This window comes from Neotamlana sedimentorum (genome assembly GCF_000943565.1).
GTDB classification, from domain to species: Bacteria; Bacteroidota; Bacteroidia; order Flavobacteriales; family Flavobacteriaceae; genus Neotamlana; species Neotamlana sedimentorum.
This window is the reverse complement of record NZ_JTDW01000005.1, coordinates 115,343-173,013: the sequence shown is the minus strand read 5'-3', so window position 1 is coordinate 173,013 and position 57,671 is coordinate 115,343. Positions and strand designations below refer to the sequence as shown.

The 57,671-nt window shown below is 32.4% G+C and carries 55 protein-coding genes and 2 pseudogenes (2 of these 57 running past the window's edge); 46 read left to right on the top strand and 11 right to left on the bottom strand.

All coding sequences use genetic code 11. The features are described from left to right. From PW52_RS17635 to PW52_RS17690, 44 genes and pseudogenes are all read left to right on the top strand, one after another. Positions 1-124 carry the end of a phage integrase SAM-like domain and Arm DNA-binding domain-containing protein gene (locus PW52_RS17635; protein ID WP_205618128.1) on the top strand. 497 nt of this gene lie to the left of the window's left edge, so 124 of the gene's 621 nt are visible here — the last part of the coding sequence; the start codon falls outside the window, past its left edge; its stop codon occupies positions 122-124. A 206-nt stretch (positions 125-330) separates the two neighbouring features. Then, positions 331-738 carry a site-specific integrase gene (locus PW52_RS17835; RefSeq protein ID WP_205618131.1) on the top strand — a complete coding sequence of 136 codons (408 nt, stop codon included), beginning with the start codon at positions 331-333 and terminating at the stop codon, positions 736-738. A 1,263-nt stretch (positions 739-2,001) separates the two neighbouring features. After that, a complete protein-coding gene (locus tag PW52_RS07930) occupies positions 2,002-3,927 on the top strand; it encodes an O-antigen ligase family protein (RefSeq protein WP_044632401.1) in 1,926 nt (641 codons plus the stop codon). Positions 3,928-4,114: 187 nt separating this feature from the next. Beyond that, positions 4,115-4,405: a hypothetical protein gene (locus PW52_RS07925; protein WP_044632400.1), complete on the top strand. Its 291-nt coding sequence runs from the start codon at positions 4,115-4,117 to the stop codon at positions 4,403-4,405. Between the two features lie 81 nt (positions 4,406-4,486). Further along, positions 4,487-5,668 (top strand): DUF4221 family protein, encoded by a 1,182-nt coding sequence (locus tag PW52_RS07920; protein WP_082050870.1) that lies wholly within the window; start codon positions 4,487-4,489, stop codon positions 5,666-5,668. 12 nt (positions 5,669-5,680) lie between these two features. Beyond that, on the top strand, positions 5,681-6,136 hold the full coding sequence (locus tag PW52_RS07915; RefSeq protein WP_044632398.1) for a hypothetical protein: 456 nt from the start codon (positions 5,681-5,683) through the stop codon (positions 6,134-6,136). 24 nt (positions 6,137-6,160) lie between these two features. Then, complete coding sequence (locus tag PW52_RS07910) at positions 6,161-8,422, top strand: hypothetical protein (protein WP_131453989.1); 2,262 nt, start codon at positions 6,161-6,163, stop codon at positions 8,420-8,422. Between the two features lie 6 nt (positions 8,423-8,428). Further along, positions 8,429-10,711 (top strand): hypothetical protein, encoded by a 2,283-nt coding sequence (locus tag PW52_RS07905; protein WP_044632396.1) that lies wholly within the window; start codon positions 8,429-8,431, stop codon positions 10,709-10,711. Between the two features lie 21 nt (positions 10,712-10,732). Further along, a complete protein-coding gene (locus PW52_RS07900; protein ID WP_044632395.1) occupies positions 10,733-12,721 on the top strand; it encodes a transglutaminase-like domain-containing protein in 1,989 nt (662 codons plus the stop codon). Positions 12,722-12,793: 72 nt separating this feature from the next. After that, positions 12,794-13,918 carry a signal peptidase I gene (gene lepB, locus PW52_RS07895; RefSeq protein WP_044632394.1) on the top strand — a complete coding sequence of 375 codons (1,125 nt, stop codon included), beginning with the start codon at positions 12,794-12,796 and terminating at the stop codon, positions 13,916-13,918. A 473-nt stretch (positions 13,919-14,391) separates the two neighbouring features. Next, entirely contained in the window at positions 14,392-14,934 is a 543-nt protein-coding gene (locus tag PW52_RS17795) for a phage integrase SAM-like domain and Arm DNA-binding domain-containing protein (protein ID WP_316930134.1), read from the top strand. Positions 14,935-14,941: 7 nt separating this feature from the next. Next, a complete protein-coding gene (locus PW52_RS17790; protein WP_316930133.1) occupies positions 14,942-15,211 on the top strand; it encodes a hypothetical protein in 270 nt (89 codons plus the stop codon). Positions 15,212-15,366: 155 nt separating this feature from the next. After that, the gene (locus PW52_RS17785) at positions 15,367-15,519 is read left to right on the top strand and encodes a tyrosine-type recombinase/integrase (RefSeq protein WP_316930138.1); all 153 of its coding nucleotides are present in this window, start codon (positions 15,367-15,369) and stop codon (positions 15,517-15,519) included. Between the two features lie 183 nt (positions 15,520-15,702). Beyond that, positions 15,703-16,572 carry a helix-turn-helix domain-containing protein gene (locus PW52_RS07885; protein ID WP_044632393.1) on the top strand — a complete coding sequence of 290 codons (870 nt, stop codon included), beginning with the start codon at positions 15,703-15,705 and terminating at the stop codon, positions 16,570-16,572. 29 nt (positions 16,573-16,601) lie between these two features. Continuing rightward, a complete protein-coding gene (locus PW52_RS07880) occupies positions 16,602-17,468 on the top strand; it encodes a helix-turn-helix domain-containing protein (RefSeq protein ID WP_044632392.1) in 867 nt (288 codons plus the stop codon). 296 nt (positions 17,469-17,764) lie between these two features. Next, complete coding sequence (locus PW52_RS07875; RefSeq protein ID WP_044632391.1) at positions 17,765-18,112, top strand: hypothetical protein; 348 nt, start codon at positions 17,765-17,767, stop codon at positions 18,110-18,112. 29 nt (positions 18,113-18,141) lie between these two features. Continuing rightward, positions 18,142-19,626 carry a pyridoxal phosphate-dependent decarboxylase family protein gene (locus PW52_RS07870; protein WP_044632390.1) on the top strand — a complete coding sequence of 495 codons (1,485 nt, stop codon included), beginning with the start codon at positions 18,142-18,144 and terminating at the stop codon, positions 19,624-19,626. A 172-nt stretch (positions 19,627-19,798) separates the two neighbouring features. Further along, on the top strand, positions 19,799-20,353 hold the full coding sequence (locus PW52_RS07865; RefSeq protein ID WP_044632389.1) for an OsmC family protein: 555 nt from the start codon (positions 19,799-19,801) through the stop codon (positions 20,351-20,353). Between the two features lie 82 nt (positions 20,354-20,435). Further along, a complete protein-coding gene (locus PW52_RS07860) occupies positions 20,436-23,825 on the top strand; it encodes a 2-oxoacid:acceptor oxidoreductase family protein (RefSeq protein WP_044632388.1) in 3,390 nt (1,129 codons plus the stop codon). Beyond that, a complete protein-coding gene (locus tag PW52_RS07855) occupies positions 23,822-24,241 on the top strand; it encodes a hypothetical protein (protein WP_044632387.1) in 420 nt (139 codons plus the stop codon). The genes PW52_RS07860 and PW52_RS07855 overlap by 4 nt, the downstream gene beginning before the upstream one ends. A 224-nt stretch (positions 24,242-24,465) precedes the next feature. Continuing rightward, positions 24,466-24,711 (top strand): annotated as a pseudogene (locus PW52_RS17370) (tyrosine-type recombinase/integrase); the annotation flags it as partial. 181 nt (positions 24,712-24,892) lie between these two features. Further along, complete coding sequence (locus PW52_RS07845; protein WP_052823427.1) at positions 24,893-25,459, top strand: Crp/Fnr family transcriptional regulator; 567 nt, start codon at positions 24,893-24,895, stop codon at positions 25,457-25,459. A 76-nt stretch (positions 25,460-25,535) separates the two neighbouring features. After that, complete coding sequence (locus tag PW52_RS07840; RefSeq protein ID WP_044632385.1) at positions 25,536-26,321, top strand: sterol desaturase family protein; 786 nt, start codon at positions 25,536-25,538, stop codon at positions 26,319-26,321. A gap of 42 nt (positions 26,322-26,363) precedes the next feature. After that, positions 26,364-26,834 (top strand): BP74-related protein, encoded by a 471-nt coding sequence (locus PW52_RS07835; RefSeq protein ID WP_131453988.1) that lies wholly within the window; start codon positions 26,364-26,366, stop codon positions 26,832-26,834. Then, complete coding sequence (locus tag PW52_RS07830; RefSeq protein ID WP_044632384.1) at positions 26,831-27,415, top strand: hypothetical protein; 585 nt, start codon at positions 26,831-26,833, stop codon at positions 27,413-27,415. The genes PW52_RS07835 and PW52_RS07830 overlap by 4 nt, the downstream gene beginning before the upstream one ends. A 12-nt stretch (positions 27,416-27,427) precedes the next feature. Further along, complete coding sequence (locus PW52_RS07825) at positions 27,428-28,606, top strand: serine hydrolase domain-containing protein (protein WP_082050867.1); 1,179 nt, start codon at positions 27,428-27,430, stop codon at positions 28,604-28,606. 44 nt (positions 28,607-28,650) lie between these two features. Further along, entirely contained in the window at positions 28,651-29,172 is a 522-nt protein-coding gene (locus tag PW52_RS07820) for a hypothetical protein (RefSeq protein ID WP_131453987.1), read from the top strand. Between the two features lie 508 nt (positions 29,173-29,680). After that, positions 29,681-30,172 carry a DUF4442 domain-containing protein gene (locus PW52_RS07810; protein ID WP_240475165.1) on the top strand — a complete coding sequence of 164 codons (492 nt, stop codon included), beginning with the start codon at positions 29,681-29,683 and terminating at the stop codon, positions 30,170-30,172. Positions 30,173-30,212: 40 nt separating this feature from the next. Beyond that, a complete protein-coding gene (locus tag PW52_RS17535; RefSeq protein WP_165586768.1) occupies positions 30,213-30,380 on the top strand; it encodes a hypothetical protein in 168 nt (55 codons plus the stop codon). Between the two features lie 170 nt (positions 30,381-30,550). After that, on the top strand, positions 30,551-31,195 hold the full coding sequence (locus PW52_RS07805) for a class I SAM-dependent DNA methyltransferase (RefSeq protein ID WP_044632379.1): 645 nt from the start codon (positions 30,551-30,553) through the stop codon (positions 31,193-31,195). Between the two features lie 755 nt (positions 31,196-31,950). After that, positions 31,951-33,768, top strand: coding sequence for a T9SS type A sorting domain-containing protein (locus PW52_RS07800; RefSeq protein ID WP_052823425.1), 1,818 nt, complete (start codon positions 31,951-31,953; stop codon positions 33,766-33,768). A gap of 233 nt (positions 33,769-34,001) precedes the next feature. After that, entirely contained in the window at positions 34,002-34,346 is a 345-nt protein-coding gene (locus PW52_RS07795) for a hypothetical protein (protein WP_044632378.1), read from the top strand. Between the two features lie 180 nt (positions 34,347-34,526). Continuing rightward, positions 34,527-34,892, top strand: a complete 366-nt coding sequence (locus PW52_RS07790) for a group I truncated hemoglobin (protein WP_044632377.1) — start codon at positions 34,527-34,529, stop codon at positions 34,890-34,892. Positions 34,893-34,927: 35 nt separating this feature from the next. Beyond that, entirely contained in the window at positions 34,928-35,692 is a 765-nt protein-coding gene (locus PW52_RS07785; RefSeq protein WP_044632376.1) for a leucine-rich repeat domain-containing protein, read from the top strand. A gap of 121 nt (positions 35,693-35,813) precedes the next feature. Further along, positions 35,814-36,683 carry a helix-turn-helix domain-containing protein gene (locus PW52_RS07780; protein WP_044632375.1) on the top strand — a complete coding sequence of 290 codons (870 nt, stop codon included), beginning with the start codon at positions 35,814-35,816 and terminating at the stop codon, positions 36,681-36,683. A 189-nt stretch (positions 36,684-36,872) separates the two neighbouring features. Then, a complete protein-coding gene (locus PW52_RS07775) occupies positions 36,873-37,997 on the top strand; it encodes an NAD(P)H-dependent flavin oxidoreductase (protein WP_082050865.1) in 1,125 nt (374 codons plus the stop codon). Positions 37,998-38,009: 12 nt separating this feature from the next. After that, entirely contained in the window at positions 38,010-38,570 is a 561-nt protein-coding gene (locus tag PW52_RS07770) for an OsmC family protein (protein ID WP_044632373.1), read from the top strand. 25 nt (positions 38,571-38,595) lie between these two features. Continuing rightward, positions 38,596-39,933, top strand: a complete 1,338-nt coding sequence (locus PW52_RS07765; protein WP_044632372.1) for an O-acetylhomoserine aminocarboxypropyltransferase/cysteine synthase family protein — start codon at positions 38,596-38,598, stop codon at positions 39,931-39,933. A gap of 199 nt (positions 39,934-40,132) precedes the next feature. Further along, positions 40,133-41,188 carry an alpha/beta hydrolase gene (locus tag PW52_RS07760; RefSeq protein WP_082050864.1) on the top strand — a complete coding sequence of 352 codons (1,056 nt, stop codon included), beginning with the start codon at positions 40,133-40,135 and terminating at the stop codon, positions 41,186-41,188. Positions 41,189-41,240: 52 nt separating this feature from the next. Then, a complete protein-coding gene (locus tag PW52_RS07755; protein ID WP_044632698.1) occupies positions 41,241-42,653 on the top strand; it encodes an NAD(P)-binding protein in 1,413 nt (470 codons plus the stop codon). Between the two features lie 13 nt (positions 42,654-42,666). Further along, positions 42,667-43,176, top strand: coding sequence for a DUF2306 domain-containing protein (locus PW52_RS07750; RefSeq protein WP_044632370.1), 510 nt, complete (start codon positions 42,667-42,669; stop codon positions 43,174-43,176). Position 43,177: 1 nt separating this feature from the next. Continuing rightward, the gene (locus PW52_RS07745) at positions 43,178-44,299 is read left to right on the top strand and encodes an FAD-dependent monooxygenase (RefSeq protein WP_044632697.1); all 1,122 of its coding nucleotides are present in this window, start codon (positions 43,178-43,180) and stop codon (positions 44,297-44,299) included. 253 nt (positions 44,300-44,552) lie between these two features. Then, positions 44,553-45,130 (top strand): annotated as a pseudogene (locus tag PW52_RS17830) (RteC domain-containing protein). After that, a complete protein-coding gene (locus PW52_RS17690) occupies positions 45,096-45,305 on the top strand; it encodes an RteC domain-containing protein (RefSeq protein WP_052823423.1) in 210 nt (69 codons plus the stop codon). Before PW52_RS17830 ends, PW52_RS17690 begins: the two are co-directional and overlap by 35 nt. A gap of 341 nt (positions 45,306-45,646) precedes the next feature. Here the strand turns inward: PW52_RS17690 and PW52_RS07735 are convergent, their stop codons facing one another. From PW52_RS07735 to PW52_RS07690, 10 genes are all read right to left on the bottom strand, one after another. Then, positions 45,647-46,063 (bottom strand): DUF6691 family protein, encoded by a 417-nt coding sequence (locus PW52_RS07735; protein WP_044632369.1) that lies wholly within the window; start codon positions 46,061-46,063, stop codon positions 45,647-45,649. Between the two features lie 2 nt (positions 46,064-46,065). After that, a complete protein-coding gene (locus tag PW52_RS07730) occupies positions 46,066-46,623 on the bottom strand; it encodes a YeeE/YedE family protein (protein WP_044632368.1) in 558 nt (185 codons plus the stop codon). A 73-nt stretch (positions 46,624-46,696) separates the two neighbouring features. Continuing rightward, positions 46,697-47,716: a cytochrome d ubiquinol oxidase subunit II gene (locus PW52_RS07725; RefSeq protein ID WP_044632367.1), complete on the bottom strand. Its 1,020-nt coding sequence runs from the start codon at positions 47,714-47,716 to the stop codon at positions 46,697-46,699. A gap of 2 nt (positions 47,717-47,718) precedes the next feature. Next, positions 47,719-49,020: a cytochrome ubiquinol oxidase subunit I gene (locus tag PW52_RS07720; protein ID WP_044632366.1), complete on the bottom strand. Its 1,302-nt coding sequence runs from the start codon at positions 49,018-49,020 to the stop codon at positions 47,719-47,721. A gap of 136 nt (positions 49,021-49,156) precedes the next feature. Further along, positions 49,157-49,522: a rhodanese-like domain-containing protein gene (locus PW52_RS07715; protein WP_240475164.1), complete on the bottom strand. Its 366-nt coding sequence runs from the start codon at positions 49,520-49,522 to the stop codon at positions 49,157-49,159. A 5-nt stretch (positions 49,523-49,527) separates the two neighbouring features. After that, positions 49,528-50,940, bottom strand: a complete 1,413-nt coding sequence (locus PW52_RS07710) for an MBL fold metallo-hydrolase (protein WP_044632365.1) — start codon at positions 50,938-50,940, stop codon at positions 49,528-49,530. Between the two features lie 75 nt (positions 50,941-51,015). Beyond that, positions 51,016-51,825, bottom strand: a complete 810-nt coding sequence (locus PW52_RS07705) for a sulfite exporter TauE/SafE family protein (RefSeq protein WP_044632364.1) — start codon at positions 51,823-51,825, stop codon at positions 51,016-51,018. A 163-nt stretch (positions 51,826-51,988) separates the two neighbouring features. Then, positions 51,989-52,618 (bottom strand): Crp/Fnr family transcriptional regulator, encoded by a 630-nt coding sequence (locus PW52_RS07700; protein ID WP_044632363.1) that lies wholly within the window; start codon positions 52,616-52,618, stop codon positions 51,989-51,991. Positions 52,619-52,848: 230 nt separating this feature from the next. Beyond that, the gene (locus tag PW52_RS07695) at positions 52,849-54,531 is read right to left on the bottom strand and encodes a M56 family metallopeptidase (RefSeq protein WP_044632362.1); all 1,683 of its coding nucleotides are present in this window, start codon (positions 54,529-54,531) and stop codon (positions 52,849-52,851) included. A 1-nt stretch (position 54,532) separates the two neighbouring features. Continuing rightward, the gene (locus PW52_RS07690; RefSeq protein ID WP_044632361.1) at positions 54,533-54,892 is read right to left on the bottom strand and encodes a BlaI/MecI/CopY family transcriptional regulator; all 360 of its coding nucleotides are present in this window, start codon (positions 54,890-54,892) and stop codon (positions 54,533-54,535) included. Positions 54,893-55,131: 239 nt separating this feature from the next. On the opposite strand from PW52_RS07690, the gene PW52_RS07685 reads away from it, so the two are divergent. Further along, positions 55,132-56,082: a calcium/sodium antiporter gene (locus PW52_RS07685; protein ID WP_044632360.1), complete on the top strand. Its 951-nt coding sequence runs from the start codon at positions 55,132-55,134 to the stop codon at positions 56,080-56,082. A 226-nt stretch (positions 56,083-56,308) separates the two neighbouring features. Here the strand turns inward: PW52_RS07685 and PW52_RS07680 are convergent, their stop codons facing one another. Then, positions 56,309-57,331, bottom strand: a complete 1,023-nt coding sequence (locus tag PW52_RS07680) for a glutamine synthetase beta-grasp domain-containing protein (RefSeq protein ID WP_044632359.1) — start codon at positions 57,329-57,331, stop codon at positions 56,309-56,311. A 253-nt stretch (positions 57,332-57,584) separates the two neighbouring features. Here PW52_RS07680 and PW52_RS07675 point away from each other — a divergent pair, with 253 nt between their 5' ends. Next, positions 57,585-57,671, top strand: the 5' end (the start) of a protein-coding gene (locus PW52_RS07675) for a glutamine synthetase III family protein (protein ID WP_044632358.1). Its footprint extends 2,100 nt past the window's final position; only the first 87 of its 2,187 coding nucleotides appear in the window; its start codon is at positions 57,585-57,587; its stop codon lies beyond the right edge, outside the window.

The following is a 57,671-nucleotide window of genomic DNA, read 5'->3' as shown; positions in this document are numbered from 1 at the left end:
TGAACGTTTTCTGAAGGAACAAAAATCGATGGGGAATAATACGGTTATGAAGAACATCGAGCGGCTGCGCAAAATGGTCAGTTTGGCCTATAAAATGGAATGGCTTGAAAAGGACCGTTCTTGAAATTTGAAGAGAAGTATGAAAAAAAGGAACATGACTTCCTTAGCAAGGAAGAGTTGGCCAGTATCGAAATCAAGAATTTTGAAATAACCAGATTGCAACTGATAAAGGATTTGTTCGTGTTCAGCTGCTATACGGGGCTGTCGTATAAAGATGTGATGAACCTGACTACGGAAAACCTGACCGTGGGTATTGATGGCGGAAAGTGACTGTGCCTAAAACGGGAAAAGACTAGCGTTGCGTTAAGACTGCCACCACTATCGAAAGCCCATGCCATCATCGGGAAATATAGGGAACGTCCATCCAATTCAGGAAGTGACAATCTGTTCCCGACCATATCGAACCAAAAGCTCAACTCGTACCTGAAGGAGATAGCCGATGTATGCCGGATAAGAAAGCTCCTTACCTTCCACGTTGCCAGGCACACCTTTGCAACGACCGTGACCTTGGGCAATGGCGTGCCCATAGAAACGGTATCGAAGCTGCTGGGCCATAAAAAGATAAGCACCACGCAGATCTATGCGCGGGTATTGGAGAGAAAGACAGGTGAGGATATGAGGCTATTGGAACGGAAACTGGAAATGGAGTCAGGAGCTCCACAAGAACGTACCCAATAAAACCAATTATTTTTTAGGCCGAAAAAGAATTCCCTTTCAGTGCGCTCCTCACCAAAAGACGGGAGCGTGCTGAAAGGGAATTTTATGTTGAAAAAAATCTTAACTACTTTTCGAGAAGCTTTTTTAAGTGTTTTATTTTTTCCTGCTCGGCTTTTAAAAGGCGTCCGATATCAAAAGGATTTTAGAGTTCGTGAAAACTTGGTACTGTTAGAAGAAGGTATTTGCTTAGATCAAATGAGAAATCTTATATCGTCTGATTAAAGGGTATACGCGGCCAAAAGAGGTAGGGTAAAATTACCGTAGGTAATAGATGTCGTCAATGACATTTTCAATGGCTTGGCGCATCATCTATCTAGCTAATACTATGTAGTGTTTTCGGTGGAATTTTGTTGATAGACCGATTTTTACTAAAAAATCAACGGTTTTATTGGGATGATGAGCTTTTTTCGTAAAGAATGGGATTTGATGATATTATACTTTGTTCATATACCCTTATAAACCTAGGCCTAACAGAGCAAATGAAAGCGTAGCGTTGCGCTAGCACGCTACCCTCTTGCTTTTCCCCCTTAGTTTTACAATCATGCTGATATAGAAGTTTTTTATGGTAGTAAGCTCTTGTAATTGGCAACTTTCTACCGGGGGAAAACTCTCCTAAATTATGGCCAAACTAACTTAATAAGCCCTATAAAGACAACTTTGTAAGGCTTGATGTCTGTTTAATGGACATTCATAGAAAAAGAGGGTTGAAATAAGAGTAAAAGTCTTGTTATCAAGTGATAAGGTTTTTTTGTAGAATGGGAGAGTTAAGGCAGCCCTGAAGTATGGTGTTTGTATGTCAAAATTCGCCTAGTATGAAAGGTATGAGTTTGACAATAGTTTGGTAAAACTATCTAGTAGAAGGGACTGTTTGAATATAAGAGAGGAAATGATGTGGAATCTCCGAGATATCTCTGGTCCTAATTGTGTATTCCAAATTTTAAGAAGCTGTTTGTTTGTTGTGGGATATTACATGGTTTTAATGTATAAATGAGAGATAATTTATATGATTTGAATCGTATTTTACATCATAAAATATGTTAATATTATAGATTTGAAGCTATAAGTCTCTCAATAATTAATAATTCTGTTCTTCTATCCATTTTTGGTCGAAGTAAGTTCTGAAATTAATGATAGTCGTAAATCGAATAATCCGGTTCGATTATAAAATTGAACCATCCGGGGTTAGTTTTATATGATTCACGATAATAATCTTAAATAGTATTGATGGATTTGTTTAAAAATTATAGTTTGTTTTATAAAGGGGTGTTATTCGCTCTTTTTCTATTGTTTTTATTTATTCCTTCAGTAGATTATGCTGATTATAATAATTCTACTATAACCTCAAAAACCATCTTTTTTCTGTATGCACTCATCATTACACTTGGATTTTGTATGCTTCAAATGATCAGTGATAATAGTAAGTTACTAGTGTTTAAGGTTTCGAGGTTAGACGTTCTTCTTACTCTTCTATTAATATTCGTCAGTGTCAATAGGTATTTTTTTCAACCTAATTATGGATTCTCTATTCGGTATATAGAATTATTAGGACTAAGTGTTTTATATGTGATACTAAGGCGGCTGTATTTTAACAGCTTTGTTTGGCTTTTGTTGGCAATAACACTTTCAGGAATAATTCAGGCTGGTTACGGCAGTTTACAGCTATTGGACTTTTATAGGTCTAATCATAATGGATTTAAAATAACAGGTAGCTTTTTTAACCCAGGGCCATATGCTGGGTTTTTAGCAGCAGTTTGGTCTATAGCTTTAGGCACGTATCTATTTAAGGAATTTATTCTTAAACAAACTTTGCTATTAGAAAATAAATCCTCCCCATTTGGTAAAACTGGTATTCGTTATGTTTTAGAATACGTCCCTCTTATTGGGATTGTTTCCATAGCGCTCGTCCTCCCAGCAACCCAATCGAGAGCATCATGGCTGGCGGTTTTAATCAGTAGTGCCATTTTATTAGAGTTTAGATATCGTGTTTTAAAAAATATACTAAATAAAACTACGGTACTCAAAAAAAGACTTCTTATAGCAATCCTCTTTATAATTCTAGGTTTAGGTTTATTTGGGATTTATCACATAAAAAAAGGGTCGTCAGATGGACGCTTGTTTATTTGGAAAATCACCACAAAAATGATAAAAGACCATCCTTTTTTTGGCGTGGGGTTCGATAGGTTTAAAGCGCATTATATGAATTATCAAGCGCACTATTTTGCTGAAAACGGAGACACTCCAGAGGTACTGGTCGCTGATGGTGTCTATTATGCCTTTAATGCCTTTATTCAATTTGTGTCTGAAAATGGTTTAATAGGTCTGGGGTTGCTTGTTATTGTTTTATATAGCCTGTATAGGACAGTAACAACTAAAAAAAATAAAAACCTCCTTATTGTAGTTAAAACAAGTTTATTAACTGTAAGTGTTTTTGGTTTGTTTTCTTATCCTATGACTATACTCCCCATTAAAATTATATTGGTTTGTCTTGTGGCTATGGCTGCTAATCTCGACAGTAAAAAAATTACATTATTAAAACAAACTAAAACAAATTTTGAACTTTCACCCATTAAGTATTTAGTGATAATTATTATCGGTTTATCTATTGTAAAAGCCACTGATTTAGTGATTAAGTTACATGCTGGGTTTAAAGTTTGGGACTATGCAATTAGGAGTTATGATTACCGAGATTATGAAAGTGCTATAAATGGCTTTAAAGAAGTGTACCCATTATTTAAAAACGATGGTGATTTTTTAATGGACTATGGAAAGGCATTGTCTTATTATGGTCAAGATTTAGAAGCAGTAAGTATAGTTCAAAGAGCCAAAACACATATAAATATTAACGGCCTTGAAATTACTTTGGGCGACTCCTATAAAAACCTTAAACAATATAAGAAAGCGGAGCAAGCTTATAGGCATGCGGCTAATATGATACCAGCTCGGTTTTATCCTTTGTATTTGTTGATAAAACTATATGAAGAAAGCGGACAGAACAAAAAAGCCTTGGCAACTGCAAAAGCTATATTGAATAAAGACATAAAAATCCCCTCAACTGCTGTTAATCAAATAAGGCTGAATACAAAAACTATCATAGATAAAATACAGTTAAATGAAAATACCAAAAAGAGCCCCCTGGGTTTAAAAATATAAAGATTCACATTCAATAATTTAAAATTTAAGCCTATGACATAGACCACAATCACCCAGAGGACATCTTAACATTTTTAAGATAGAAACTAGGTAATGCTATTACCTAATTTAGTGTTTGGCAGGTAGCACTCCAAAAGACTTGCAAATGTAATAAAATAGGAGAATTTTAGCAATTGCCGTTTTTGCAATGGCACTGTTTTTTAAAACTAATGTATCCAATAGTGCCAATGGCAATTTAACACTAGCTACCATTGCAGAGGCGCATGCAGTAAATGGAGAGGTTGATCCGGCTGATACATATTGGTGTGCAGCAGCACAATGTTATATTTTGATAGGTGACCCATGTTATACATCGGCTCCTTGTTACTCCAATGACCCAAACCCTGACACTAATGAGGATGGCCAAACGTATAATGGTGAGTTAGATTATTCTGGCACCTGTTGGTATGGAGGTGCTTCACCGGATTGTGTTTATTAATAACCAGTTATTTTAATTTTTTCAATGATGAACTGGGTGTAATGTTCAGTTCATCATCGTTCTAATATTAAATCCGTATATATGAAATTGAAACTAGTATTAATGTTGTTAGCTTGTCTATTGGTTTTTAATTGCAACAATTCAGATGTATTAAACAATATAAACCCTAAACAAGGTATCTTAAAAGCTAGCTCAACATTAAAAGCCATTAAGACTAAACAGTTTATTTTGGATAGCTATAGTGCTCCTAATCCCCAATACATCCAAATCGTTCAAGATACAGCCGAGGTAAAATATTTAAGTTTTTTAAACACCTATAACAATGCTATTTATCTTTATGATTATACTTCGTTAACCTTTGTGAAAAAAATAATTTATGAAAGAAAGGGGGGAGATGGTATATTAGAACCATTAGGCTACTATATAAAAACATTAGATTCTATCTATGTTTACGATAAACCAACCACAAGTTTAATACTTGCCAATAGTCAGGGACATATTTTAGAAAGAATGTCATTAAAGACCAATTTAGATATAAGGGATACAGATTGGACGCTTAAGTTTCCGCAATACCGATCACATACCGCTATGCCTATAATGCTTACTCCTAAAGAACTCTTGTTTACAGGACAATTTATAGGATCTGTGCCAGAAGAGATTGTTCCTCATTTTAAATTTACAGCCCATTTAAATTTAAAAACAAAACAAGTAAACTTTACACACGGTTACCCTAAGGAATTGTATGGAAGTGGTTTTAATTGGAAAGGAGGTATGTATACTCAGGTGTTTCCAGAGTTGCATCCCGATGGCGATAAACTAATTTATAGCTTTCCCGTTTCACATAATTTATATATAGCCGATTTAAAATCTGAAAACTATACTACCGTTTATGGGGGGAGTAATGTTATATATGATATTGCATCAATTGATGAAACACCCAAAAAAACATCACCCCAACAATTTTTAACACATATTATTGAAGAAGACCAATATTTAGGCATTCGTTATGATAAATACAGAAAAGTATATTATCGCTTTTTTGCCCTAGGTGCAAATGCCAAAACGTTAGATAAGAAAAACATTGGGGTAATTATAATGGACAAAGAGTTTAAGTATTTAGGAGAAACCGTTTTTGGGAATTGGAAAAATTGGAATTACAATAATGTTTTTGTTACTGAAGAAGGGTTGAACATTGAATATTTGGACGATAATCATGATGAAGGCAATTTAACTATTAAAGTTTTCGCCATTAAGCCACTTTAAGCATTCGAGCTTATGAAGAAAGAGTTACAAATAATACTTATTATATTGGGGTTATGTGTTTTGGCATGTAAACAAACTATAAAAGAACCTGGAACCCAAGGTATTTTAAAAATAATTAATACGCTAAATGTATCTCCTTCATATAAATACCTCATTATTCTTCCTGGAACGGGGTGTGGGGACTGCGTTAAAACAGGAGAGGAGTTTATGCAAAACCATATTGGTCAAAGCGATATTTTATTTGTATTAACCCAGATAGAATCTTTAAAAATGTTGCAGAACAGGCTAGGCATAACATTAAAAAATCACCAGAATGTTTATATAGATAGAGACCATACGTTAAGTATAATGACCAATAACCGTTATTACCCTTGCATTATATACTTAGAAAAAGGACAGTTAAAAAAACATGAATTTCAATCACCAAAAAATTTGGAAGCCTTTCAGAGGCTAGAAGGGCGACTATAAAAACATTAAAAAAAACAGCTTATTATGTTTTGCATAAACAAAATATTTTCATTTATATTTTTATTGGTCAGCTACATTATGTTTTCCCAGGCTGAAGAGAATATCCCCCAGTTTTTATCAAAAAACCTACAGGAACTGGCAGGTAGCCAAATCTCCGATGTAGTTTACTTGCAGACGGATAAAGACCTTTATTTTACACAAGAAAACCTTTGGTTCAAGAGCACGGTGCTGGACTCCAAAACCAATGCCCCGTCCAACAGAAGCCATATACTTTTTGTACAGCTCATTGAGGAAAAAACAGATACACCCGTTTGGGAAGAAAAATATGAAATAGAAAACGGCTTTGTAGATGGCCATCTGTTTTTAAGTGACTCTTTAGCGTCTGGCACTTATAGATTGGCAGGCTATAGCTCGCATTCCTATTTTAAGGGCCAAAAAGAATTCTACGCCTTTAAAAAGATAAAAATACTAAAAGGTGAACCACAAGCCGAAGAAGACAACCAAACAGATGGTTCAATCCATTTCGCTGTTTTTCCAGAAGGCGGGCATTTAGTATCGGGGCTGGAAAGCCGTCTGGCCTTTAAGGCCGTAAACACCAAAGGCTACTCCGTAGAGGTTTCAGGGACTTTATATGAAAACGACCAAGCATTACTGGAATTTGAAACAAGGCACGCCGGTATGGGCAGCTTTATGTTTGCGCCCGATGCCAATAAAACTTACCGCATACAATTAAACAACCAAAAAGAAGCTAAAATAGAAGCCTTCCCTAAAATACAACCCCAAGGGAAAGTGCTGAACTATCTAGGAGCAAACCATAAAGATGGTTATTTTAAGATAACACAAAGCCCTGGGCAGGCAGAAGAAAAAATATATGTGAGGCTACAGGCCAAGGGCGTGTCATCGCAAGTGGTGGTTGGATACATAAAAGATGAACTGAAATTAAGAATCCCCATAGAGAATTTGCCACAGGGCATCACAGAGGTAACCTTGTTCGATAAAGATTTAAAGCCCATTGCCGAACGTTTAATCTATGCAAATGCCCATAAAAAATTATATATCAACGCCCAATTGGACAAAAGCGAATACCAAACCAGGGGCAAAGTACGCCTAAAGCTATCGGTTACCGATGAAACTAAAACACCCACCATAGCCCACTTGGGCCTGCGGATATTTGGCCACCTATACAAAAACACATCGGACACCAAAACCATAGAGACACATTACCTTCTGAGCAGCCAGTTAAAGGGCAGACTATACGACCCATCCTACTATTTTGAAGCCAAAAACAAGAACAGGAATGCGGCTCTCGATTTGTTGCTACAGACACAGGGCTGGAGAGCCTACAAATGGAACGAGGCCAATTTAAAGGAAAAGGGGGATAACGAGCCTTTGGTTTTTGATTACTATAAAGGAAAGATGTTGAATTCCATACCTAATATGCACCATATTGTGAAAGCATTTTCATTTACGGGCGACAGTTTAAAACAGTTCAAGCCGTTGATGACGAATTCTTTGGGTAGATTTGTAGTTACATCTTCTTATTTTAAATGGGTAGAGCATGATTTTCTGTACCTTCAAGGGCCTTTTATTAATGAGAAAATATTTCCCTTTCAGTTAAACACTAATTATTATAATGATATTAATAATCATCGAATTAAAAAAAACAACCATTATCCCTTCACTACTTTTGAAAAAGAAATACATGAGCCAAAACCGTTTGTACTTTCCTCAGCACATACAAGATTAAGTCAAGTTACTGTAAAAGTCAAAAAAAACAGATATGGCAATAAACAATCACAAAAATTAAAGGCACTATTGTCTTTTGATTATGTATGCCATTTGAATATTTTTAATTGTGAAAATCATGTTTTTTTACCGAATTCAACAAGACCAGTTAAAGGGAGAACTTATCGTTTGCAATCTGGAACTCCATTTGTATATCCTTATTTGCCAGTTGGCTACAACAAGGATGGACTAGATTTTGAGGTTAACCTAAAAGAGATTATGGCACAATCAAACATCAAAAGAATAAAAGGCTTTTACGAAAAAAAAGAATTTTACCAGCCAGTTTATGATAAAGATTATATAGACGATGGTTTCCCTGACAAGCGTAGCACGCTGTTTTGGAAGCCCGATATCATAACCAACGAACAAGGAGAAGCTACTGTAGAATTTTATTGCTCAGACATCAATAGTCTGTACCTTGGGGAAATTGAAGGTGTCAGCGGTTCGGGGCAGTTGGGGCGTACAGATTTTGAGTTTACGGTTACCAAACAGAAGAACTAAGGCGGGATGACTTCTAAAAAAGCAATACAATATATTAACAACCATCGGACAATAAAGTTACTTGCTCTGTTATGTTTATTGTTCAGCCATATTGCGTTTTCCCAGGCCGAAGAGAAGATCCCCCAGTTTCTGACAAAAAACCTTCGGGAACTATCAAACAAGCAAGACTCCGATGTGGTGTACCTACAGACCGACAAGGATAAATACTTTACGGAGGAACAGGTGTGGTTCAAGGGCACGGTTCTGGACTCCAGAACAAATACACCCTCCAACAAGAGCCATATACTGTTCGTACAGCTCATTGAAGAAAAAACGGATAAACCCGTTTGGGAAGAAAAATACGAGATAGAAAACGGCTTTGTTGACGGGCACCTGTTTTTGGCCGACAGTTTAGCTTCTGGTTCGTATAGGTTGGCTGGCTACAGCTCGCACTCCTTTTTTAAGAACCAAAACGACTTTTACGCCCTTAAAAAGATTAGTATCCTTGAAGGCGAGGGCGAAACGAAAAAAGAAGAACCCCAAGACGCACCAGTCCATTTTACCACCTTTCCCGAAGGCGGCCACTTGGTATCGGGACTGGAGAGCCGTCTGGCCTTTAAGGCGGTTAACCCCAAAGGCTACCCCGTGGAGGTTTCAGGGACTTTATTTGAAAACGGCCAAGCCCTGCTGGATTTCGAGAGCGCCCACGCCGGCATGGGCAGTTTTATCTTTACGCCCGATGCCAATAAAACCTACCGGATACAAATAAACAGCCAAAAGGACGCCAAAATTGAAGCCTTCCCCAAAGTACGTGCCCAGGGCAAAGTGCTGCACTATCTAGGGGCAAACCAGAAAGATGCTTATTTTAAGATAACACAAAGCCCCGGGCAGGCTGAGGAAAAAATATATGTGAGGCTACAGGCCAAGGGCGTGCCCTCGCAAGTGGTGGTTGGATACATAAAAGATGAACTGAAATTAAGAATCCCCATAGAGGATTTGCCACAGGGCATCGCAGAGGTCACGCTGTTCGGTAAGGACCTGGCTCCCGTGGCCGAGCGTTTAATCTATGCCAATGCCCACAAAAAATTATACATCAACGCCCAATTGGACAAAAGCGAATACCAGACCAAGGGCAAAGTACGCCTAAAGCTATCGGTTACCGACCAGGCCAGAACCCCTGCCATAGCCCACTTGGGCCTGCGGGTATTCGGCCACCTATACAAAAACACATCGGACACCAAAACCATAGAGACACATTACCACCTGAGCAGCCAGCTAAAGGGCAGGCTTTACGCCCCGTCCTACTATTTTGCAGCCAAAAACACGAACAGGAATGCGGCTCTCGATTTGTTGCTACAGACACAGGGCTGGCGGGCCTACCAATGGAGCGAAACCAATTTAAAGGAAAAGGGCGATAACGAACCCTTGGTTTTTGATTACTATAAGGGAAGGCTATTAAATTCTACGGGGGATATGTACCAAATGATAAAAGCATGTACGTTTACGGGCGATAGTTTAAAACAGTTCAAGCCGTTGATGACGGATTCCTTGGGCAGATTTACTGTTGACTCCTCATATTTTAAATACGTAGAACATGATTATTTGTATCTTCAGGCTCCTTACTCAGGAAAGATAACATATCCATTACAATTGGATGATAATTATTTCGACGCCATTAATAACAGTCGAAATACAAATGTTCTTAAACACCCCGTATGTTTATCAAAAACAATAATGAAACGACCCGAATCATTTATACTAACCTCAAAACACAATGAATTAGACAAAGTTACAGTAAAAACAAAAAAAAATAGATTTGGCAATAAACAGTCCCAAAAACTAAAGACATTATTATCTTATGATTATGTATGCCATATGAATGTTTTTAATTGCAGAATGCATGGTATTCAATCAAATTCAAGAAGACCAGTTGAAGGCGAGTTCTATAATGAAGAACAGACAGGAAAGCTTATTAGGTATCCAGATATTCTTGACGTTTATATTCGAATGGATAATTTAGATGAATTAATGCAACGAATGAACACTAAAAGAATAAAAGGCTTTTACGAAAAAAAAGAATTTTACCAGCCTGTTTATGATAAAGATTATATAGACGACGGTTTTCCAGACAGACGTAACACTTTATTTTGGAAGCCCGACATTATAACCGACGCGCAGGGCGAGGCCATTATAGAATTTTATTGTTCAGACATTAACAGCCTGTACCTTGGGGAAATAGAAGGCGTTAGCGGTTCGGGGCAGTTGGGGCTTACAGGCTTTGAGTTTACGGTTACCAAAAGAGAGGACTAAGGGGATATAAATTAAAATAAGATGAACTCTACAAAATTAATTATTCTTACTTTATTATTAGGTGTGTATTCTTGTAAAAAGATTCCTAAAAATGTACAAAGAACTTTGGAATTGGCAGGGAAGAATAGGACAGAGCTGGAAGCAGTATTGAATCATTATCAATCACCTCAGGACTCTCTAAAACTTAAAGCAGCCTATTTTTTAATAGGTAATATGAGAAATAAGTCCTTTTACCCATATAATAATTCACAAGAGGAGTATCTCATTTTCTTAGATTCTTTAGAACGGGCTTTAAGGCAAATGGAGTTTACAATAAAGGATGAAGTTGAACAACAAAAACACCGTAAAGTATTTTATGACAGTCTTCTTAGTTCTAAATGGGAAAGCATAAAGAGTAAGTATGGGATATATAAAACATCTAGGGTAAAGGATGTGCATGTGGTGTCCTCAAAAATGTTGATAGAAAATATTGATTATGCTTTTAAGGTTTGGGACAGGGCTCCATGGTCAAAAAACTATGATTTTAATTACTTTTGTAATTACGTGCTTCCCTATCGTACGGCACATGACATACCTGGGTTTTGGAGAAAGAAGTTCAATGAAAAATTTAGCTGGGTTTTAGATTCCATAAACGGTTCAGATTTTTTACATGCAGCTAAACTCATTAACGATAAAGCTCAATTTCAGTTTGAGTATGATGAAAACTTTGAGATGTTTAAACACACATCCGTTTTAGATATAGACAGAACACTTAAAGGCGTTTGTAGGCATCATACGAGTTGGAAAATAGCAGCCTTAAGATCTATAGGGATTCCTGTAGCGGACACCTATGGTTTAGAGGGAACATCTTGGGCTACGGTGCCAGACTCTAATAATGTTTGTTGGCCTTGGCAACATTTTATCGAACCGGGAAAAAATCTACGTTATATAGAAGACCGACGTTACGAAAGCTATACAAAAATATATCGAACAACTTATGAAATACAACCTTTTCTGTTTGTAGATAGTAATCCAACAAATGTTCCTGTGTCTTTAGTGAATTTTACAAGAAAAGATTTTACGAAAGAACAAAGTAATGCCATAAGTATATCTTTAGAACTCAATATTGCTGCTCCAAAAAATACAGATTATGTTTTTTTATGTGCCTTCAGTAAAAAAAGTAGAACTTGGAGGGCAATTGATTGGAGTAAAATTAATAATAATAGAGGGACTTTTAACCCAATAGGGTTAGGTCATGTCTATTTGCCGATGTATTATTTGGATGGGAAATATTTTCCAGCTGGTCCCCCAATATATTTAAACAAAAAGGGGGGCATTGATATTATACAAAATCATACAGGAAATATTGAAAAAGTTAAAATTTATAGTAAAATAGCTCTAAACCCTGCAGAGCATCATCATGCGGAACTGATGATCAATGACGTTTTTGAAGGTTCGAATAATAAAAATTTTGAAAACGCTGAAACTCTATTTGTTGTAAATTATAAGCCTGCTAAATTAGAAGAAGATACTGTCTTTACCAATAAAAAATTTCGTTTTGTTAGATACCGTAGCGTTTCATCAGAGGTTGGCAACCCTAAAGAAGTATCTGATGTTTTAAAAATTGCTGAATTAGAATTTTTAGACGATAATGGGCGAAAATTAAAAGGAGAAATAATGACTTTATCAAAAGAACTTTTAGACTGTGCAAAGAACGCCTTTGACAATGATATCCGAACTAATTTTGCCAGTAATAAGTTATGTTGGGTTGGTTTGGATTTAGGAAAACCTAAAAGGATATCTAAAGTAAAACACTTATTTCAAAACTCTTTTAATACCATTGAACCAGGAGATGAATATGAACTGCTTTATTGGGACAAAGGATGGAAGTCATTAGGAAAGCAATCAGCTACCAGTAATTACGTTGAATATAAAGCACCTAAAAACACGCTTTTGTGGTTAAGAAACCATACCAAAGGTAAAGAAGAGATGGTGTTTTTTATGAAAGACGGAAAACAAATATGGGGGTAGTGTTATGCCAAACTATATTGGGTATATTTCTTTAACGTTATTCCTTTGATTGATATAAGAAACTTTTATACATTGAAAAAAAAACTTCAGGTATTTTTATTTACTTTGTTAGTCGTCTGTATTTCAATACTTGGTTTGGTTTGGTTAAGTATTGGCATTTGCATTATTACTTTATTATCAATCCTCATTTTTAAATTATTAATCAAGAGTAGAAATACTCTTTTAAAAAAAATATTTACGGCTGCTTATTGTTTGTTGTTCATTTTTTTAGCGGGCATAGGTTTAAAAATTTTCATGTTTGATATTTTTAAAATACCAAGTTCTTCTATGGAAAATACACTTTTTAAAGAAGACGTGATTTTGGTGAGTAAATTACAATATGGGCCAAGATTACCTCAGTCTCCATTTGATGTGCCATGGTTAAATATCGCGTTTTATTTTAATGATGATGCCAGAAAACGAATTAAGGAGGACTGGTGGGAATATAATCGGCTTCCAGGGCTTACAACGATTAAAAAAGGAGACGTTTTTGTATTTAATTCTACATGGGACAAGGAATTTATAATGGTTAAGCGATGTATAGCATTGCCGGGGGATACGCTTAGTATAAATGATGCAGAAATTTACATTAACCGTAAAGTTTTTGAAGAACCTAATTCAGTAAAAAACAGTTATAGTTTTAAAGTAAAAAATAAAATGGATTTATATATAGCATTAGATTCTTTTTCTAGTAATATATTTTTGAAAAATAGAAGTAAACTTTCTGAAGCAAACTTAACGAGGTTTCAGTTGGAACACCTTAAAAAGCAAAATTATATTGATTCAGTAAGTAAGCGTATTGACTCTTTTGCATCCCATGAAATATTTTTGAAGGAAACAGGCTCAGTCAAATGGACGGTGGACAATATGGGACCAATAGTTATACCTAAAGAAGGAATGCAAATAGATTTAAACCCACTTACCTTTTCAATGTACGGCAAGTCCATTAATAAATTTGAGGACCATGAAGTCACAGAAAAAAATGGCATTTATTTTATTGATAATAGCCCTATGTCTACCTACACCTTCAAGCAAGATTATTTTTTCATGATGGGAGATAACAGAAAAGAGACTTTAGATTCACGTAAGTTTGGATTTGTTCCCGAATCCAATATTGTGGGAAAAGTTCAATGTGTGTTGTTTTCCAAGAGGGAATAGCAGTTTGAATGGGAAGGCTACGGTTTGATATGGGGGTAAGCTTATGTCCAAAATGGATAAATTGAAATTTCTATTGTTATTTAAGTTGTTGTTAATTAATCTATCTTTTATCTTTGAATCAAATAACAACAAAAGTCCAAAAATAATAAGTTACCTATTCGGTTACCATGAGTAAACCAGAGTTAGAAGCTTATTGATTTTACTAATATAAGCTGGGGTAAAGTGACATCCTGCCACCCCGACTAAAATGAATACAAAAGAAAGCTAAAACCTTGTAAATCGTATGATTTACAAGGTTTTGTGGTTTTTGGGCTATCATAAGAATTGAATTAATATGACTTAATTCGGTTCACAATTCGGTTCACAGTTTCAAAACACAAAAAATGTGAACCGAATAGATGCTTAAAATACTGTAATTGAAATAGTTGATTTGACTTTCGTCTTGAAAAATGTTTAACAAAAAGACGACAACTATGCAATTACAAACCACCTTTACCCTGTCATTTTGGGTTAATGCCACACATATTAAAAACAATCAAGTTTCAGTTTTTGCAAGAGTTACTGTAAATGGTAAACGAGCAAATATTAGTCTGCAACGAAAAGTAATACTTTCCGAATGGGATTCTAACAAAGGAAGAGTAAGAGGGAACAAACATGAATCTCGATTACTCAATAGGTATTTAGACCAGGTTAAAAATAGAGTCTACGAGGCTCACGATGAGCTTGTAAAAGACAAAGCTTTTATCTGTGCTCAATCTATTAAAGCAAGGTTTCTGGGAGAAGATAACGAAGAATATTCTTTACTCACATTGGCAGATTATCACAATACCCAAATGAGTAAATCTTTAAGTTATGGTACTTTAAAGAATTACTTCACAACTCAAAAGTATATTAAGCTATTCCTAAACAAAAAGAAAATACAAGACATCTACTTGTCTCAATTAACATTTCGTTTTCTAGTTGATTTTGAAAAGTTTTTACGTTCCGGTGGACCATCAAAAACAAATGGAAAATAACACAGTTATGAAGCATATCCAAAGACTTCGTAAAATGGTCACATTAGCCTATAAAATGGAATGGATAGATAAAGACCCGTTTATAAAATTCAAACCAACATACATTAAAAATGAGTGCGAGTTTTTAAGTGAAAATGAACTACAAACTATTATTGAAAAAGAATTTGAAATTGAAAGACTGGAGCTCGTTAAAGATTTATTCGTTTTTAGTTGCTATATTGGCTTATTGTATATTGATGTAATAACCTCAACGAAGATAATATTACGTTCGGTATAGATGGTGGTAAATGGATAATCACTAATAGACAAAAAACGCATAACAAAGTAAAAATTCCATTACTGCCAATTGCCGAAGAATTAATTCAGAAATATGAGGGTCGTTTCAAAACTAAAAAGACAAAAACCTTATTCCCTAATATTTCAAATTAAAAGCTGAACTCGTACCTCAAAGAAATTGCCGATTTATGTGGTATTAAAAAGAATCTAACTTTTCATATTGCCAGACATACATTTGCCACAACTGTAACTTTAAGTAATGGAATGCCTATAGAAACAGTTTCAAAATTATTAGGGCATACCAAATAGCTACGACTCAAATTTATGCTAGGGTAATTGAACGTAAAGTAAGTGAGGACTTCAATACACTTAAAGAGAAGCTACTCAATAAAAATAGGAAACAATTCAAATCAGATATTATATGATGTGTAGCCTTATTAATAAAAATTAGTGCTAATTGAAATAGTTTAATTTTATCACTAAATTTGAATTATGGCACTGAATTTAAAAAAATTCTTTCTTTCACAACCTCATTTTAATAAACTTGTTAGTGACGACTATATGTTTGTTGAGTTTAATTGTCCAATAGAAATGGAGAATTTTAAGTTATGGACAGAAATACCTTTTTTGGCTTATGTTGTAAGTGGAAGGAAAGATTGGACAGCTTTAGACAAAACCTATAACGCAAAAGAAGGCGATGCTCTTTTTATTAGGAAAGGTGTTTATAATACCAAACAATATTTTGAAGAAGATTACTGTAGTTTACTGTTTTTTATAACGGATGATTTTGTTAGACGATTTTGTAAAGAGTATCATGAATCAATTCCTAAAGTCTCTGTGGATTATCTTAAAAATCAAATTTATGAGATTGATGTTAACGATCCATTGCGTTCTCTCTTCTTAACTGTTTTTAATTATTTAAAAACAGGAAAGGAAATACCAAGAGGTTTAGTAGAAATGAAATTTAAAGAACTTCTTTTTAATATTTCATTGAACCCTTCAAATAAAGAGTTAATTGGGCTTTTTAATTCTATTCAACACGTTGAGAAAACAAATCTTATCGACGTCATGATGAAAAACTTTCAAAGTGATTTAAATTTGGAAGACTACGCACGATTATCAGGTAGAAGCCTCTCAACCTTTAAAAGAGATTTTCAGAATCACTTTAAAGAAACACCAGGGAAATGGCTAAATAACAAACGTCTTGAATATGCTAAATTACTACTTCAAAACGAAGAACTAAATATTAACGATATATGCTGGGAAAGTGGTTTTAAAAACACCTCACACTTCAATAGTAGTTTTAAAGAAAAGTACCAACTTCCACCTAATCAGTATAGAAAGCAATATTTTCAAAAATAGATCATATAATTTTTTATTAATTTAGAGTGATGGCAGTAGATGTGTTTAAATATTTTAGTAAACATCCAAAATACAACAAACTTATGGGAGAAGACTATATGTTTGTTGAATATAAGTGTCCACTTGATGTTGAAAACTTTAAGTTGTGGACAGATGTGCCTATCCTAAATTATGTAATTAAAGGTAAAAAAGATTGGACAGCATTAGAAAAAACCTATCAAATAGCGCAAGGTGAAGCAGTGTTTATAAAACAAGGTGTTTACAATACCAAACAGTATTTTGATAATGACTATTGTGTGATGCTGTTTTTTATTACAGAAGATTTTATTCGACGATTTGTTAAGAACAACGAGCAGGTAGTAAGACCTAATAAATCGGAGGTATTGAATAATCAAATTTACCCAATTGAGGTAGGTGATTCGTTAAATGCTTTATTTATTTCGGTATTCAATTACATGAATCAAGGAGATAAAATCCCTACGAGTTTAGTAGAAATGAAATTTCATGAACTTTTTTATAACATTGCCTTAAATCCCAAAAATCAAGATCTTGTTAATTATTTTTGTTCGCTGAAGCAAGTCGAAAAATCTAACCTTGAAAATATTATGAAGAAAAATTTTCATTGTGATTTACAACTTAAAGAATTTGCACGCTTAACAGGAAGAAGTCTCTCAACTTTTAAAAGAGATTTTCAAAATCATTTTAAAGAAACACCAGGGAAATGGTTAAATAATAAGCGCCTTGAATATGCTAAATTACTACTTCAAAACGTAGAGTTAAATATTAACGATGTATGTTGGGAGTGCGGTTTTAAAAACACGTCTCACTTTAATAGTAGCTTTAAGGAAAAATATAATTATCCACCAAACCAGTATAGAAAACTACATCTTCAGTAGTAAATTCTATAGGTTTTTTACACTTGAACTTTTTACCAAATTAATTGAACTTTAAAGAAAATCCAACACTTTAAAGTCAAGATACATTTGTCCTGTAATTCAAACTTAAAATTATGGACAGTGTATTTACTTTCATTCAACCCCACTATTTATGCATTCTAAAAGTAGTATTTGCTATTTCTTGTATAACATTTTTTGGCTATATGTTTATTCAATACCTCTTCATGAAAGCTTTAATAAAGTATATACAAAGCATGCTTTAAGTACGTCCTTATTAAAAATCAACTCTAAATATAATGGAAAAAAATAATTCAAATTGGTCAAAAACAGATATAAAAATATATTTATTACTGTTTTTTATAAATACCGATTATACAGTATCAATACAAAATATAGACTATAGTAGATTTGAAATTAAGAAGCCAGAATTTGATAAAATTTATAATGAGTTTAATGAGGATAATGATTATCAAAGTATTCAAAAAATTCGAATGGCATTAGAAAATAAGGCGTATTCTAAAGAACAAATAAACACCTTATTTCTAGAAATTAAAACAATGTTCTCATTGTCGAAAAAAAGGAATAACTTGATTATTAATTCCATTTTCACAAACCTAGAACGTATTTTAAATACTGCAGCATAACTATTACTTTGAAAAATAATCCGAATACTATGGAAAAGCATAGAAAAGCACCTTTAGAAATATCATCGAAAGAATATAAATCTTTAGGTTACAAATTAATCGAAAGTATTTCTGAGTTTAATGAAACTATAGCTAATAAACCTGTAACAACAGGCGAAAAACCAAAGCAATTACAAGGTCTGTTAGGTAATAAATCATTTCCTGAAAGTGGTATGCCAGCGGAAACATTATTAAGTAAAGCGACTGATTTATTATTTAACCATTCCTTATTTAATGGTCATCCAAAATTTATGGGTTACATCACAGGTTCTGCTGCTCCAATTGGTGCTTTAGGTGATATGCTAGCCGCAACCGTAAACCCAAATGTTGGCGCATTTGCTTTAGGTCCAATGGCAACAGAAATTGAGAAACAAACCATTCAATGGTTAGCTGAGTTTATAGGTGTCTCTTCAGATTATGGAGGTGTGTTAGTCAGTGGTGGAAATATGGCAAACTTCACCGCATTTCTTGCTGCAAGAACAGCAAAAGCTCCATCTGATATAAAAGAAAATGGAATTAATTCTAATTCAAAAAAATTAATGATGTATTGTTCTAAATCTACGCATACATGGATTGATAAGGCAGCAATTCTGTTCGGACATGGAACAAATGCAATTAGATGGATTGAAACAGATGCCGATAATAAAATGAATTTGGAAGCTTTAGAATTAGCGATCACCACAGATATTATAGATGGTCATGAACCTTTTTTTGTAGTAGGTACAGCAGGCGATGTTAGTACTGGGACAGTTGATGATCTAGAGGGTATTGCAGCAATTTGTAAATTATATCATCTTTGGTTTCATATAGATGGTGCGTATGGAGTACCAGCAAATATTCTTCCAGAGTTAGAAATGGCATTTAAAGGGATTAAAGACGCAGATTCTATTGCTATCGACCCTCATAAATGGTTATATAGTCCGTTAGAAGCAGGTTGCACCTTGGTGAAAAATCCCAAACATTTAGTAGATGCTTATAGTTCACATCCTGAATATTATAATTTTGCGACCGAAAATGCGGAACAGAATTTTTATGAATACGGACTTCAAAATTCACGCGGATTTAGAGCTTTGAAAATATGGTTAATGCTTCAGCAAGTAGGAAGAAAAGGCTATAGAGAAATGATTAATGAAGATATTGAATTATCAAGACTTCTATACAGATTATCTGATAAGCATCCAGAATTAGAAGCCATAACTCAAAATTTAAGTATCACAACATTTAGATATATACCTACAGAAATATCGAAAGACATTAAAGATAATGAAGCCTATCTAAACAAATTAAATGAAGCCTTAGTAAATAATTTGCAACAAGGTGGAAAAGTTTTTGTGTCTAATGCAATTGTTCATAATACCTATTGTTTAAGGAGTTGTATCGTAAACTTTAGAACTTCTAAAAAAGACATTGAGGAAATCATTGATATTGTAGTCACTGAAGGACGAAAATTACATAAAGAATTACTATCAAAATAAGTCATTATAAAAACTTAAACCAACTAAAAACCAAGATTATCTGTAAAAAGATGGTCTTTTTTTTTGCTTTGAACTTTTAACCAAACAATTTGAACTTTAGAGTAAATTCTACGCTTTGAAATCACAATACATTTGTACCAAACAAATAATAATAATTTAAATTTTTAAAACAATGATTACAACAGCAAACATTAAAAACGGAGTAAACGTAGATCAATTAGTTGAAACTATTGGTGCAGTACAAACCAATCCAGAATTGGCAAAATTTCAGTTCAGAGCAAAAAACAATTGGATAGATGGTGGACATTGTGTGTCTAATATCAAAGGATTTTATGGCGTAGGAGCCGAAGACGAATCTCGTCAAGAAACATTCTCTTTAGAATGTAGCCATCCTCAAGTATTATTAGGGCAAGATGAAGCACCAACACCTCCAGAAGTGGTGTTACATGCTTTAAGTTCTTGTTTAACTGGAGCGATGGTTTATCACGCAGCTGCCAACGGAATTGATATTGAAAGCGCTGAATCTAACATTAAAGGTGGAGTAGATTTACATGGCTTTTTAGGTTTAGATCCTGAAGTACGTATGGGATTTGATGGTATTAAATTTACATTAAAAGTGAAATCGGATGCATCTGCAGAGCAATTAGAGCAATTAGCAAAATTCTCACCAGTATTCGATATGATTACTAATCCAACACCAGTTTCAATTGAAATTGTAAAAGAGTAATTAAGGCATTCCTATTCTAAAAAAGGCTGCTCATTTTGTAGCAGCCTTTTTTAATTCAATCAAAAACAAGCCAAAATTAACAATGAAAACACCAATTTATCATATTGTAAATGCAAATCAGGCGGTTGCAAAAATAGCGTATAAAACCAATGAGGTTTGTCCTATTTATCCAATTACGCCAGCATCTGAAATGAGTGAGTTGGTGGAACAATGGAGTGCCGAAAAACGACGAAATATTTTTGGTAGTATTCCAAAAACTTTCGAAATGCAAAGTGAAGCAGGAGTTGCAGGAGCAATGCATGGAGCTTTGCAAACGGGTTCATTATCAACTACGTTCACAGCATCACAAGGTTTATTGTTAATGTTGCCAAACATGTATAAAATTGCAGGCGAATTAACACCAAATGTCATTCATGTTGCTACCAGAAGTATTGCTACGCATGCACTTTCTGTATTTGGTGACCATAGTGATATTATGGCAGTTCGTCAATCTGGTTACGCCATGTTAGGTAGTGCTTCAGTACAAGAAGCGCAAGATTTTGCTTTAATTTCTCAAGCAGCAACATTACAATCAAAAGTGCCTTTTGTACATTTCTTTGATGGGTTTAGAACATCACACGAAATATCTAAAATTGATATAATTACTGATAAAGTAATTCAATTTATGATGAATAATAAAGATATAAAATCACATAGAGAACGCGCTCTTAATCCTAATAATCCTGTAATTAGAGGAACTTCACAAGGACCAGATGTGTTTTTTCAAAGTAGAGAAGCCATCAATCCTTTTTATGATGTTTGTCCAGATATTGTACAAGATAAAATGAACGCTTTCGCGGAATTAACCGGAAGACAATACAAACTCTTCGATTATGTAGGTCATGCAGAAGCAGAACATCTTATTATTTCTATGGCGTCTTCAACTGAAACTATTGAAGAAACCATCAAGTTTTTAAACGCTAAAGGCGAAAAACACGGACTTATAAAAGTGCGATTATTTAGGCCATTTAGCACAAAACACCTCATTAAAGTGTTGCCTAAAACAGTAAAATCTATTGCTGTTTTAGATAGAACAAAAGAACCAGGTTCAACAGGAGGGCCATTATATTTAGATATCGTTCAATCTGTTTCTGAAGTATTTCAAACAAAAGAAATTCTAACGTTTCCAAGAATAGTTGGAGGACGATATGGTTTATCATCCAAAGAATTCACACCAAATATGGTTGCAGCCATTTTTCAAAATTTGAAACAAGAGCAACCAAAAAACAATTTTACCATTGGTATAAATGATGATGTTAAAAACACAAGTCTTGATTATTCGAGTAATATTCAATTAGATACTTTAATGTATCAAACAATATTTCATCAAAAAAAACACACACAAGGTATTTCTAACCTTACTAAACTAATTGGAAGTCAAGAAAATAATTTTGTGCAATCGTACACAGCATGCGATTACAAAAAATCGAACTCTAAAAATAGTTCACATTTAAGAATTGCAACATCACCAATAAAAGCACCATATTTAATTAATAGCGCTGATTTTATTGCTTGTCAAAATAGAAATTTCATCAATCACGACACAACACTAAATAATATAAAGCCAAATGGTACACTTTTGGTTAATTCTTCATTAGAGTCACATGTGTTTTGGCAAGTACTTTCAGTAAAAATACAAGAGCAAATTATAGATAAAAATGTGTCACTATATATAGTAAACACTAATAGTTTGCAATCCACTTATTCAGTTAAAAACTACACAATTCCAGTGTTGCAAGCAGTGTTTTTGGCATTGAATAATGAATTTATTTCAGAAGAATTACCAGAAGAAATTATTCAAAATATTATAAAAGTAGACACATCAAATAAAACCAACTTCAATACTATTTCTATTGAGAACAACGATGATTTTGCAAACACACTTTTAGGGAAATTGTTAAAAGAAAAAGAGGAAGATATTCCAGTAAGTTTATTGCCATGTGATGGAACTTACCAAAGCAACACTTCAAAATTTAACTCGATTCAGGCATCAGAATATATGCCAAATTGGGACGCAGAAACTTGTACGCAATGTGGTGCTTGTAGTATGGCTTGTCCACAGTCAGCATTACGTATAAAAGTGTTTGACAATAGTTTTTTAGAGTATTTGCCTAATAATTTCAAGCGTACACATGCTAATGAATTTGATTTATTAAACTATACCATTCAGATCAATTCAGAACAATGTAATAGCTGTAATAATTGTATAGATGCTTGTTCTGCTAACGCCTTATCTATTAAAGAAAAAGAAGTCCATGATATTAATCATTGGAATTGTTTTGAAACGATTCTAGAATTTGATAGAACAAAAATAGACCGCACAAAAGTAAGTCAACAACAACTGCAAGCACCATTATTTAAGTATTCAAATGGAGTAGAAGGTTGTGGAGAAGCACCATATTTAAAATTACTATCGCAATTGTTTGGAGATAGGCTTTTGGTTGCAAATGCAACTGGATCAAGTTCTATTTTTGGCGGTGCATTGCCCACAACGCCTTGGTCAAAAAACAATAAAGGACAAGGTCCTGCGTGGTCAAATTCACTTTTTGAAGATAATGCTGAGTTCGGACTTGGTTTTCGGTTATCAATTAATCAACAGGAAGCACAAGCAAGAGAGCTATTAAAAAAACTGAGTTCTAAACTAGATTTCGATTTGGTTACTAATATTCTAAATGCGACTCAACAAACTGAAATTGAAATAAGTGATCAACGAGATCGAATAGGACTTTTAAAAGAACAGTTAAAAAACAGGACTGCTTTTGAAGCGAAACAATTATTACAAGTTGCTGATAATTTAGTCAAAAAAAGTGTTTGGATTGTCGGCGGAGATGGTTGGGCTTATGATATAGGTTTTGGTGGATTAGACCACGTTATAGCTTCTGGAGAAAACGTAAATATTCTTGTTTTAGATAACGAAGTCTATGATAATACAGGAGGACAAACATCGAAATCGACACCATTTGGAGCTGAAGCAAAATTTTCATTTGATGGTAAACAAAAGCAGAAGAAAGATTTAGGATTCATGCTTATGAATTACGACAATGTTTATGTGGCTTCTGTGGCGATTGGTGCTGATCAAGAACAAACTTTGAAAGCCTTTAACGACGCAGAAAGTTTTAATGGACCATCTATTATAATGGCTTATTGTCATAGTGAATCACATGGTATCGATATGAAAAACCCAAGTCAGTATCACAAAAACGCTGTTGCTTCTGGTCAGTGGTTATTATATAGAAATGACCCTAGAAAATCGAGCTCATTTCAACTAGATTCTGAAAACCCATCAATTAATATTAAAGATTATTTAAAGTCAGAAAAACGATTTACCAAGTTTTTGAAAGCTGAAAATCAATCAAATAGTTTATTGATAAGTCATATCCAGCATAAAATAGACCATCGATTTAAAAAACTCCAATCCTTGACAGTGGAATGAATAAAGGATTTAACAATATAAAAATGGGTAACGTGTCTATTGTAACTGATGAAATTAGTGCTTTGTCAGAAAGGACAGTATTGCACTATTTAAATTCATTATTTCAAAATGATATTGATGGAATAATGTCAAATTACACGAATAAATCAATAATTATTACACTGGTAAAAACGTATAAGGGGCTTAAAGAGATTAAAGAGTTTATGTGCGAATTGGCTAAACATTTTTCAAAAGGTAATACTGTTTTGATACTAGATAAAATGATTATTGAAAACGAAGTTGCTTATATAGTTTGGCACGCACATTCGCCTTTGTTAAGTATCTCAATAGCATCAGATACGTTTATCATTAAAGAAGAAAAAATCAGAAAACATACATTTATTGGTCAATTAAACACAAAGGAAGATATAGTTTGATGTTTGGCCTTATTTGAGAGAGCCAAAAACATAAGTATGATTTTGTTTTACAAAATTTCATTGACAAATAACGCTATTAAAATTGAAAAAGTTAATCGAAAACTTAAAGACAGAAATCAATATAATCGAATCAGAAATTGATGACGTACTTCTCAAAGCAGAAAAGGGGATAAAAATAACTAAACGACACCTTGAACGGTTGAGAGAAACCACAGTAGCTAATAATTTTAAATCAAAAGCTCAACTCGTACCTAAAAGAAATTGCAGACTTATGCAAAATTAAAAAGAACTTAACGTTTCACATAGCGCGCCATACATTTGCCACTACAGTAAAATTAAGGAATGATGTGCCCATTGAAACTGTGTCAAAGTTGTTTGGACATTTTAAAATAGCTACTACCCAAATTTATGCAAAAGTAGTAGAAAGAAAAGTTAGTGAGGATATACAAAGTTTAAAAAATAAATTTTAAAAAATATGTTAGCTTTAAATGTTTCATAAAATTGTTTTAGGTTATTTCCGTCCTAAGTTATATATAAATTTATATCCAAATGTTACTTTATATTTCTAATTATGTATTATTTTTTATCAAAATTAAACAAACTAGTAGATGTGACTAAAATTGTATATTTGTCTAACTATTTTTAATAAAAGTGAATTTTCTAGAATTTTATAATAAAATATTAGATACAGCTCATAAATCGTGTAAAGAGATTCCTTTTTCTGTTGGAAAAACTTCGTTCAAAAAAGGATCATTAATTACAGAGTATAATCACATTGAAGATAAAATATACTTTATAAATTCAGGGATTGCTGAAATGACGATAAAAAGCTATATGACAGAAAAAGTAATTGACTTCTTTTTTGAAAACGAATTAATTTGTGGTTATACGTCTTTTTTAACACAAGAACCAACAGATGTACAAATAAAAGCTTTAATGAATTGTGAAATGGAAGTTGTTAAAAAAAGTGATTTAATGCTTGCTTATGAATCTTCATTAGAAGCAAATAAATTTGGGAGGATTTGTACAGAACAAGGCTATATTAGAAAATCTGATAGAGAAAAAAACTTCTTGACAAAAACAGCTGAAGAACTTTATGTTGAAATGTTTCAATCTAGATCTCAATATATTTCTGAAATTCCTGTAAATAAAATTGCGAAATATTTAGGGATTCATCCAGAGAGTTTAAGTCGAATAAGAAAGAAAATAAATTCCTAACATAGGTCAAGTCTAATTTTTAGTTTAATATTTAAGTTGCTTTTAGTTTTGCAACTCAAATATTAAACTATTTATTATGCAAAATTTAATTTCTGATTTACCAACACCACTTGAAATTTTAACGGATCCTTTATCTTTAATTATTCTTGGAATTTACTTGATTTTAATGGTATGGGAAGCCATTTTTCCTGCTAGACAACTTCCAAAAGTAAAATTTTGGAAATTAAAAGGGCTTACCTTTTTTACTATATTCTTTTTTGTGGCTTCGTACCTGCCTTTGTTAACAGATCCTTATTTAATTAATTTTCAACTTATTGATTTAAGTCATTTGGGTGTATTTACGGGGTCACTAATTGGACTTTTTGTTTATGAACTAGCGGTATATGCATATCACATAACCATGCATAAATTTGATTTTCTTTGGAGAACTTTTCATCAATTACACCATAGTGCAGAAAGATTGGATACTTATGGAGCGCTCTTTCATAGCCCGCTAGATGCTATTGGTTTCACTTTAATGGGAAGTTTAAGTTTAGCCTTATTTATTGGAATATCGCCAGAATCAATAACAGTAGTGCTTTTGGTGATAAATTTTTTAGCATTTTTTCAACATGCGAATATTAAAACGCCTCGTTGGATAGGTTATATTATTCAACGTCCAGAGAGTCATTCCATTCATCATGGTAAGGGGATTCACAAAAATAATTATGCTGATTTACCGCTAATTGATATGATATTTGGGACTTTTCAAAACCCTAAAAATTATCAAAAGGAAACAGGTTTTTACGATGGTGCATCAAGCCGAATTAAAGATATGTTCTTGTTCAAAGATGTGTCAAACCCTTTAACTAATAAAAAGTAATTCAAAAAAAATAAGAAAGAATAGACTATAAAAAGAAAAATTATGAAAAAAATATTAATAAGATTTAATGTATTAATTTTTACTTCCTTTATGATGTTAACATCATGTAGTAATGATGATAACAAGACTACACCAGAGTTATCAAAACGCTATTTTAGATTCCAAAGTTGCCCTGAAAGCAACCATGGTAATTGGCAAGATACATCTTTTGTTGCTGCGACTTCAGACCCAAAAGTTATTCAAAAGTGTTTAGAGCAGTTAAATCTACCTATTGAATCAAGACTACTTTTTCCATTGGGTAAAATTGAAAGCGGAAACCAAGGTTACAATAAAAATGGGGCACATTTATTTAATTGGCATTTTATTGAAGATTCATGGGAAATGGTTGAATTAGGTATCGAAATTTATGATGGTTGCCCTTATTCTGATGTTGAGTTGACTAATTATGTGGATAATCTAGGAAGTTATGGTGGCTGGAGTAATAGAGTTGTAGAAGAAATTGAAGAGTTATGAATAAATATATAGCCATATTACTCCTTGCTTTCAGTTTTCCAGCAATATTGTTAGGGCAAGAGAAAGGAATCCCAATAAATATATCATTTTTTAATGAATCAACTGCTGTTCCGTTTACAAGGTTTATAACAACACCAATACATCCTGGAATTCAATTAGGAACAGAATTTAATTATAAGGTTAAAGAACATTCCCGATTATTTCAAACAGCAAATATTAGTTATTTCTACCATAATTATTTAGCTCAAGGAATTGGATTAAATACAGAGTTTGGATATGAATACCGATTAAAATTTGGACTTGCCTTACAAGGACTTTTAGGGGTTGGATATATGCACACCTTTGCAACTTCTGATGAGTTTACATTTTCAAATGGTCAATATATTAAAAAAGTTGACAAAGGAAACTCTAGATTTTATCCTTCCTTGTCTTTGGATCTTGGATATTATTTAAATAAAAACAAGAATAGCCCAAAAATCTTTATTCGTTACCAGTCTTGGATTGAATATCCTTATTCTCCAGGGTTTATAGATATTATGTCACACGTAAATATTCATATCGGAACAAAAATCTTTATTTAAATTAATTATCAAATGAAAAAAATAAGTTTGTTTTTTCTCTTCTTATGCCTATTGACAGCTTGTACAAAAGGAGAGGATATTAAGCCAGAATCTTACAATTGCAATTATAATTTTAATGATTTGAGTCAAGTCAATCCAAACAATTTAGTATATCAATCTGTTTTGGACGATATGACGAGTAAAGGAGTTGTGGGCGTTGCAATGTCAGTTTATAGCAGTAATGGTATTTGGTTAGGAGCAAGTGGAAAGGCTGATTTGCACAATAATATAGATATGAAATCCTGCAATATTACAAGAGTAGGTTCTATAGTGAAAATGGTTACTGCAACTGTAATATTAAAATTGCAGGAAGAAGGTAAATTGAATATTGATGATAAAATTTCCAATTATCTAAATGGCGATAACATTAATAAAATAAAAAATGCTGAAAAAGCAACAATTCGCCAATTAATGCAACATTCTAGTGGTATAAATAATTATATCCACAGTTTGCAGTTCCAAACGGCATCCCTCAACAATTTAGTAAAAGAATGGAACGCCCATGAGCTTTTAAAATACTCCTATAACGAGTCCCCATACTTTGAGCCAGATGAAGATGTACGATACTCTAACACAGGTTATATTTTACTTGGTCTTTTAATAGAAAAATTAGAAGGCAAACCATTATATCAGGTATTTGATGAAAATATTTTTGAACCACTAGGATTAATCAATACACAATTTGCAGGTAAGAACCCAGTACCAGAAGGCATTGTTAGAGGCTATGTTGATTTGTACAGTAATTTAAATGTGATTGAAAGCACATATTATAGTGGTTGGGATTACTACACTGCAGATGGAGGTCTAATTTCAAATGTTTATGACATGAATGTTTTTTTTAGAGCCTTAATGAATGGAGAAATAATTAACGCAAACTCATTGAACCAAATGTTGACTTGGAAAACACCTAAAGAAGTAGAAGTAGATTTTTTTCCAATAAGTTATGGCTTAGGAATATTTAAAATTGAAACCCCTAAAGGCATTGCATATATGCATAGTGGAAATGCGATTGGTTATGACGCAAATATGTTTTATTTCCCAAGCGATAATACTACAATTGTTTATGCATCAAACAGCAACTATGGTAAAATTGAGCCATTGGTATCATCAAAACAAGCAATGGAAAAAATTATAAATAAAACTAAAGAATAAAAATTATGAAAACTATTAAAATTGCAGAGTTGTTAATTACTGCTTTGTTAATCGTATCATGTCATAATGATGATTGCCCAATTCAACCAGAACCTGAAATAATACAATTGAAAGTTATTGGTAAAGGAACGGCAGTTGCTCAATCTAAAACTTTTACCCATCCAATAACGGGAGAGGTTTTAGAAGCAGATTGTTATTTGATGAATCTTATAGACTTAGATACTAAAAATACAATAGGAACGCTTGAGGATTGCGTAATAGAGATGCAAGTACCTAGCGATGGAACAATTACTTCTAGAGTTATTACATTAATTAGTATTGATGGTCGTGGAACTATTCAAGCTGAAAGCTCAGTTTTTCAAGAAATACAACCTCCTGTTCAAAATCTTAATTTCAATACATCATATACACCAACAGAAAATAATGTAATAAATACATCTTTTGAGTTTGAAGGCATGGAAGGTACTGTTTCTTTAGTTGGAGAAGTAAGTTATAAAGATTTTGAAGAAGGCATTCTAACCTTCAATAATAATTTCACTATTGAGCTTAAAAAAATAATAGAATAAAAAGGATTGCACAATTTAAAAGAAATAATATTATTGGGCTAATAATTTAATAACTACAATAAACAAGAACACTATCAGTATTCAATTATTTAATATGACAAATGAAATCTCTAATATACTTTAAAATATTTTCAACAATCACTTTTTGTCTTGGCTTTATTTTACACCTAGCTTATATAGTTCTAGGAAGAAAATACTTCTTTAATAATTTACTAACAACAAAAGTAGATGCTGTATTAAGTATTCCAATATTACTTACAGCTATTTTTAGCTACTTCTCGTTAAGATCAATTAAAAATTTTCAAAAATGGAAACAGGTTGTATTTATTTTATTGAGCTTATATCTGACGATCAGTATCCCTTTACATGTCAAATCTTGGTTTTCAGACAACGTTTCTCAAATCAAAGCCTTTCCTAAATATTACAGTTATTTTATACTACCCATTATGGGACTATTGATAGCATTTGTAAATTCATTAGAAATCAAGAAGAGATTATGAATAAAACAATGTTAAAAGTATTGCAAAAGATTTTTAAAAGTAATACTATTTTAAAAACGGGTTTTAACCTAAATATCCCTTATAGGAGGAGTTCAGGTCGTGTTTGTTTTGTATCAGACGATTTACAAACTATCAAAATAAAAATTCCATTAACTTATAAAAACAAGAATTATATTGGGACGATGTTTGGTGGTTCAATGTTTGCAGCAACAGATCCTATTTATATGATGCAACTTATAACAATTTTAGGAAATAATTACGTGGTTTGGGATAAAGCTGGCTCAATACAATTTAAACGTCCTGTTACTAAAACAGTATTTGCAAACTTCATTATAACTAATGAATTCTTGAAACAAATTGAGAATGATATAAATAAATATAATGAAAAAGACTATTGTTTAAAAGTAAATCTAACAGATAAAGATGGGGTTACTTATGCTGAAGTAGAAAGGGTTATTTATATTGCATCAAAATTCTATTATAAAAACAAAAAACATTGATTAAAATATAACCAAAGTAAAAAGGAAATATCAATAAATCATGAATAAAGAATTATGTATAGAAAAAGCTACTGCTGCTAACATTACTGAAATGCAACGCTTATTTGTCAACGCAATTTATTCAGTATGTGCTGCAGACTACAATACTGAACAAATAAAAGTGTGGTGCTCTAGTATTGAAAATAAAAAAAGAGAAAACCGTAGTTAGACAAGATGCCCAGTTTATGAACTACAAAATGAAAAAAATACTGAAGTAGTTAAAATAGACATTGTTTGTGTTTTTTAGTTAAAAAATCAAAAGCAATCATTGATTAATCTGGCAAAAAACGACTTGGAGCTGTTGTGAAGTAGAATTTTAAAAATGAATAAAAGGAGCATATGTCATCCGAAAATAAGTATATCGAAACATTTAAGTCATGGAGTAAAGTTGCACAGCGCTATGAAGATAAATTCATTGATAATGAGTTATATGATGATACTTATAAAAAGTTTTATAATATAATCGGCAAACATAATGCGTCTATTCTAGAAATTGGTTGTGGGCCAGGAAACATAACTAGAAATATCCTGAAATTAAACCCATCTTTTAACATTTTAGCAACAGATGTTTCGATAGCTATGATCAATCTAGCAAAAAAGAATTGCCCGAAAGCAAAATTTAAAGTGTTGGATTGTAGAGAAATAAGGGTTTTAAAAACTAAATATGATGCTATTATTTGTGGATTTACAATTCCATATTTATCATATATAGATTGCAATCAATTATTTTCAAGCATAGAAAAATTATTAGTTGAAGGAGGTATTCTGTATTTAAGTTTTGTAGTTGGTATATATACTGGTTCGGGTTATATATCTGACAGTTTTGGAAATCGAATGTATTTCTATTACCATGAGTTAGAAATAATTTGTAAAGAGTTAGAAACAAATAACTTATCAGTAATTGAACAATTTGAGAAGTCTGTAAAATCTAATAAATCAACAGAATCACACATCATACTCCTTGTGAAAAAACGAAAGACATAAAAAACTAATTAAAATACTTTATTAATATTAATGGTGTTACTTCTGGTAGTCAATTGTATGATTTCAACTTCATTTTAAAATCAATTATTTTTTGTGTTCTGAACTTACATTAATAACATATCTATTTTGTTATGTCTTTTTTAGAATTCTACAATTTGATATTAAACACTTCTTTTACTTAAGAAGAACTTCCTTTTTCAGTAGAAAAATTCATGTAAAAAAAAGGAATGATTTAAACAAATTATAAACAGATTGTAGATACTATTTACTTTATAAATAATGGTATTGTTGAAATGACTATTAGAAGTTATATGACAGGTGAGATAATTAATTTCTTTTTTGAAAATGAACTATTTTGCGGATATACCTCGTTTTTGGATCAATGCCCTAATGATGTTCAAATAACTTCTTTTACTAGACTCCGAAATTGAAACACGGCCTAATAAATATAAATCTATCGAGTTGGAAATGTCTTTAGAAAATTTAAGATGTTAAGTTTCCTTCTTAAAAAAAACAGTATCATCTTTTAGAACTTTATAAAGAAATGTATTGGGCTCACTTTTTATTATGACCCAATTATACCATTTATAGAGCTTCTTACACCGTCCAATAAGCCTTATTCAAATTAATTTTGTCCTAGTAAATACTTGGCAATACAGCTAAAGTTTAAAAATAAAATCAAACATTAAAATTTTAAAATTATGAAAACAAACCTACTCTTTTCACTTGTATTATTTTTCACAATACAGGTTTCAATGTCACAAACAGTCGATATTCCAGACCCAAACTTTGAACAAGCACTCATAGATTTAGGTTTTGACACCAATGGATTAAATGGCAATATTTTAGTAGCAAATGCACTTGGAACAAGTTTACTTAACCTTAACAATAAAAACATTAGTAGTTTACAGGGTATAGAAGCTTTTGAAAACTTAACAAGTCTTAATTGTAATGGCAATAATTTATCGAGTATAGATTTAAGCAGTAATTTAAATTTAGTAGCGCTTCAATGTACAGATAATCAAATTACAGTTTTAAATCTTCAGAATAATACAAGTTTAGAACAATTGCATTGTTCCAATAATTTATTAACCAATCTAGATGTAAGCGCCAATACAGCTCTAACTACAATTTCTTGTCCTTTTAATAGCATAACAAGTTTGGATTTTAGCAATAATTTGGACCTAGAATATTTAGTAGCTGTTCATAACGATTTAACAACAATTAACGTAACCAATAATAGTTTGTTAAACACACTTTATCTAGATGACAATGATTTAAGTAGCCTTGATGTAAGTAATAATGGGTTATTAGAGTATTTGTATTTAAAAGATAATCACTTAACCACTTTAAACCTTGCTAACAATACTTTATTAAAAAACCTTCGTATAAATAACAACAATTTTAACAGTATAGATATAAGCTCTAATACCTTACTAGAGACCTTTACTTCAACTAATAATAATATAAGCAGTATTGATATAAGTAATAATATTCAGTTGAAAGTTTTAGGTTTAGCTTTAAACAACCTAACAACCATAGATGCCAGTAATAATAGCATGTTAACTGAATTTAGAGCTTCAAATAATCAACTGGTAAGTGTAAATCTTAAAAACGGAAACAACACAAATATTGCATCAAATAAGTTTTCCACACAGTCTAATCCAAACTTACTATGCGTTGAAGTAGATGATGAAGCTTACAGTAATTCAAATTGGTCCAGTAGTATCGATGCGCAAACCAGTTTCAGTGAATCTTGTCCTACTATTGCCATTCCAGACGCAAATTTTGAACAAGCTCTTATAGATTTAGGCTATGACCTCAACGGTCTTACAGGAGACATTTTAGAAGGTGAAGCAGCAATGGTAACATATCTAGATGTTAGCAATAAAAATATTAATAGTTTACAAGGTATTGAAGGATTTGTTAATCTAACAGATTTAAGATGTCAAGAAAACAACCTTATAAGTTTAGATGTCAGTAATAATTTATCATTAGTACAACTCAACTGCCGTACGAATCAATTAACTTCTTTAGATGTAACTAATAACACAGCTCTAGAAATTTTAAATTGTTTTTCTAACCAAATTAATGGTTTAGATTTAAGCAATAACCCAGTTTTAAGATCTATACTTTGTGACGATAACCAACTAGAAAGCTTAAATGTAAAGAATGGGAATAACGAAAATGTTACATTATTTGGTGCGCTTAACAATCCAAACCTTTTATGTATTGAAGTAGATAATCTTGCGTATAGTAATACAAATTGGTCCAGCGGTATAGATGCACAAACTAGTTTTAGTGAAGATTGTGACGGGACATTATCTATAGAGGAAGTATCTGTATTAGATAATGTAAAACTGTTTCCTAATCCATCTTCGGGTCAATTCTCTATTAACGGTTTACAGCAAGATTCTAAAGTCAAGGTTTACGACATAAACAGTAGATTAATTTTAAGTAAAACGGTTAGTAATAATGAAACCATCAATTTAGCTAACACCACAGCAGGTATATACTTTATAAATATATCCAATCAAGCAGGCAGTACAGTTAAGAAGTTAGTAATACAATAGCACTACAAAGGTTGTTAGGTTTCCTTCTATATGAAGAGTGGTTAATAGTTCGGAAAGTCATTATAAAAATGATGGCTTTCTTTTTGTTCAAAAGCATCAAATTATGTTGAGCTTATTATACTATTTATAGAACTTTTACAACCATTTTATGTCAGGGCTTTCAGATAAATTTGCTACATAAACAATTAATTAAGTGCAGTTTATAAGATAACTCATTAGCAAATTATCGAGTAATGAAAATAGATGCAAAAAAATGGACAGAAGGAGAATTTAAAGCATATGTATTACTCTTTTGCGCAAATTCAAATTATAGAGAGGTAAGCCAAGACATAAACATACTTAAGCATCATGTTGGTAAGGATGAGTTACAAGCAGTCTCAAACGAGTTTGATAAAGATAATGATTATCAAAGCATTCAAAAAATATGTATGGCTATAGAAGAACAAGGCTATTCAAAAGATCAATTACAGGCCTTATTTCAAGAAATAAAAGAGTTGTTTCTTTCAGGAGAAAAGTTCGATAATGTAAAGAAAAACATATTCATGAGCTTTAAAAGAATGTTAATTTCAGCAGAATGAACATACTAATGTACACTAAAAACAAATATTTAAAATTTGCAAATTCAAATAAATAACAAAGCAATATAAGTAGTAACTGTTATTAAATAAATTCCTTTAAAAAACACTAATCAATACTATAATCTGGCTAGCAATAAATGTCCATGACAAGAATCGCTATGCCCAAAAACAAAAAATAAAATGACCCAAGATCAAACACTTTATGAAAAAATTGGAGGTATTAATGCCGTAGATGCAGCAGTAGATATTTTCTATAAAAAAGTATTAGAAGATAAAACCATAAGCCACTTTTTTGACAATGTAAGTATGAAGTCACAAAGAGGAAAGCAAAAAGCATTTTTAGCTTATGCGTTTGGTGCGCCATTAAACTATACAGGTAAATCAATGCGAGAAGCACATGCACACATGAATCTTACTGAAGATCATTTTAATGCTGTAGCTGGGCATTTAATAGAAACACTACATGAATTAAATGTACCACAAAACCTTATTCAAGAAGTTGTAGAAGTCGCATTAAGAACTAAAAAAGATGTGTTAGGCATCTAAATTATAAACACAAATTAATATTAAATAATAATACAATGAAAAAAGCAATTAAAAAACACAACAAAATTCAACAGTTAAGTTTGGGAACCCTTTACCTTATAGGTATAGCTTGCATGGTTTTAACCCTTTTTACATTTATAAGTTGTAGTAGTGATGACAGTCAAGATAGTCAAGAACCCGAAACTGTAGCCATTCCAGATGCTAATTTTGAATTAGTGCTTTCAAATCTAGGGTATGATACCAATGGTATAAACGGAAGTATTCTTAAAGCGGATGCCGAAGCTCTAACAACTTTAGACGTTAGCAATAAAGATATTAACAGTCTGCAAGGTATAGAGGCTTTTATAAACTTAACAACGTTATATTGTTCTGGTAATAATTTAGAGAGTATTGATATCAGTCATAATATAGATTTAATTAATTTTAAATGTGACGATAATCTGCTAGCAACTTTAAATATTCAAAATAATACAAATTTAGAAACCCTTTTTTGTAGAAGCAATAATATAGAATCCATCGATACAGAGAATAACCTTTTATTAGAGCAGATAGATGTAAGTAATAATAGTCTATATATTCTAAATCTATCAGACAATAGTGCATTAACTTATATTAACGCTGCCAATAATCAATTAAATTCCTTATGTGTCAAAAATGGGAATAATGCAAATTTTACTGGATTTTTAGCAACATCCAATCCAAATTTGGATTGTATAGAAGTAGATAATGAAACGTATAGTAATACATTTTGGTTTCAATTTAAAGATGCCCAAGCTAGTTATAGTGAAGGGTGTTTGTAGCATAAAAATAAAGAGTACCTCATAATAATAAATTATAGCCTTTACTTTTTGGTATTGGCTATAATTTTTTTTGATAGATTTTATATACATTTGTGCTAGACCTTAAATACGTTTAAGATTTATGACAAATGTTTTTACATATATAAGAGAGTGTGAATTATTTAAAAAATTCACAGTTGACGAATTACTGTTTGTTGAGTTTAAATGTATGATTGAAGAGATTCGTTTTGGCATGTGGTCAGATGCCAATTACTTTGTATTTGTTACCAATGGTAAAAAAATGTGGAAAACACATCGTGGTGAATATATGGTAAAAGCAGGAGATGCCTTATTTGTAAAAAAAGGGGCTCATATAGCACACCAATTTCATAGTGAAGATTACTGCGCTCTTATGATTTTTATGCCAGATGAATTTATAAAAAAGTTCATGCTTAAATTTAGTGACACCATTTCATTTAAAAATGATTGTGAACATTTAGATTCAGACGGTGTTTTAAGAATACATGTAGATGACTTTTTAGTGTCTTACATGAAATCATTAGAAGTGTATTTTGAAGCAAATAATAATCCAAACCCTAATGTTATACGATTAAAATTTGAAGAATTATTGCTTAATATCTTTACATCTAATAAAAACCAAGAGATAGCATCCTATTTCTGTAGCTTACAAGCTTCAAATAGCGTACAACTTAAGGATATAATAATGGATAATTATCCTTATAACTTGAAATTGGAAGAATATGCTACTTTGGCAAACATGAGTTTAAGTACTTTTAAAAGAAGTTTTAAATCTGTTTTTAATGAAAGTCCTGGGCGTTGGATTACTAATAAAAAGATAGAACTGGCAACACAATTTCTAAAAACAACAGATAAGACCATTAATGAAATTGCTTACGATTGTGGTTTCGAAGATCCTTCACATTTTATCAAGGTGTTTAAAAAACACGAAAAAATCACACCGCTAGCATACAGAAATAAGGTAGCTTCATAATATCCATTAACTTTTTCTTTATTCCCTTCGTTATATTTTAAACGCTATGACGTTTCTTAAGTTCATCTTTGGTTGAACCAAATATACCATTCATAGAACTTATTGCACCATCCTAACGGAATGATTCACAATACATTTGTAATATAAATGTTTGATAAAACAGATTGAACAACTAAATGAATCATTTTTATGGAAGCAACAAACTTTTCTCGACGTAATTTTATCCACAAAGGAACACTCGCATCTATTGCAGCGACTACAATTACAGGTAGTAGTTTTGGACAATCATCAGTCATGTCTAAAACAACTAATAAGGAACAAACAAAATTCTATTATCCTTCTGAAACAACAAAAAAACTAACCAAGTTGTTAGATATAAAATACCCTATAATTCAAGCACCAACAGGAGGTACTATTAATAGTTCGTTTAGCGCTTCAGTTGCTAATACTGGCTGTTTGGGAGCATTGCCATTAAGCTGGTCAGATCCTGAAGAAGCTATTAAACAAATAAAAGAAGTCAAAACGAAAACTAAAAACGCATTTTTTGCAAATTTCGTATTGAATTTTGAACCCAAAGCTTTTGATGTTGCTATAGAAAGCGGTGTGTCTATTATACAGTTTTCTTGGGGAATGCCTACAAAAGAAATGGTATCTAAAATGAAAGCAGCAAAAGTAGTTTTAGGTATTCAGGTCACTAGTGAAGCGAGTGCAAAATCAGCAATAGATTTAGGAGCGGATTATTTGGTTTGCCAAGGTACAGAAGCTGGAGGGCATGTACATGCATCACGACCACTAACTCAAGCATTAGAGCGTGTATTAAAAATAGCTGGAAATGTGCCGGTAGTGGCTTCAGGTGGAATCGCAACTGGACATAAGATGCGAGAATATTTACAAATGGGAGCAGCAGGAGTTGTTATGGGGACAAGATTTGTGGCTACCATTGAGAGTCGAGGTCATGATATATATAAAGAATCATTGATAAATGCTAAAGCCGAAGACACCGTTTTTACAACCTGTATGAATAAAGGTTGGAATAACACGACGCATCGAATTTTACGTAATTCAACTTTTAATATGTGGGAATCTGTTGGATGTCCAATATCTGGAAACAGACCAGGAGAAATAGATATCGTTGCTACAAATGGTCAAGATGCAAGCATTCAACGTTATAGCATTAGCGTACCTCAAGCACAATTTGAAGGTAATATTGAAGCCCTGGCTAACTATGCAGGGAACGGTGTTAGTGATATACATGATATCCCTACAGTAGCTGAATTAATAGAACGAATTTGGAAAGAATTCCTAAATAAATAAAAGCATAAAATAATGAACACAGTAAACAAAGTATTAAACGGTTTCGATTTAGAAGCCATAGAAAACACAGTAACAGCCCTAAAAGGGAATCCAAAAATTGCAGAATTTAAATTCAAAGCAGTGAATCAATGGGAATCTGGCCCAAGAAATACAAGTCATATCCAGGGGTTTTATGGAGCTTGTCAAGAAGATAACACAAGAGCTACACCTTTTAAATGTAGTACAGATATGCCAGTTGTTTTAAACGGTACAGATGTTGCACCAAGTCCACCAGAATTTCTACTTCACACATTAGCTGGTTGTATTACAACGTCTATGATGTTATTAGCATCTGCAAACGGTATTCAAGTAGATGAGGTTACAGTAAATGTAGAAGGCGATATAAACCTTAACGGGTTTTTAGGTCTTGATTCCTGCATTCTTAAAGAATACGAGCAAATTAAAATAGCGATTGATGTAGAAGGAGATTTAACTTCAGAAGAGAAAGAGACCTTATTAGAATTAGCAAAAAAATCACCAATCTATAACACCATACTAAACCCAGTACCAGTAGATATTTCATTATCTGCTTAATCATTAACTTTTTAATAATAATATCATGGAAAATTTAAAATTTGAAACCTTGCAATTACATGCTGGCCAAGAACCAGATCCAACAACTGGAGCAAGTGCTGTACCCATTTATCAATCAACGGCTTTTGCCTTTAAAGATTCAGAACACGGCGCAAATCTGTTTTCGCTAAAAGAGTTTGGAAATATCTATTCAAGAATTACAAATCCTACTGTTGATGTTTTTGAAAAAAGAATTGCAGCACTAGAAGGTGGTGTGGCTGCCATGGCTGTATCTTCAGGACAAGCAGCACAGTTTATCGCTTTAAGTAATATCCTTGAAGCAGGCGACAATTTTGTCTCAACCTGTTATTTATATGGAGGAGCTTACAATCAGTTTAAAGTACAGTTCAAACGTTTGGGTATTGAAGCGCGTTTTGTCGACGAAGAAACTGTGGAAGCATTCGAAGCTTTAATTGATGACAATACAAAAGCATTGTATTTGGATACCATTGGAAATCCAGAATTAAATATTCCAGACTTCGAAAAATTTGCAGCTTTAGCAAAAAAACATGGTATTCCATTGGTGGTAGATAATACATTTGGAGCAGCAGGTTATATAGCAAGCCCTATTAAACATGGAGCAAACGTTTTGGTGGCATCGGCTACAAAATGGATTGGTGGTCATGGTACCAGTATGGGAGGAGTCATTGTTGACGGCGGAAACTTTAATTGGGGAAATGGGAAATTCAAGCAGTTTTCAGAACCATCAGAAGGTTATCACGGATTAAATTTCTGGGAAACATTTGGAGAAGGAAATGCTATGGGAATGCCTAATATCGCTTATATCATTAGAGCACGTGTAGAAGGTCTACGTGATTATGGCTCATGTATGAGTCCGTTTAATGCATTCTTGTTTCTACAAGGTTTAGAAACACTTTCACTACGTTTAGAGCGTACAATGAACAATGCACACGAATTGGCTTTATGGTTAGAATCAAATCCATTAGTAGAAAGTGTTAATTATCCAGGTTTAAACTCTAGTAAGTATCATGATAGAGCCAACAAATATTTAAATAATGGTTATGGTGGCGTGTTAACATTTACACTAAAAGGAAACAGGCAAGAGGCAGCAAATTTTGCAGATGCGTTGCAATTAATCTCGCATCTAGCCAATGTTGGAGACGCTAGAACGCTTATTATTCATCCAGCCTCTACAACACATCAGCAATTAAGTGATGCAGAACAATTAGCATCAGGTGTACACCCAACACAATTGCGTATATCTGTTGGTATTGAGCATATTGATGATATTAAAAACGATATCAAACAAGCTTTAGAAAAAACATTTAGTTCTATAAAGAAGGTTCCAGAGCTTATAGCTTAAAAATTTGATTGATTTACAGTTGTAGCTAATTAACAATTGCAATTCAAATTAAAATAAGAAATGATGCTTTTTTAAGCATCATTTCTTAAAAAAAAATCAATAATTATAACATTGCGAAACGAACATGTTAAAAATTCTATCATGAAACCGGATGATTAATTGCGAGCGGCATGTGACCATAAAAAATTAATATAAACACATGAAAACAATATTTAAAATTCTGAAATATATCTTTTTGGTATGTTTAGTTTTAGTAGTTGGAACGATGGTGTGGGTAATTTCACCAAGTTTAGATAACGAATTAAATTCTACTGTTCGTAATTCTACACAATATTGGGAGCTTACAATAGGGTCTAAAATTGCATATACGCATCTTACACCTAAAAACGATTCAATTCTCGGAACTATTATCTATTTGCATGGAGGTCCAGGAGGTTACATCGATGACTTAACTATAAACGTATTTGAAAATATTGCCAATAATGGCTATGAAGTTTTTCTGTATGACCAGATAGGCAGTGGTTTATCCTCACGATTAGCAAATCCAAAAGACTATTCTGTTCAAAGACATTCAAATGATTTAAAAAATATTATCACTAATATCGATGCAGAACGCACCATTCTTATTGGTCAATCTTGGGGTGGGTTTTTAGCCTCTTATTTCGCAACGTATAATCCTAACCTAGTTAGTGAAATTATATTATCAGCACCAAGCGGTATTTATCCGCCACTTCCCAATATAATGGAAACAGACAAAGATGATTTGATTCAAGGATTAACAAACATTGATGAAAGAACCGAGAGACTGAATGAAACTATGGAAAACAGCCTCACGAAGAAAGAAACTATTTGGCTTGCTATGGCTTCTATATTTGGAAATCCCTCATTTATAAGTGATGATAAAGTAGATGGTGTTTTACATAAATTCTCAAAAGAATTTGTGTCTGCAATGGTCTGTGATACATTGAGAGCTGAAGAACCAAATGGGAGACCAGGAATGTATAGTGCTATATTCACTAAAAAGTCAACGGATAGTATAACCAAGCAGTTTCGAAATGATATGAAATCTTTTAGCAAACCTGTACTTGTGCTTAAACCAGAATGTGATTATATCCCGTGGCAAGATACTTATGAGTATTTAGATATATTTCAAAATACAGAATTAAAAGTAATAGAAGGAGCAGGACATACAGCCTATATTGAAAATAGAGAAGGGTATATCACAAACATCTTAAATTTTATAAATAAAAGTTAGAGATATTAGTGTCTATTCCATTAATGTGATAAAAACCGATAAATTAACAAAAATGAATACCACTAATAAAGTTAAACGTCTTGAAACAGATTATTTAATTATTGGTGCTGGAGCATCTGGAATGGCTTTTGCTGATACGCTATTAACCGACACCAATGCGACTATGGTCATTGTAGATAAATTGCAAAAACCTGGTGGCCATTGGAATCATGCTTACCCCTTTGTAACCTTACATCAACCATCGTCATTTTATGGTGTTAGCTCAACCAAATTAGGAGATGATACAATAGACAAATCAGGATTTAATCGTGGATTGATAAATCTGGCAACAGGTACAGCTATAAACGCATATTATGAAGACGTTATGTCTCGTAGGTTTTTGACTAGTGGGAGAGTACAGTATTTTCCTATGTGTGAATATCAAGGTAACGGTCAATTTAAATCTTTGGTATCTGGCAAAACTTTTGAAGTTACGGTAAACAAAAAAATTGTAGATGCTATTCATATGAAAACTGAAGTGCCATCTACTCATACACCTAATTTTAAAGTTAATACTGAAATAAAATTCATCCCTATAAATGGTTTAGTTAATTTAAAGAGTACACCTGAAGCTTATATCATTATTGGAGGCGGAAAAACGGGAGTTGATGCCTGTTTATGGTTGCTTAAGCACCAAGTTGACCCTGATAGGATAACATGGATTATTAGTAGAGATGCTTGGTTTACCAATAGAATAAATACACAACCTTCACCTGATTATCTTAAGTGTTTTCTAAATGATAGCGCTTGCCAGTTAGAAGCTTTGGAAAAGGCCAAAACCATACCCGAGTTATTCGAATTATTCGAAGCATCTGGTGTTTTTTTAAGATTAGATAAAAATGTCACACCAAAAATGTATCATGGTGCTACAGTAAGTCAAATCGAATTAGAACAGTTAAGACGCATTAAAAATACCGTTAGATTAGGACGTGTTAAAAAAATTGAAAAAGATACCATTCATTTAGAACAGGGCAACATAACCGTTAGGCCAAATGCTGTTCTTGTAAACTGTTCTGCAAATGCATTAAAACATGCTAAAATGAAGCCTATATTTAATAAAAACACTATTACTATACAATCCGTTCGTAAAGGACAACTTGTTTTTAGTGCTGCATTTATTGCTCATATTGAAGCAAATTTTCCAGATGATGATTCCAAGAAAAATGATGTATGCAAAGAAATTCCAATGCCAGATAAAGCTACCGATTGGATAAAAATAACTGCGCTATCCTATACAAATCAAAACAAATGGTCAAAACACAAGGAATTAACCAAATGGCTTTATAACAATAGACTCGATGGATTTAGTCATTTAATAAGGGATATTCAGCCTGATAACATAGAATTACAAGAGGTTTTAGAGCGCATAAGTAAGAGTCAAAACCCCGCAATGGAAAAACTAAAAAAGTTTGCTGCAGAAATTTAAAACAAAAACAATCATGGACATAAACAATTGGATACATTCAATTCCCGGAGGAATTCATGTATTATTCTCAATAATAGGACTAGCTACTGGAGCTTATATGCTTCTTGCTAAAAAGGGCACAAAAGTTCATAAAAGAATAGGCTATATTTTTTCAGTGGCACTTGTTAGTGTAAATATTTCAGCCTTATTTATTTATGATTTTAACGATGGAGATATAAGTATTTTTCATTATTTAATTCCAGTGTCTTTGTTTTTCTTGATATATGGTATGTATCCCATGATAACAAAATCAAAGAAGAAAAATAAGCTCGTAAAACATATAATCGGTATGAATGGAGCTGCAATTGGTTTATGGGCAGCTGGTGCTACAGAACTTTTTGTGCGTGAGTTATCGTCTGGATTAACTAAAAATGAATTGATATTATATTCTACAATAATATCAGTTCCCTTTGCTATTTTAATAACAATAAGTATTACATATAATATCAGGAAATATGTTTCTAATAATTCAAAACAAAATTAATATGACAATTGATATCATTGGAGCAGGAATAGGAGGTTTAACCACCGCCATAGCACTAGAAAAAAAAGGATTTAAAATAAGAATTTTTGAACAAGTTAACGAAATAAAACCTGTTGGAGCAGGTATTATTTTAGCAAGTAATGCTATGCGAGTGTATGAGAAATTAGGCTTAAAGAAGATAATTGAAGAAAGCGGAAACCCGGTATCTTCTATGAATATTACAAAAGCAAACCTAAATACTATTTCTAAAACCGACTTATCATATTTTGAGAATAAGTATAAAGTGAAGAGCATTGCAATTCACAGAGGAATATTGCAGCAAATTTTAGTGGATAAGCTAAAGACAAAAGAAATAAATCTAAATCACCAGCTGAATAAAATAGTCAAAAATGATAGTGGATATGCTCTAACTTTTGAAAATGGAAATACGCATCAATCTACAACCCTAATTGGAGCAGATGGATTAAATTCACTGGTAAGACAAAATATATTTCCAGACAATGAAATAAGAAATGCGAATCAGATTTGTTGGAGAGGTGTTACTAATTTTGATTTACCATCAGAATACAAAAATGAGCTAGTTGAAGCTTGGGAGAAATCGGGACGTTTTGGATTTGTACAAATAGCCCAGAATAAAGTGTATTGGTATGCTTTAAAATCTTTCCAAACCAATAAAAACGAATTTTCAGTAGATCACATTGAAGCATACTTTAATGATTACGATCCAATCATTAAAAACATGATTAAATCAACTAAAAGAGATGAAATATTTACAGCCGAAATTTCAGATTTAAAACCAACTAATATATGGCATAAAGAAAATTTGTGTTTAATAGGAGATGCTGCTCACGCAACAACCCCTAATTTGGGCCAAGGGGCTTGTCAAGCCATAGAAGATGCTTTAATGCTTTCGGAATATTTAAATAAATATGAAGCGAACAGAGCTTTTGAAAAATTTCAAAAATTAAGATTACCAAGGGTGCACAGGGTTGTTAAATCAAGTTGGATGATTGGAAAAATGGCTCACTTATCAAATCCAATATTAATCGCAATTCGTAATCAAATAATGAGATTAACACCATCTTCAGTCAATAGAAACAACCTGAACAGAATTTTAGAATAACATGTAATAATGTTTCAACTTTGAAATTAACAATTGATTAGAGGCTTCTTTCTATTTTTTCTGCGAGAGAACTATCTTATTTAACAAAAACGTTTCATTCCAGATGAAGCGTTTTTGTTTAGATTATTAATATACGCATCTAAAATTATTTTTAAAATAAAAAAAGTTGAAAAAGTTAGTCCAAAACTTAAATACGGAAATCAATATAATAGAATCAGAAATTGATGACATACTTCTCAAAGCAGAAAAAGGGGTGAAAATAACAAAAAGGCACCTTGAGAGTTTGAGAGAAAGCATAGTAGCAAATAATTTCAAATCAAAAGCTTTAGAAATCGAGTTTTTTAAAATTACCAAACCCCAATTATACTGCAAATTAATTTATTATGTTAACCTATTTAATATAGAAAGCAAGCGACCTAGAGGTAGTCATAAATCTCAAATTAAATACTTCAATAAGAATATAATAAGCTTCAAACCTATTTTAACGATAATTTAGAGTTCTACCATTATTATAGAACTGGAGCAACATTTTTGGACGAACAATATTTTTTAAGAGGCAAAGCAAATATTCGCTTACACCCTGAAACATTTCACTTTTTTACAGATCCTCAATTTTCTACTAGTCATGATACTACCGTGGCCACCATACTTGCTTATGATATGCTTATAGTTCACCTAAAAACTGAAATAGACAAACTAACTAATAGCAATAACATGAAAACAAATAGCAATGCATTTCAAAAACAATCCAAACTATTTTGCACAGGCAACAAAATAGATTTAATCGAGCTCATTTATGCACTCGATAGTACGTACGGGTGTTATAAATAGCGGGACAGCTGATATTAAAGAAGAGGCATCAATGTGTGAACAAGTTTTTAATATAGATTTGGGTAATTATTATCACACGTTTATAGAAATCAGGTCACGAAAAATAAACAACACAAAATTTTTAGATAAGCTCAAGGAGTCCCTAATAGATCGCATGGAAGAATCAGACGAATAAATACCCATCTACACCCAAGTTGGGTAGTATCTATTGTCATAATTTTTAGTTCATATTGGGGTGTGCAAATATATTTTAAAGTAGCAATTCAAACCAATGTAAATCATTAAAAATGAGGGTGTAAAAATGCCCGCCTTGGTGCTAACTATGGAATAATATTCAACAAACCATCACATATTTGCCAAACGAAATGTTTCTGGCTTTTTTTATTTCTAAACTATTTTTCAGTTGAATTTAAATTCTAATAACATAAATAATTGACTGAGATTTTAATATGATTTATTGAACTTGAAACAATAATCCAAAGTTTTTAGTAAACAAATGCCGGTTGTTCATTTAAATTAATGGGGAAGCTTGTTTTTAAAAACACCGTACAAATAAGTTCCTAAAAGCGCAAAAGCAATTACAACCAAAATATTAAAAAATCCAGCGCCCAAAAGCACATACATTGGGCCAGGACAAGCTCCAGCAAGCGCCCAACCTAAGCCAAAAATTGTGCCTCCAATAAAATAGCGATAAAAGCTTTTTTCTTTAGCAGGAATTACGATAGCTTCTTTATAAAATGATTTTAAATTTTTTCGCTTTATAATTTGAATAAAAATAATGCCTAAAAATAATGCAGAACCAATGATGCCATACATATGAAACGCTTGAAATTTAAACATTTCATAAATACGAAACCATGACGCGGCTTCAGACTTAAACAAAGTGATTCCTATTAAAATACCAATTGATAAATATGTTAAATACTTTTTCATGCTTAAAAAATTAAAGGAAATATTAAATGAATCATTAATAAACCACCAACAAAAAAGCCAATTACAGCAATTAAAGAAGGTAATTGTAAGTTGCTTAATCCGGTAATGGCATGCCCAGAAGTACAGCCACCAGCATAACGTGTGCCAAAACCAATTAAAACACCACCAATGGCTAAAATAACTAAGGTTTTTAAGTTGCTTAGTTGCGATACATCGAATAACTCGGTTGGCAAATAAGCTTTTCCTGCACTATTGAAACCTAAAGCATTTAAATCTGAAATGGTTTCGGCTGAAATAGCTACACTTAAATTATTTGAAAGTAAGTTGGCAGCAATAAATCCACCAATTATAGTGCCTAAAAAAACAGTTAAATTCCATTTTTGGGCTTTCCAGTCGAACGCAAAGAATTTAACTTTTTTGCCAGCTCCTAAAATAGAACACATGGTTCTTAAGTTACTAGACATGCCAAAAGTTTTTCCGGCAAGTAAAAGTAAAAACATGCCCAAGGCAATTAACGGGCCAGAAACATACCATGGCCAGGGTTGTAAAATAAAATTCATAGGATATAAAATTATGCTGCAAATTAATATAATTTGCCGTGATTTGTTGGTAACAATTGTTACATGATACTTACTAAAGATCTAAAACCTTTATAATTTTAAAAGATTTAAATAAATGAAATAAGCCCGGTAGAATTAAAGAGCCACCAATAATTAAAGCAATTCCTAAACTATTAATTACTTTTTCTGAAGCAACATTATCTAATAGTCCGATCTCGGAAGTAGAAGTAATTATTATATGTGGAAAATGCGCAATTAACGCAGCTGTTAAAATTAAAATTACTTGTGCACCAGCTAAACCACGACTTGTAACTTTATGTCCTTTTTTAATACTTCGTAATAGCGGATAAATTAAAATCCCAGATAATAAAATTAAATAGTTAGAATAGCGGTTTTCAATAAAATCGGTTACAAAAATAATGTCGTTTAAATAGCCATAAGTTAATGTGAAAAATCCTGATAAAATTACCAAAACAGTGGCTACAATAGATTTTTTTAAGTAAATATTGATGTCTTCTTTTTTAGCTTCACCAATTAATAATATAGCCGATAAAAAAGCACATAAAGCCATAAAAAAGAAACCAACTAATAATGAAAAGATATTAAACCAAGGTGCAATAAAAACGTCGTAAAAGCTATAGGCAGCATAATCGTTTGTAATAATTAGTTTTCCTGAAACCATTGCACCAAAGGTTAAACCAATAAATATAGGCGTAACCAAGCTAGAAATTCTAAACATCCAATCGTATAGTTTATGAAGTCTACCTTTATAAGCATCATAATGTCTAAATACAAATGCAACGCCACGGAGTGTAATACCCATTAAAACTAAAGTTAGTGGTATGTGTAAATATACGGTGAGTACGTTGTAAAAATCGGGAAAAGCAATCCATAAAATTACAATTACAATGATAATCCAGATATGATTTGCTTCCCAAATAGGCCCCATAACACGATACACGGTTCCTTTGGTAATAATTCTACTTTCTTTTGAAGAAAATAGTTCTACAATACCTGCTCCAAAATCGGCTCCAGCCAAAATAACATAAAGTAATAAAGAGAATAACAGAAAAAATAATACAACGTAAAGCATAATTATATTTTTGAAGCGTTTAAAAATTGAATTTGGCGACGCATTAACCAGGTAACCGCAATGGTAAGTATCGTGTAAAGAACGACGTAAGTATAAAAACTAAAAATCATTCCGGGCATTGGTGTTACCGCATCTTTAGTTCGCATTATGTTATGAATAATCCATGGTTGTCGGCCAACTTCGGTAACTATCCAACCGGCTTCTAAGGCTATAAAACCTAATGGCGCCAATATTGTAAATGCCAACCAAAATTTATTTAATTCCCACCATTTTTTCTTTTTTAAACTTACAAAAAACAAGATTCCTGCAAACATGAGTAAGGTACCAATACCAACCATAACTTGAAAAGCATAATGAACAATGGCAATATTTGGATGGTCTTCTTTCGGGAATTCGTTTAATCCTTTTACTTCAGCATCAAAATCGCCAAATGCTAAAAAAGATAGAGCTTTAGGAATTTCAATTTTATAAGATACCTCTTGGTTTTCTTCATCAACAATACCACCAATAAATAAAGGCGCACCTTTTTCGGTTTCGAAGTGAGCTTCCATGGCAGCCAGTTTTACAGGTTGTCTTTCTGCAATATCTTTAGCCGATAAATCACCACTTATAGGTTGTAAAATAGCGGCAACTGCAGCAAACGTAATGGCTATTTTAAAAGCTTTTTTATGTAACTCGATTTGTTTTTTTCTATAAATTTGATAAGCATGAATACCGGCTACAGCAAAACCAACGGCTGTAAAAGCAGCAAGCGTCATGTGTAAAGCTTGCGTAAACCAAGCGTCGTTTAAAAAAGCTTTTATTGGGTCGATGTTTGTAAATTTCCCATCGATATAATCAAAACCAGAAGGCGCATTCATCCAGCCATTAGCTGCAACCACCAAAATACCAGAAGCGACTCCAGAAACACCAATAATTACGCCGGTAAACCAATGGAATTTTTCGGGTAATTTATTCCACCCGTAAAGATAAAAACCAAGTGCGATAGCTTCAATAAAAAAGGCGGCACCTTCTAAGGAAAATGGCATGCCAATTATGGGGCCAGCATGTTTCATAAACTCTGGCCAGAGTAAACCTAATTCAAAAGATAAAGCAGTTCCAGAAACAGCACCAGTTACAAAAAATATTGCAACACCTCGTTGCCACGATTTGGTGAGTGTTAAGTAAATAGGATCTTTAGTGTTTAACCATTTTTTGTGAGCAACAATCATAAAAAAAGGCATTACCATACCAACGCAAGCAAAAATAATATGGAAAATTAATGTAAAAGCCATTTGCAATCGTGCTGCATCTAAATTATCCATTTTTTAGTGTGTTTTTTGGTGTTTTACAAAGATACGGATTGTGGATTTTTAGGCATAAAAAAACAGCCAAAATAATTGATGATTTTCAGCTGTTTTTTTAGTTTTAATTCAGGTGTTTTTATTGGTAATTGTCCGTTTATTTTATCCAGTTTAAATAACCGCCTTTTAAATCGTAAATTTCTTTAAATCCAAGGCTGTCTAATTTTTTAGCAGCTCTATTGCTTCGTTTTCCAGAGCGGCAATACAAGTATACGGGTTCGTTTTTATTTAGTTTAGAAAACTTTTCTATAAAGCTTGAGTATTTTAAAACATCAATGTTTTTTGCGTTTTTTATATGGCCTGCGTTAAATTCGGTGGCCGTTCTAACATCAACTAATTGTACTGTTTTGGCATTAATTGAATCACTAAAAACTGCTTTTTCTACAACTTTAACTGTTTTAGGTTGTTGTGCAGAGCCAAATAAAAAAGATAGAATAGACATGGCAAATAAAATATATTTCATTTTAATTATAGAGTAGACGGACAAACATAATCGGTTACGTTTATTTTTGCTTCTTTAATGGCTTTAAAACCACCTTTTACATCGATTAAATTATGAATGCCTCTACTTTTTAAAATTGAAGCAGCGATAACACTTCGGTAACCACCGGCACAATGCACATAAAACGTTTTGTTTTCTGGAAATTCTGATAGATAATTGTTTAAATAATCTAATGGCGTGTGTGTGGCATCAATAACATGTTCCGATTTGTATTCGCCATCTTTTCTAACATCAAAAATAGAAACGTCTTCATCACTATTTATTGCTTTTTTAAGAATGGTAGCATCAACAGAACTAATGGTATCGTAATCTTTTGAAGCATTTTTCCAGTTTTCGAATCCGCCGTCAAGAAATCCTATAACTTGATCGAACCCAACACGCGATAAACGTGTAATGGTTTCTTCTTCGCGTCCTTCTGGAGTTACCAATAAAATAGGTTGTTTTACATCGGCAATTAACGCGCCCACCCAAGGTGCAAATCCGCCGTCTAAACCTATAAAAATGGAACGTGGAATATGTCCTAGTACAAAATCATTTTGATGGCGAACATCTAAAACAACAGCATCGGTTTCGTTAGCTGCAGCTTCAAAATCATCTGGCGATAAAGCTTGAGCACTTCGTTTTAAAACATCGTTAAAATCGTCGTAACCTTCTTTATTCATTTTTACGTTTAGTGGAAAATATTGAGGCGGAGGCAATAAACCATCGGTAACTTCTTTTATAAATTCGTCTTTCGACATATCTTCCCGAAGGGCGTAGTTTGTTTTTTTCTGATTTCCAAGTGTGTCAACCGTGTTTTTACTTAAGTTTTTTCCGCAGGCAGAACCAGCACCATGAGCAGGATAAACAATAACATCGTCGCCCAAAGGCATAATTTTATTTCGAAGACTATCGAACAAATATCCAGCCAAGTCTTTTTCTGTAATTTCTCCTATTTTTTGAGCCAAATCTGGTCGGCCAACATCGCCTAAAAACAGCGTATCTCCACTAAAAATGGCGTGGTCTTTTCCGTTTTCATCTTTAAGAAGATAAACAGAGCTTTCCATAGTATGCCCAGGTGTATGAAGTACCGTTATGGTAATATTTCCTAATTTAAATTCTTGATTATCTTTAGCTATAATAGCATCGAAACTTGGTTCGGCTAAAGGACCGTAAATAATTGGAGCTCCAGTTTCTTTTGATAAAGTAACGTGGCCACTAACAAAATCGGCATGAAAATGAGTTTCAAAAATATATTTAATGGTAGCGTTATTTGCTTTTGCTCTGTCTAAATAAGGTTGTACCTCTCGTAGCGGATCTATAATAGCAACTTCGCCATTGCTTTCTATATAATAAGCGCCTTGAGCTAAACAACCAGTGTATATTTGTTCTATTTTCATAGTATTAAATTTTATGATGCTAAATTACTAATAGTGTTTTGTTTTTATGGTAACAAAGGTTACTTATTGGTTTTTTTAAATATGAGGTGTTAAAAATTCCATGTAAAAAATAAAGAAAGCCATGACAAAAATAAAGTAGCCGAAGCCTTTTTTTAGCTTGGAACCATCAACGAAATTACTTAAAAAGCTTCCTAAAAATATGCCAATAAAGGATAATAAGGTAAAAAGTAATAAAAAATCCCAATTAATATCCATAGTTAATGCGTCGCCAAGAAAAAATCCCATAAGTGATTTAAATGCGATTATTATTAATGATGTTGCTACGGCCACCTTCATTTCTACATTAGCTAAAATTACTAAGGCTGGTATAATTAAAAAACCACCTCCAGCGCCAATTAAACCTGTAATGCCACCAACCAATAAGCCTTCAATTAAAATTAAAGGATAATTGTATTTTACTTTTCCTGTAACGGTTTTAGTTTTTGTATTTTTTAACATTGAAAACGCTGCGGGAATCATTAAAATAGCAAATAAACCAAACATAGCCATGCGACGAGTAAATTTATAATTGCCGAAAGTAAATATAACATCGGGTAACGCAGGAACTACATAATGCCTAACAACAGAAACTCCAATTATAGCAGGAATTCCAAAAACGAGAGCGGTTCGCCAATCTACATAACCTTTAAAATGTTGTTTTATACCGCCAAGTAAGGCGCTTGCACCCACAATAAATAACGAGTATGCTGTGGCTACTTTTTCGTTAATTGAAAAAAGATAAGCTAGAACTGGTACAGCTAAAATAGAACCACCACCACCAATTAATCCGAGTGATATGCCAATTATAAATGCGCCTGCGTAACCAAATAGGTTTAAAACATCCATGTTTTGTTTTTTTAGCAAATGTATACTTGGTGATTTGCCTGTGCAGTAACATTGGTTACATAACTATGGAAAGTTGGAAAGTTGGAAGTTAGAAGTATGAAGTAAGTAGCTTGAAGATAATGGTGGTTTAAGATATTGCTTTATTCTGTTTATAGGAACGGGCTTATTTTAAAAGTGTAATATAATTGCGGTGCAGTTTAATTTCACCTAAGTTTTCAAGTTTTTTAAGTAATCTGGAAATTACAACTCTCGATGTATGTAATTCGTAAGCTATTTCTTGGTGGGTGTTTCTAATAAATCCATCTTCCGAAACACGCGCTTTTTCAATAAGATATTTAAGTAAGCGCTCGTCCATTTTTAAAAATGCAATGCTATCTATTGTATCTAACATTTCATTTAAGCGGTTATGGTAACTTTCGAAAACAAAATTACGCCAACTTTTATATTTAGCCGACCATTCTTCCATTTTTTGAATAGGAATCATAATAAGTTTAGCATCGGTTTCGGCAATGGCCTTAATTTCACTTTTAGTTTGGCCTAAGCAGCAAGTAAGTGTCATGGCGCAGGTGTCGCCTTTTTCTAAGAAATAGAGTAGGAGTTCGTCGCCATCGTTATCTTCGCGTAAAATTTTAATAGCTCCAGAAATTAATAGCGGCATGGCTTTTACGTATTCGCCAATGCTTATCATTTTAAAACCTTCTGGAACTTCTTTAAAAGTGCCCACTTGGTTTATTTCGTTTAAAAGATTGTTTTCAAAAAGGTGGCCGTAATTATCTTTTAATTCTTGTATCATAAGGCTAAATTGTGAGCATAAAATTAAGCCTTTCAATTTTTAATTTGTGTAACAAGGGTTACATTAATTTTATTTACAATAAAAAAGGCTGTTTAAAAAGCCACATTTTTGGTAACCTGAACTCGTTTCAGGTTCTAATGTGTTTTGAAAATCATTGTTTGAGATTCTGAAATAAATTCAGAATGACAGATTTCACTTTTTAAACAGCCTCTTATTGGAGCGTAAAACGCTTATTCTTTAGTTTCAATAATAATTACACCGTTTTTACCTTTTTCGCCGTATTCTTTAATGGCAGTTGCATCTTTTAAAACATTTACAGATTTAATCTCATCTGGATTCAAATCTATAAGTTTTTCGCTGTCAATTTCTTTACCATCAACAATAACTAGTAAGTCTTTGGGCAAACCATTAAACCCACTATTTCGTTTAATGATTTTAATGTTTTTGTTGCTTGTTTTTGTATCGGTTTCATCTTTTGTGAAAATTTCTATTATGGCTTTAGAAAAACCATGGTTCTTTAAAACGTTTTCATCTTTAATAACATTTATAGATTTTATTTTAGAAGGCTGTAAAGCTTCCGTATCTTCTTTTTTTACTTTAACACCATCAATTATATAAATTATAGAATCTTGCTGGCTTGTTGCAAAAACGGTTTTAGTGCCATCTTCTTTTATTTTAATAACTTTTACCTTGGCATTTTGGTTACTTTTTACATTTACAGAATCACCAGTTGAGCTTATAAAAATAGATTCTGTTTTAGCGTTGGCACCGACGATATTAATAGATGCGTCCTCTGGGTTGTAACTTATTTTAATAGGCATAATGGCTTCATCAGCGTTTATATTATAATTTGCCTTAGAGGTTTTAGATTTAGCATCAATTTTTATGGCAGTTATTTCGCCGTTAGCATTTCGTTTTAAGCCTTTAAATTTAATGGTAACACCTTGTGCTTCTAGTGTGTTTATTATTTTGTTTAAATCGGCTTCAGTGCTGTTTTTAAGTAAAATTGCTTCAAAATGTTCGGTGAAACTAGTTGTAAATTCTGGTTTAGTTTCAGAAGTAATTTCTTTTTCAACATACACAGTTCTAGTATTAAAGCTCATTAAAAACAGAGCAATTAACGGCAATACAGCCAAACATTTAATGCGATTCATGTTGTTTGATTTTGATTTGTGTAACATAACGATTCGTTTTTTGATTAATGAATTATAAAAAGCATTACTTAAAGCCAATTGATAAGTTGGCAAACTTTGTTTAAGTAATGTGTATTGATATTGTTTTTTGCAAGACACCGCTTTAAAGGCCGAATAATCTGCTAAAAACTCTAAGTTTTGTTTTAAGTCTTTTTGATATAACCATATAAACGGATTAAACCATAGAATAACACAAGCCAATTGAGCCAAAATAACATCGAGCGAATGTTTTTGTTTAGCGTGTATTTTTTCGTGAGTTATAATTTGTTTTAATTCGGTATTGGTAAATTGTTCTGGGTTGTAAACAATCCAGTTAAAAAAGGAAAACGGAGACGTTGCAGTGTCGCTTTCAATAAAAACATAGTTACCTACTTTTATTTTATTCGGACTCTTAATTATTTTATATATAGCTGCAAATTGCATTAAAAACCTAACTAAAAATATGGTTGCACCGGTAATATACAAGTAAGGTAAAGTATCAATAAAACTAAAGGTTTTGGTAGTTGCAGTAGTTTCGGAGTTAAAAATAAAATTACTTAAACCCATAGGTGTGTAAGTAACATACTCGGTTATAACATACAAAGGCACTAAAAACGAAACTCCTAAACCAAAAAGCAAAAACCATCTATTTTGCTTAAAAAAGGTGTCCTTTTGCAGCAAAAGTTTATAAATAAGGTAAAATATGCCAACAATGGCGCTAACTTTTAGTAAATATGCCATGTTATTTCTCGTTTTCTATTAATGCAATAATTTCCTTAAGGTCGTCAATACTTATTTTTTCTTCTTTGGCAAAAAACGATACCATGTTTTTATAAGAATTATTAAAGTAGTTATTTATGGCGGTATTCATAAACTTTTGTCTGTAAGCCGCTTTTGTAACAATCGGGTAGTACTGGTGCGTTTTCCCGTAGGCGTTATAAGCAACAAAACCTTTGTCTTCCAGCTTTCTAATTATGGTCGATAAGGTGTTGTAATGCGGTTTTTCACTTTTAATTTCTGCCATTACATCTTTAACAAAAGCCTTTTCAAGCTTCCATAAAATATGCATTACTTCTTCTTCTTTATTTGTTAATTTTTCCATTATTATAGTTTTTGGGCGTTCGGGCGGGCTTTACGCTATATCTTTTTTCTTGTGCCTCAAAAAAAGGATGCCGCTTCAATCCCTAACGCAATTCAAATATATAACTATTTTTGTAGTTATAAAACTATATAAATAGTTATTTAACTAAATTTTAAGTTAACTAATATTATTTGGTGCTATAAAAAAACTTTTAGCAAATTAGATTCAACTTTAATTATCTTCGCAAAAAAATATTTTTTATGAGTTTACTTTTGGTAATATTAGGTTTTGTGCTTTTGGTAATTGGAGGCGAGTTTTTAGTGCGTTCGTCTGTGGCATTATCATTTAAATTTAATATATCTAAAATGGTAATTGGGATGACGGTTGTAAGTTTTGCAACTTCTGCGCCAGAGTTATTAGTAAGTTTACAAGCGGCCATGTCTGGTTCTCCAGCAATAGCTATAAATAATGTAGTAGGCTCGAACATTGCTAATATTGGTTTGGTATTAGGTGTAACGGCTATGGTAGGTGCCATTGCAGTAGATAAATCGTTTTACAAATTAAATTGGCCAGCAATGATGCTGTTTTCTATTGTTCTATATTACTTCTTGAAAAACGACAATTTGCTTTCGGCTATAGAAGGCGGAATTTTATTTGCAGGTTTAGTTGTGTTTTTAATTATTTTAATAAAAAATGCAAAACAAGAAGCTATACCAGAAGAGGTAGATGATAAGCTTTCAAACACATCAAATTTTAAAATTGTAATTTGGTTATTAATTGGTGCAGCGGCATTATATTTTGGAAGTGAATGGTTGGTAGAGGGTTCTAAAACTATTGCACGTTCTATTGGAGTTAGCGAAGCCGTTATTGGTGTATCATTAATAGCAATTGGTACAAGCGTTCCGGAATTAGCAGCTTCTGTTATTGCTGCTGCAAAGCAAGAAAAAGCCATTTCTTTAGGTAATTTAATAGGTTCTAATATTTTTAATATTGCTTCTGTATTAGGTTTAACATCAATAGTAAAGCCTATTCCTGTTACCGAAGCTCAAATTTTAAGTAGCGATTTCTTCTGGATGTTAGGGTTTGCAGCCGTTTTAATTCCGTTAGTATTTTTGCCTAAAAGACTTCAAATAAGCCGAGTAAAAGGTTTTGTTTTGGTTTTAGCTTACGGTGTTTTTATGTTCTTAGTATTTACTAAAGATAAGTTTTAATACCAGCTGTAGTAATTTTTACTGTTACTACAAAGTTATAGAATAATAGTATTAACATGTTTTTGTCCTAATCTATTAGTTCATACAATTATAATTAATGTAAAATAATTAATAAGTGTTCGGGTTTTATTTAAAAACAAGTAAGTATTATAAAAATTCATTATAAAATAAAAAGCGCTTAACATTTTACAATGTTAAGCGCTTTTTTTATGAATAAACAGATTTATTAAATCTTAGCAGATTTTACAGTTTTAATAATTACCGCAGCAATTTTGTATGGGTCACCGTTAGATGCAGGACGTCTGTCTTCTAACCATCCTTTGTAACCTTTTTCAACAGTAATTAAAGGAATACGAATTGATGCACCTCTATCAGAAACTCCATAAGAGAAATCAGTAATAGCAGCAGTTTCGTGCTCACCAGTTAAACGTTGGTCGTTAAACTCTCCGTAAACAGCAATATGCTCGTCTACAACAGGTCTAAACGCTTCACAAATTTTCTCGTAAGTTTCTTTAGAACCACAAGTTCTTAAAGTTGAGTTAGAGAAGTTAGCGTGCATACCAGAACCATTCCAGTCCATATCTTTACCTAGAGGTTTTGGGTGATACTCGATGTAATAACCATATTTTTCAGTTAAACGTTGTAATAAGTATCTTGAAATCCAAATTTCGTCACCAGCTTTTTTAGCACCTTTAGCGAATAATTGATATTCCCATTGTCCGCAAGCAACCTCTTGGTTAATACCTTCAAAGTTTAATCCAGCAGCAATACATAAATCAGCATGCTCTTCTACTAAATGTCTTCCGTGAGTGTTTTTTCCACCTACAGAACAATAATACATACCTTGTGGAGCAGGATAACCACCAACAGGGAAACCTAGCGGTAAACCAGTTTCTGTATCCATAATGAAGTATTCTTGCTCGAAACCAAACCAGAAATCATCATCTTCATCGTCAATAGTAGCTCTACCATTAGATTCGTGTGGCGTACCATCAGCATTCATAACTTCAGTCATTACTAAATAACCATCTTTTCTATCTGGATCTGGGTAAATAGCTACAGGAACTAATAAACAATCAGAAGATCCACCTTCTGCCTGTTTTGTTGATGAACCATCAAAAGACCAGTTTCCTATTTCTTCTAAAGTTCCTTTGAAATCTTCATGCTCTTCTACTTTTGTCTTACTTCTCAAGTTTTGAGTTGGAAAATACCCATCTAACCAAAGGTATTCCAGTTTAATTTTTGCCATAATGTATGTTTAATTATTAAATCAAGTTAGTTATATGTCAACAAATATAAATTTTTATGTGAAGACTCTAAATTTAATAGGGGTCTTTTAGCTAAGGTTCAATATATTTTTATTTAAACCCTATTTTTTTGAGGGATATATTAAAAAAACTTAATTTATTTTTATTAATACTGAAAAAGTGATAATAAGAATTTTTAAATTTTAAATCATTTTTAGTTTTTCGTGTGTATTTTTGCTAAAAACATATAAAATAATGTCTATACTTCGATTTCATGCTTTAAAAAAGACTTTAGCGAACAAACCTATAATGTTTGATGGCAATGTTCGTCGTTCGGAAATT

Bases quoted from the DNA above. Each gene is read 5' to 3' on its own strand.
- PW52_RS07800 (WP_052823425.1), top strand. From the start codon at position 31,951: ATGTCACAAACAGTCGATATTCCAGACCCAAACTTTGAACAAGCACTC.
- PW52_RS07835 (WP_131453988.1), top strand. From the start codon at position 26,364: ATGAAAAAAATATTAATAAGATTTAATGTATTAATTTTTACTTCCTTT.
- PW52_RS07920 (WP_082050870.1), top strand. From the start codon at position 4,487: ATGAAATTGAAACTAGTATTAATGTTGTTAGCTTGTCTATTGGTTTTT.
- PW52_RS07775 (WP_082050865.1), top strand. From the start codon at position 36,873: ATGGAAGCAACAAACTTTTCTCGACGTAATTTTATCCACAAAGGAACA.
- PW52_RS07705 (WP_044632364.1), bottom strand. From the start codon at position 51,825: ATGGATGTTTTAAACCTATTTGGTTACGCAGGCGCATTTATAATTGGC.
- PW52_RS07690 (WP_044632361.1), bottom strand. From the start codon at position 54,892: ATGGAAAAATTAACAAATAAAGAAGAAGAAGTAATGCATATTTTATGG.
- PW52_RS07700 (WP_044632363.1), bottom strand. From the start codon at position 52,618: ATGATACAAGAATTAAAAGATAATTACGGCCACCTTTTTGAAAACAAT.
- PW52_RS07930 (WP_044632401.1), top strand. From the start codon at position 2,002: ATGGATTTGTTTAAAAATTATAGTTTGTTTTATAAAGGGGTGTTATTC.
- PW52_RS07720 (WP_044632366.1), bottom strand. From the start codon at position 49,020: ATGGATAATTTAGATGCAGCACGATTGCAAATGGCTTTTACATTAATT.
- PW52_RS07680 (WP_044632359.1), bottom strand. From the start codon at position 57,331: ATGGCAAAAATTAAACTGGAATACCTTTGGTTAGATGGGTATTTTCCA.
- PW52_RS07885 (WP_044632393.1), top strand. From the start codon at position 15,703: ATGGCACTGAATTTAAAAAAATTCTTTCTTTCACAACCTCATTTTAAT.
- PW52_RS07795 (WP_044632378.1), top strand. From the start codon at position 34,002: ATGAAAATAGATGCAAAAAAATGGACAGAAGGAGAATTTAAAGCATAT.
- PW52_RS07900 (WP_044632395.1), top strand. From the start codon at position 10,733: ATGAACTCTACAAAATTAATTATTCTTACTTTATTATTAGGTGTGTAT.
- PW52_RS17535 (WP_165586768.1), top strand. From the start codon at position 30,213: ATGAATAAAGAATTATGTATAGAAAAAGCTACTGCTGCTAACATTACT.
- PW52_RS07770 (WP_044632373.1), top strand. From the start codon at position 38,010: ATGAACACAGTAAACAAAGTATTAAACGGTTTCGATTTAGAAGCCATA.
- PW52_RS07855 (WP_044632387.1), top strand. From the start codon at position 23,822: ATGAATAAAGGATTTAACAATATAAAAATGGGTAACGTGTCTATTGTA.
- PW52_RS17795 (WP_316930134.1), top strand. From the start codon at position 14,392: ATGCAATTACAAACCACCTTTACCCTGTCATTTTGGGTTAATGCCACA.
- PW52_RS07715 (WP_240475164.1), bottom strand. From the start codon at position 49,522: ATGAAATATATTTTATTTGCCATGTCTATTCTATCTTTTTTATTTGGC.
- PW52_RS07905 (WP_044632396.1), top strand. From the start codon at position 8,429: ATGACTTCTAAAAAAGCAATACAATATATTAACAACCATCGGACAATA.
- PW52_RS07760 (WP_082050864.1), top strand. From the start codon at position 40,133: ATGAAAACAATATTTAAAATTCTGAAATATATCTTTTTGGTATGTTTA.
- PW52_RS07880 (WP_044632392.1), top strand. From the start codon at position 16,602: ATGGCAGTAGATGTGTTTAAATATTTTAGTAAACATCCAAAATACAAC.
- PW52_RS07865 (WP_044632389.1), top strand. From the start codon at position 19,799: ATGATTACAACAGCAAACATTAAAAACGGAGTAAACGTAGATCAATTA.
- PW52_RS07790 (WP_044632377.1), top strand. From the start codon at position 34,527: ATGACCCAAGATCAAACACTTTATGAAAAAATTGGAGGTATTAATGCC.
- PW52_RS07780 (WP_044632375.1), top strand. From the start codon at position 35,814: ATGACAAATGTTTTTACATATATAAGAGAGTGTGAATTATTTAAAAAA.
- PW52_RS07915 (WP_044632398.1), top strand. From the start codon at position 5,681: ATGAAGAAAGAGTTACAAATAATACTTATTATATTGGGGTTATGTGTT.
- PW52_RS07755 (WP_044632698.1), top strand. From the start codon at position 41,241: ATGAATACCACTAATAAAGTTAAACGTCTTGAAACAGATTATTTAATT.
- PW52_RS07750 (WP_044632370.1), top strand. From the start codon at position 42,667: ATGGACATAAACAATTGGATACATTCAATTCCCGGAGGAATTCATGTA.
- PW52_RS07785 (WP_044632376.1), top strand. From the start codon at position 34,928: ATGAAAAAAGCAATTAAAAAACACAACAAAATTCAACAGTTAAGTTTG.
- PW52_RS07910 (WP_131453989.1), top strand. From the start codon at position 6,161: ATGTTTTGCATAAACAAAATATTTTCATTTATATTTTTATTGGTCAGC.
- PW52_RS07810 (WP_240475165.1), top strand. From the start codon at position 29,681: ATGTTAAAAGTATTGCAAAAGATTTTTAAAAGTAATACTATTTTAAAA.
- PW52_RS07735 (WP_044632369.1), bottom strand. From the start codon at position 46,063: ATGAAAAAGTATTTAACATATTTATCAATTGGTATTTTAATAGGAATC.
- PW52_RS07730 (WP_044632368.1), bottom strand. From the start codon at position 46,623: ATGAATTTTATTTTACAACCCTGGCCATGGTATGTTTCTGGCCCGTTA.
- PW52_RS07805 (WP_044632379.1), top strand. From the start codon at position 30,551: ATGTCATCCGAAAATAAGTATATCGAAACATTTAAGTCATGGAGTAAA.
- PW52_RS07830 (WP_044632384.1), top strand. From the start codon at position 26,831: ATGAATAAATATATAGCCATATTACTCCTTGCTTTCAGTTTTCCAGCA.
- PW52_RS07870 (WP_044632390.1), top strand. From the start codon at position 18,142: ATGGAAAAGCATAGAAAAGCACCTTTAGAAATATCATCGAAAGAATAT.
- PW52_RS07695 (WP_044632362.1), bottom strand. From the start codon at position 54,531: ATGGCATATTTACTAAAAGTTAGCGCCATTGTTGGCATATTTTACCTT.
- PW52_RS07860 (WP_044632388.1), top strand. From the start codon at position 20,436: ATGAAAACACCAATTTATCATATTGTAAATGCAAATCAGGCGGTTGCA.
- PW52_RS07875 (WP_044632391.1), top strand. From the start codon at position 17,765: ATGGAAAAAAATAATTCAAATTGGTCAAAAACAGATATAAAAATATAT.
- PW52_RS07925 (WP_044632400.1), top strand. From the start codon at position 4,115: ATGGCACTGTTTTTTAAAACTAATGTATCCAATAGTGCCAATGGCAAT.
- PW52_RS07825 (WP_082050867.1), top strand. From the start codon at position 27,428: ATGAAAAAAATAAGTTTGTTTTTTCTCTTCTTATGCCTATTGACAGCT.
- PW52_RS07725 (WP_044632367.1), bottom strand. From the start codon at position 47,716: ATGCTTTACGTTGTATTATTTTTTCTGTTATTCTCTTTATTACTTTAT.
- PW52_RS17790 (WP_316930133.1), top strand. From the start codon at position 14,942: ATGAAGCATATCCAAAGACTTCGTAAAATGGTCACATTAGCCTATAAA.
- PW52_RS17690 (WP_052823423.1), top strand. From the start codon at position 45,096: ATGCACTCGATAGTACGTACGGGTGTTATAAATAGCGGGACAGCTGAT.
- PW52_RS07685 (WP_044632360.1), top strand. From the start codon at position 55,132: ATGAGTTTACTTTTGGTAATATTAGGTTTTGTGCTTTTGGTAATTGGA.
- PW52_RS07765 (WP_044632372.1), top strand. From the start codon at position 38,596: ATGGAAAATTTAAAATTTGAAACCTTGCAATTACATGCTGGCCAAGAA.
- PW52_RS07710 (WP_044632365.1), bottom strand. From the start codon at position 50,940: ATGAAAATAGAACAAATATACACTGGTTGTTTAGCTCAAGGCGCTTAT.
- PW52_RS07745 (WP_044632697.1), top strand. From the start codon at position 43,178: ATGACAATTGATATCATTGGAGCAGGAATAGGAGGTTTAACCACCGCC.
- PW52_RS07840 (WP_044632385.1), top strand. From the start codon at position 25,536: ATGCAAAATTTAATTTCTGATTTACCAACACCACTTGAAATTTTAACG.